Source organism: Gracilibacillus sp. JCM 18860 (assembly GCF_055395245.1).
Genome location: NZ_AP043868.1, coordinates 461,372 through 518,905, shown reverse-complemented (window position 1 = coordinate 518,905; position 57,534 = coordinate 461,372). Strand labels below are relative to the sequence as shown.

At 36.4% G+C, this 57,534-nt stretch carries 64 protein-coding genes and 1 other RNA gene (1 of these 65 running past the window's edge); 50 read left to right on the top strand and 15 right to left on the bottom strand.

Translation table 11 applies throughout. The features are described 5' to 3' along the window. Positions 1-58 precede the first annotated feature (58 nt). From ACZ5R4_RS02690 to nth, 24 genes are all read left to right on the top strand, one after another. A complete protein-coding gene (locus ACZ5R4_RS02690) occupies positions 59-517 on the top strand; it encodes a DUF2487 family protein (RefSeq protein ID WP_054787978.1) in 459 nt (152 codons plus the stop codon). Positions 518-637: 120 nt separating this feature from the next. Beyond that, on the top strand, positions 638-1,141 hold the full coding sequence (locus ACZ5R4_RS02685; protein WP_054859369.1) for a QcrA and Rieske domain-containing protein: 504 nt from the start codon (positions 638-640) through the stop codon (positions 1,139-1,141). A 3-nt stretch (positions 1,142-1,144) separates the two neighbouring features. Further along, on the top strand, positions 1,145-1,819 hold the full coding sequence (gene qcrB, locus ACZ5R4_RS02680; protein ID WP_109984267.1) for a menaquinol-cytochrome c reductase cytochrome b subunit: 675 nt from the start codon (positions 1,145-1,147) through the stop codon (positions 1,817-1,819). A 27-nt stretch (positions 1,820-1,846) separates the two neighbouring features. Beyond that, positions 1,847-2,623, top strand: coding sequence for a menaquinol-cytochrome c reductase cytochrome b/c subunit (locus tag ACZ5R4_RS02675; protein WP_054859370.1), 777 nt, complete (start codon positions 1,847-1,849; stop codon positions 2,621-2,623). 166 nt (positions 2,624-2,789) lie between these two features. Further along, positions 2,790-3,383 (top strand): lipoprotein heptaprenylglyceryl N-acetyltransferase LhaT, encoded by a 594-nt coding sequence (lhaT, locus tag ACZ5R4_RS02670; protein WP_425454575.1) that lies wholly within the window; start codon positions 2,790-2,792, stop codon positions 3,381-3,383. 88 nt (positions 3,384-3,471) lie between these two features. Continuing rightward, positions 3,472-4,191, top strand: coding sequence for a sporulation protein YpjB (locus ACZ5R4_RS02665; protein WP_054859371.1), 720 nt, complete (start codon positions 3,472-3,474; stop codon positions 4,189-4,191). Between the two features lie 125 nt (positions 4,192-4,316). Next, entirely contained in the window at positions 4,317-4,988 is a 672-nt protein-coding gene (locus ACZ5R4_RS02660) for a zinc metallopeptidase (protein ID WP_109984269.1), read from the top strand. A 138-nt stretch (positions 4,989-5,126) separates the two neighbouring features. Then, the gene (locus ACZ5R4_RS02655; protein ID WP_109984270.1) at positions 5,127-5,465 is read left to right on the top strand and encodes a nucleotide pyrophosphohydrolase; all 339 of its coding nucleotides are present in this window, start codon (positions 5,127-5,129) and stop codon (positions 5,463-5,465) included. 3 nt (positions 5,466-5,468) lie between these two features. After that, positions 5,469-6,269 (top strand): 4-hydroxy-tetrahydrodipicolinate reductase, encoded by an 801-nt coding sequence (gene dapB / locus ACZ5R4_RS02650; RefSeq protein WP_054787982.1) that lies wholly within the window; start codon positions 5,469-5,471, stop codon positions 6,267-6,269. A 9-nt stretch (positions 6,270-6,278) separates the two neighbouring features. Continuing rightward, the gene (gene mgsA, locus ACZ5R4_RS02645; protein WP_109984271.1) at positions 6,279-6,671 is read left to right on the top strand and encodes a methylglyoxal synthase; all 393 of its coding nucleotides are present in this window, start codon (positions 6,279-6,281) and stop codon (positions 6,669-6,671) included. Between the two features lie 30 nt (positions 6,672-6,701). Further along, positions 6,702-7,832 (top strand): N-acetyl-alpha-D-glucosaminyl L-malate synthase BshA, encoded by a 1,131-nt coding sequence (gene bshA, locus ACZ5R4_RS02640; protein ID WP_464368045.1) that lies wholly within the window; start codon positions 6,702-6,704, stop codon positions 7,830-7,832. Next, a complete protein-coding gene (locus tag ACZ5R4_RS02635; protein ID WP_109984273.1) occupies positions 7,825-9,015 on the top strand; it encodes a CCA tRNA nucleotidyltransferase in 1,191 nt (396 codons plus the stop codon). Before bshA ends, ACZ5R4_RS02635 begins: the two co-directional genes overlap by 8 nt. After that, the gene (locus ACZ5R4_RS02630) at positions 9,002-9,979 is read left to right on the top strand and encodes a biotin--[acetyl-CoA-carboxylase] ligase (protein ID WP_109984274.1); all 978 of its coding nucleotides are present in this window, start codon (positions 9,002-9,004) and stop codon (positions 9,977-9,979) included. The genes ACZ5R4_RS02635 and ACZ5R4_RS02630 overlap by 14 nt, the downstream gene beginning before the upstream one ends. A 14-nt stretch (positions 9,980-9,993) precedes the next feature. Further along, positions 9,994-10,830 carry a 3-methyl-2-oxobutanoate hydroxymethyltransferase gene (gene panB, locus ACZ5R4_RS02625; protein WP_464368044.1) on the top strand — a complete coding sequence of 279 codons (837 nt, stop codon included), beginning with the start codon at positions 9,994-9,996 and terminating at the stop codon, positions 10,828-10,830. 2 nt (positions 10,831-10,832) lie between these two features. Then, the gene (gene panC, locus ACZ5R4_RS02620; RefSeq protein ID WP_054859377.1) at positions 10,833-11,684 is read left to right on the top strand and encodes a pantoate--beta-alanine ligase; all 852 of its coding nucleotides are present in this window, start codon (positions 10,833-10,835) and stop codon (positions 11,682-11,684) included. 27 nt (positions 11,685-11,711) lie between these two features. Then, a complete protein-coding gene (panD, locus tag ACZ5R4_RS02615) occupies positions 11,712-12,095 on the top strand; it encodes an aspartate 1-decarboxylase (RefSeq protein ID WP_054787983.1) in 384 nt (127 codons plus the stop codon). A gap of 75 nt (positions 12,096-12,170) precedes the next feature. After that, positions 12,171-14,852, top strand: coding sequence for an ATP-dependent DNA helicase DinG (dinG, locus tag ACZ5R4_RS02610; protein ID WP_464368043.1), 2,682 nt, complete (start codon positions 12,171-12,173; stop codon positions 14,850-14,852). A gap of 66 nt (positions 14,853-14,918) precedes the next feature. After that, entirely contained in the window at positions 14,919-15,707 is a 789-nt protein-coding gene (locus ACZ5R4_RS02605) for a ComEC/Rec2 family competence protein (protein WP_464368042.1), read from the top strand. 127 nt (positions 15,708-15,834) lie between these two features. Beyond that, a complete protein-coding gene (locus ACZ5R4_RS02600) occupies positions 15,835-16,008 on the top strand; it encodes a YpmA family protein (protein ID WP_109984279.1) in 174 nt (57 codons plus the stop codon). Then, on the top strand, positions 15,974-16,501 hold the full coding sequence (locus tag ACZ5R4_RS02595; RefSeq protein WP_054787991.1) for a hypothetical protein: 528 nt from the start codon (positions 15,974-15,976) through the stop codon (positions 16,499-16,501). Before ACZ5R4_RS02600 ends, ACZ5R4_RS02595 begins: the two co-directional genes overlap by 35 nt. Positions 16,502-16,522: 21 nt before the next feature. After that, a complete protein-coding gene (locus ACZ5R4_RS02590; RefSeq protein ID WP_277677952.1) occupies positions 16,523-17,704 on the top strand; it encodes a pyridoxal phosphate-dependent aminotransferase in 1,182 nt (393 codons plus the stop codon). 36 nt (positions 17,705-17,740) lie between these two features. Then, positions 17,741-19,033, top strand: coding sequence for an asparagine--tRNA ligase (asnS, locus tag ACZ5R4_RS02585; protein ID WP_109984282.1), 1,293 nt, complete (start codon positions 17,741-17,743; stop codon positions 19,031-19,033). A 123-nt stretch (positions 19,034-19,156) separates the two neighbouring features. Further along, a complete protein-coding gene (locus ACZ5R4_RS02580) occupies positions 19,157-19,831 on the top strand; it encodes a DnaD domain-containing protein (RefSeq protein ID WP_109984283.1) in 675 nt (224 codons plus the stop codon). 12 nt (positions 19,832-19,843) lie between these two features. Beyond that, positions 19,844-20,503: an endonuclease III gene (nth, locus tag ACZ5R4_RS02575; RefSeq protein ID WP_109984284.1), complete on the top strand. Its 660-nt coding sequence runs from the start codon at positions 19,844-19,846 to the stop codon at positions 20,501-20,503. A 54-nt stretch (positions 20,504-20,557) separates the two neighbouring features. Here the strand turns inward: nth and ACZ5R4_RS02570 are convergent, their stop codons facing one another. From ACZ5R4_RS02570 to ACZ5R4_RS02560, 3 genes are all read right to left on the bottom strand, one after another. After that, complete coding sequence (locus ACZ5R4_RS02570; RefSeq protein WP_464368041.1) at positions 20,558-23,359, bottom strand: PBP1A family penicillin-binding protein; 2,802 nt, start codon at positions 23,357-23,359, stop codon at positions 20,558-20,560. A 17-nt stretch (positions 23,360-23,376) separates the two neighbouring features. After that, positions 23,377-23,964: a Holliday junction resolvase RecU gene (gene recU / locus ACZ5R4_RS02565; RefSeq protein ID WP_109984286.1), complete on the bottom strand. Its 588-nt coding sequence runs from the start codon at positions 23,962-23,964 to the stop codon at positions 23,377-23,379. A gap of 322 nt (positions 23,965-24,286) precedes the next feature. Then, positions 24,287-24,397 (bottom strand): spore protein, encoded by a 111-nt coding sequence (locus ACZ5R4_RS02560; RefSeq protein ID WP_219987225.1) that lies wholly within the window; start codon positions 24,395-24,397, stop codon positions 24,287-24,289. 339 nt (positions 24,398-24,736) lie between these two features. On the opposite strand from ACZ5R4_RS02560, the gene ACZ5R4_RS02555 reads away from it, so the two are divergent. The 7 genes from ACZ5R4_RS02555 (at position 24,737) to ACZ5R4_RS02525 (ending at position 28,545) form a co-directional block, all read left to right on the top strand. Continuing rightward, the gene (locus ACZ5R4_RS02555; RefSeq protein WP_054788957.1) at positions 24,737-25,093 is read left to right on the top strand and encodes a DUF1798 family protein; all 357 of its coding nucleotides are present in this window, start codon (positions 24,737-24,739) and stop codon (positions 25,091-25,093) included. A 127-nt stretch (positions 25,094-25,220) separates the two neighbouring features. After that, a complete protein-coding gene (locus tag ACZ5R4_RS02550; RefSeq protein ID WP_109984287.1) occupies positions 25,221-25,496 on the top strand; it encodes a CotD family spore coat protein in 276 nt (91 codons plus the stop codon). Between the two features lie 125 nt (positions 25,497-25,621). After that, positions 25,622-26,176, top strand: a complete 555-nt coding sequence (locus ACZ5R4_RS02545) for an SLOG family protein (RefSeq protein WP_464368040.1) — start codon at positions 25,622-25,624, stop codon at positions 26,174-26,176. A 65-nt stretch (positions 26,177-26,241) separates the two neighbouring features. Continuing rightward, positions 26,242-26,538 carry a cell division regulator GpsB gene (gene gpsB, locus ACZ5R4_RS02540; RefSeq protein WP_109984289.1) on the top strand — a complete coding sequence of 99 codons (297 nt, stop codon included), beginning with the start codon at positions 26,242-26,244 and terminating at the stop codon, positions 26,536-26,538. A gap of 77 nt (positions 26,539-26,615) precedes the next feature. Continuing rightward, positions 26,616-27,004, top strand: an RNA gene (gene rnpB / locus ACZ5R4_RS02535) — RNase P RNA component class B. A gap of 90 nt (positions 27,005-27,094) precedes the next feature. Further along, positions 27,095-28,228 (top strand): THUMP domain-containing class I SAM-dependent RNA methyltransferase, encoded by a 1,134-nt coding sequence (locus tag ACZ5R4_RS02530; RefSeq protein WP_109984290.1) that lies wholly within the window; start codon positions 27,095-27,097, stop codon positions 28,226-28,228. A gap of 26 nt (positions 28,229-28,254) precedes the next feature. Continuing rightward, positions 28,255-28,545, top strand: a complete 291-nt coding sequence (locus ACZ5R4_RS02525) for a DUF6123 family protein (RefSeq protein WP_054859385.1) — start codon at positions 28,255-28,257, stop codon at positions 28,543-28,545. On the opposite strand, the gene ACZ5R4_RS02520 is transcribed toward ACZ5R4_RS02525, so the two are convergent. The 3 genes from ACZ5R4_RS02520 to ACZ5R4_RS02510 form a co-directional block, all read right to left on the bottom strand. Next, positions 28,532-28,921, bottom strand: coding sequence for a reverse transcriptase-like protein (locus tag ACZ5R4_RS02520; RefSeq protein ID WP_054859386.1), 390 nt, complete (start codon positions 28,919-28,921; stop codon positions 28,532-28,534). The two genes, ACZ5R4_RS02525 and ACZ5R4_RS02520, sit on opposite strands and share 14 nt — an antisense overlap. Further along, entirely contained in the window at positions 28,918-29,598 is a 681-nt protein-coding gene (locus ACZ5R4_RS02515; RefSeq protein WP_054859387.1) for a queuosine precursor transporter, read from the bottom strand. The genes ACZ5R4_RS02520 and ACZ5R4_RS02515 overlap by 4 nt, the downstream gene beginning before the upstream one ends. A gap of 67 nt (positions 29,599-29,665) precedes the next feature. Then, positions 29,666-29,866, bottom strand: a complete 201-nt coding sequence (locus tag ACZ5R4_RS02510; RefSeq protein WP_054788958.1) for a cold-shock protein — start codon at positions 29,864-29,866, stop codon at positions 29,666-29,668. Between the two features lie 323 nt (positions 29,867-30,189). Between ACZ5R4_RS02510 and ACZ5R4_RS02505 the strand changes: the two genes are divergently transcribed. Next, a complete protein-coding gene (locus ACZ5R4_RS02505; RefSeq protein ID WP_464368039.1) occupies positions 30,190-31,044 on the top strand; it encodes a DUF72 domain-containing protein in 855 nt (284 codons plus the stop codon). Here the strand turns inward: ACZ5R4_RS02505 and ACZ5R4_RS02500 are convergent. Beyond that, positions 31,036-32,076, bottom strand: a complete 1,041-nt coding sequence (locus ACZ5R4_RS02500) for an NlpC/P60 family protein (RefSeq protein ID WP_054859388.1) — start codon at positions 32,074-32,076, stop codon at positions 31,036-31,038. The genes ACZ5R4_RS02505 and ACZ5R4_RS02500 overlap by 9 nt on opposite strands. Before the next feature lie 116 nt (positions 32,077-32,192). On the opposite strand from ACZ5R4_RS02500, the gene ACZ5R4_RS02495 reads away from it, so the two are divergent. The 6 genes from ACZ5R4_RS02495 to ACZ5R4_RS02470 all read left to right on the top strand — a co-directional run bounded on the left by ACZ5R4_RS02495 (position 32,193) and on the right by ACZ5R4_RS02470 (position 35,236). After that, positions 32,193-33,149, top strand: a complete 957-nt coding sequence (locus tag ACZ5R4_RS02495; RefSeq protein WP_109984295.1) for a thymidylate synthase — start codon at positions 32,193-32,195, stop codon at positions 33,147-33,149. Between the two features lie 16 nt (positions 33,150-33,165). Further along, positions 33,166-33,663: a dihydrofolate reductase gene (locus tag ACZ5R4_RS02490; RefSeq protein ID WP_054859390.1), complete on the top strand. Its 498-nt coding sequence runs from the start codon at positions 33,166-33,168 to the stop codon at positions 33,661-33,663. A gap of 98 nt (positions 33,664-33,761) precedes the next feature. Next, positions 33,762-33,923 (top strand): twin-arginine translocase TatA/TatE family subunit, encoded by a 162-nt coding sequence (gene tatA, locus ACZ5R4_RS02485; protein ID WP_109984297.1) that lies wholly within the window; start codon positions 33,762-33,764, stop codon positions 33,921-33,923. Between the two features lie 23 nt (positions 33,924-33,946). Continuing rightward, positions 33,947-34,132 carry a twin-arginine translocase TatA/TatE family subunit gene (gene tatA, locus ACZ5R4_RS02480; protein ID WP_054788961.1) on the top strand — a complete coding sequence of 62 codons (186 nt, stop codon included), beginning with the start codon at positions 33,947-33,949 and terminating at the stop codon, positions 34,130-34,132. Positions 34,133-34,243: 111 nt separating this feature from the next. Continuing rightward, entirely contained in the window at positions 34,244-35,017 is a 774-nt protein-coding gene (gene tatC, locus ACZ5R4_RS02475; RefSeq protein ID WP_464368038.1) for a twin-arginine translocase subunit TatC, read from the top strand. Positions 35,018-35,020: 3 nt separating this feature from the next. Then, positions 35,021-35,236, top strand: coding sequence for a YozE family protein (locus ACZ5R4_RS02470; protein WP_054788962.1), 216 nt, complete (start codon positions 35,021-35,023; stop codon positions 35,234-35,236). A gap of 45 nt (positions 35,237-35,281) precedes the next feature. Here ACZ5R4_RS02470 and ACZ5R4_RS02465 read toward each other — a convergent pair whose 3' ends face one another. Beyond that, positions 35,282-35,608: a YolD-like family protein gene (locus ACZ5R4_RS02465; protein WP_054859392.1), complete on the bottom strand. Its 327-nt coding sequence runs from the start codon at positions 35,606-35,608 to the stop codon at positions 35,282-35,284. Between the two features lie 97 nt (positions 35,609-35,705). Between ACZ5R4_RS02465 and ACZ5R4_RS02460 the strand changes: the two genes are divergently transcribed. From ACZ5R4_RS02460 to ACZ5R4_RS02425, 8 genes are all read left to right on the top strand, one after another. Beyond that, positions 35,706-36,863, top strand: a complete 1,158-nt coding sequence (locus ACZ5R4_RS02460; RefSeq protein ID WP_054859393.1) for an exonuclease SbcCD subunit D — start codon at positions 35,706-35,708, stop codon at positions 36,861-36,863. 1 nt (position 36,864) lies between these two features. Beyond that, entirely contained in the window at positions 36,865-39,969 is a 3,105-nt protein-coding gene (locus tag ACZ5R4_RS02455) for an AAA family ATPase (protein ID WP_464368037.1), read from the top strand. 393 nt (positions 39,970-40,362) lie between these two features. Continuing rightward, positions 40,363-40,857 (top strand): VrrA/YqfQ family protein, encoded by a 495-nt coding sequence (gene vrrA, locus ACZ5R4_RS02450; RefSeq protein ID WP_277677965.1) that lies wholly within the window; start codon positions 40,363-40,365, stop codon positions 40,855-40,857. Positions 40,858-40,933: 76 nt separating this feature from the next. Beyond that, positions 40,934-41,896, top strand: a complete 963-nt coding sequence (msrB, locus tag ACZ5R4_RS02445) for a peptide-methionine (R)-S-oxide reductase MsrB (RefSeq protein ID WP_277677966.1) — start codon at positions 40,934-40,936, stop codon at positions 41,894-41,896. 71 nt (positions 41,897-41,967) lie between these two features. Beyond that, positions 41,968-43,011 carry an AbrB family transcriptional regulator gene (locus tag ACZ5R4_RS02440; RefSeq protein WP_109984303.1) on the top strand — a complete coding sequence of 348 codons (1,044 nt, stop codon included), beginning with the start codon at positions 41,968-41,970 and terminating at the stop codon, positions 43,009-43,011. A gap of 89 nt (positions 43,012-43,100) precedes the next feature. Continuing rightward, a complete protein-coding gene (locus ACZ5R4_RS02435; RefSeq protein ID WP_054859399.1) occupies positions 43,101-43,313 on the top strand; it encodes a DUF6501 family protein in 213 nt (70 codons plus the stop codon). Between the two features lie 89 nt (positions 43,314-43,402). Further along, positions 43,403-43,960: a histidine phosphatase family protein gene (locus ACZ5R4_RS02430; protein WP_277677967.1), complete on the top strand. Its 558-nt coding sequence runs from the start codon at positions 43,403-43,405 to the stop codon at positions 43,958-43,960. 154 nt (positions 43,961-44,114) lie between these two features. Continuing rightward, positions 44,115-44,354: an indolepyruvate ferredoxin oxidoreductase subunit alpha gene (locus ACZ5R4_RS02425; RefSeq protein WP_054788972.1), complete on the top strand. Its 240-nt coding sequence runs from the start codon at positions 44,115-44,117 to the stop codon at positions 44,352-44,354. Between the two features lie 32 nt (positions 44,355-44,386). Here the strand turns inward: ACZ5R4_RS02425 and ACZ5R4_RS02420 are convergent, their stop codons facing one another. After that, positions 44,387-44,665, bottom strand: coding sequence for an acylphosphatase (locus ACZ5R4_RS02420; protein WP_054788973.1), 279 nt, complete (start codon positions 44,663-44,665; stop codon positions 44,387-44,389). A 138-nt stretch (positions 44,666-44,803) separates the two neighbouring features. Between ACZ5R4_RS02420 and ACZ5R4_RS02415 the strand changes: the two genes are divergently transcribed. Next, positions 44,804-46,318 carry an FAD-dependent oxidoreductase gene (locus ACZ5R4_RS02415; RefSeq protein ID WP_464368036.1) on the top strand — a complete coding sequence of 505 codons (1,515 nt, stop codon included), beginning with the start codon at positions 44,804-44,806 and terminating at the stop codon, positions 46,316-46,318. Positions 46,319-46,539: 221 nt separating this feature from the next. Here ACZ5R4_RS02415 and ACZ5R4_RS02410 read toward each other — a convergent pair whose 3' ends face one another. The 5 genes from ACZ5R4_RS02410 to ACZ5R4_RS02390 form a co-directional block, all read right to left on the bottom strand. Beyond that, positions 46,540-50,289 carry an alpha-L-arabinofuranosidase C-terminal domain-containing protein gene (locus ACZ5R4_RS02410; RefSeq protein WP_464368035.1) on the bottom strand — a complete coding sequence of 1,250 codons (3,750 nt, stop codon included), beginning with the start codon at positions 50,287-50,289 and terminating at the stop codon, positions 46,540-46,542. A gap of 326 nt (positions 50,290-50,615) precedes the next feature. Then, positions 50,616-51,035 (bottom strand): arsenate reductase (thioredoxin), encoded by a 420-nt coding sequence (gene arsC / locus ACZ5R4_RS02405; protein ID WP_464368034.1) that lies wholly within the window; start codon positions 51,033-51,035, stop codon positions 50,616-50,618. A 29-nt stretch (positions 51,036-51,064) separates the two neighbouring features. Continuing rightward, positions 51,065-52,363, bottom strand: a complete 1,299-nt coding sequence (locus tag ACZ5R4_RS02400) for an arsenic transporter (RefSeq protein WP_109984309.1) — start codon at positions 52,361-52,363, stop codon at positions 51,065-51,067. A 13-nt stretch (positions 52,364-52,376) separates the two neighbouring features. Then, positions 52,377-52,736 (bottom strand): ArsR/SmtB family transcription factor, encoded by a 360-nt coding sequence (locus tag ACZ5R4_RS02395; RefSeq protein WP_464368033.1) that lies wholly within the window; start codon positions 52,734-52,736, stop codon positions 52,377-52,379. Between the two features lie 136 nt (positions 52,737-52,872). After that, entirely contained in the window at positions 52,873-53,244 is a 372-nt protein-coding gene (locus ACZ5R4_RS02390) for a DUF1360 domain-containing protein (RefSeq protein ID WP_109984311.1), read from the bottom strand. Positions 53,245-53,420: 176 nt separating this feature from the next. Between ACZ5R4_RS02390 and ACZ5R4_RS02385 the strand changes: the two genes are divergently transcribed. Together ACZ5R4_RS02385 and ACZ5R4_RS02380 are read left to right on the top strand one after the other, a co-directional pair. Beyond that, entirely contained in the window at positions 53,421-53,606 is a 186-nt protein-coding gene (locus ACZ5R4_RS02385; RefSeq protein WP_054859403.1) for a type Z 30S ribosomal protein S14, read from the top strand. A gap of 109 nt (positions 53,607-53,715) precedes the next feature. Further along, the gene (locus ACZ5R4_RS02380) at positions 53,716-54,876 is read left to right on the top strand and encodes a CAP domain-containing protein (RefSeq protein WP_464368032.1); all 1,161 of its coding nucleotides are present in this window, start codon (positions 53,716-53,718) and stop codon (positions 54,874-54,876) included. Here ACZ5R4_RS02380 and pulA read toward each other — a convergent pair. Further along, positions 54,873-56,969: a type I pullulanase gene (pulA, locus tag ACZ5R4_RS02375; protein ID WP_464368031.1), complete on the bottom strand. Its 2,097-nt coding sequence runs from the start codon at positions 56,967-56,969 to the stop codon at positions 54,873-54,875. The genes ACZ5R4_RS02380 and pulA overlap by 4 nt on opposite strands. Before the next feature lie 146 nt (positions 56,970-57,115). Here pulA and glgB point away from each other — a divergent pair, with 146 nt between their 5' ends. Beyond that, positions 57,116-57,534, top strand: the 5' portion of a protein-coding gene (gene glgB / locus ACZ5R4_RS02370; protein WP_464368030.1) for a 1,4-alpha-glucan branching protein GlgB. 1,486 nt of this gene lie beyond the right edge of the window; only the first 419 of its 1,905 coding nucleotides appear in the window; its start codon is at positions 57,116-57,118; its stop codon lies beyond the right edge, outside the window.

Sequence of the window (57,534 nt, the reverse complement as noted above, 5' to 3'; positions counted from 1 at the left end):
TGAATAGAAGTATATTAAAAGAATATATATGGCGATCTAGTGGGGGGAGGAAATCTTCATGAAATGGGACAAGGATGATTTAAAGGTCTATTATAAATCAAAGGAATATGTAGATACTGTCTGTATTCCGTTAGCTCCAATTTCTTACGAGAAGGAAGAAGAAGCTGTGAAGCTGTCCAATCAATATCAATCCTTACAATTGTTATCAACTGAATTAGAAAGAAATTATGTTGGTAGGATGATGTTAAGTCCATTGTATACATATAAGAAAGATAAAAATATGGAAATGGAAATCAAAAGAATGAATCAATGGATTCATGATTTTCAAGCAGATTTTAAGCATGTCTTTTTATTAACCTTTGATGTGAATTGGAGAAAGCAAGAAAAAGATCTTGATGGTCAGTTAATTTGGCTTCCTGCGACGTCGATTGAAGCACAGCCAACAGAGTTAACAAAGAAATGGATACAGGAACAAATAAGCCAAATTAGTGAATTGATTCAATCGTATTGGGACTAGAATGAAATTAAAAGGAGATTTTATTGACCATCTTAAAAGTTTGCGCTATCATAGTAATGTCCTAGTATAATAAGAGATTATAATCCATGAAGTCGGAATATGTGTAGAGGGGGGTAAATGATGTCGGAGAAAAAACAACAAGTGTCCCGTCGCCAATTTTTAAATTATACATTAACAGGTGTTGGGGGATTTATGGCCGCAAGCATGCTCGCACCAATGGTTCGTTTTGCAATTGATCCCGTTTTAAAAGCATCAAGTGCTAGTGAAATGCATGCTGTTGTTGAAGTTTCTGAAATTACAAAGGAACCACAAAGATTTGATTGGACAGTGGAACAAGTTGATGCTTGGTATACGTCCGATGTAACCCATAGTGCATGGGTTTACAAAAATGAAAAAGATGAAATAATTCCATTATCACCTGTATGTAAGCACTTAGGTTGTCAGGTGAACTGGGCTACAAATGAACCAGACGAATTTTATTGTCCTTGTCATGGTGGGCGTTATTATAAAAGTGGAGAAAACGTTCCAAATACACCACCAAATGCTCCTTTAGATTTATATGAATTTGAAGTGAGAGATGGCACTTTATTTCTTGGACAACCCGTACCAAGACAGGAGGTTTAATGAATGCTACAAAAGGTTTATGATTGGATTGATGAGCGTGTAGATATTACACCACTTTGGCGTGATATTGCAGATCATGAAGTGCCAGAGCATGTCAACCCTGCACACCATTTTTCTGCTTTTGTTTATTGCTTTGGTGGATTAACTTTTTTTGTAACGGTTATCCAAATTCTATCAGGTATGTTTTTAACGATGTACTATGTTCCTGATATTGAAAATGCTTGGCGTTCTGTTTATTATCTACAAACAGAGGTAGCTCATGGACAGATTGTAAGAGGGATGCATCATTGGGGTGCCAGTGTTGTTATAGTCATGCTATTTTTACATACTTTACGTGTATTTTTCCAAGGTGCTTACAAAAAACCACGTGAGCTTAACTGGATGGTAGGTGTGCTTATTTTCTTTGTTATGCTTGCACTTGGATTAACCGGATACCTATTGCCGTGGGATAACAAAGCATATTTTGCTACAGTAGTAACTTTACAAATTGCAGAACAAGTTCCACTGATCGGTGAATTTGCTAAAACATTGTTAAATGGAGATCCTTCTATCGTAGGTGCACAGACATTAGCCAGATTCTTTGCGATCCATGTCTTTTTCTTACCTGCCGCATTGTTTGTTTTAATGGCTGTTCACTTCATTATGATTCGTAAACAAGGGATTTCTGGTCCGCTATAAAATTAACGTTGTAAAGGAGGGATTTCAGTGAAGAGAGGAAAGGGAATGAAGTTTGTCGGGGATTCTCGAATTCCTGCTGAAAAGCAAAAATTTATTCCAAAAGATTATTCTGAATATCCTGGTAGAACAGAAGCATTTTGGCCTAACTTTCTATTGAAAGAATGGTTAGTAGGTGCGGTATTTCTTGTTGGCTTTTTATGTTTAACCGTTGCCCATCCTGCACCACTGGAGAAGATTGCTGATCCAACGGATGCTTCTTACATACCATTGCCAGACTGGTATTTCTTATTTCTATATCAATTACTAAAATATGAGTTTGCAAGCGGACCATATTTTGTATTAGGAGCACTTATCATACCTGGTCTTGCATTTGGTGGTTTATTTTTAGCTCCTTTCTTAGATAAAGGAAAAGAGAGACGACCACATAAACGACCAATTACTACATCACTAATGATTTTAGGTTTTGTTGCTGTATTTTGGTTAACTTACGAAGCTGCTGCTCATGTTGATTGGGAGGCAAAAGCTGAAAATAATAAACCGGAACTACCTAGTGAAGTGGAAATTGACACTTCAGACCCTGGCTATGCAGTTTTTGAAAAAAGCTGTATGCAGTGTCATGGAGGGGAATTAGAAGGTGGAGCGGCTGCACCAACCCTTATTGGAATCGATTATAGTGTTGATGAGATCAAGGATATTGCAGTGAATGGTATTGGTAGCATGCCAGCAAACCAATTCCAGGGCTCTGATGAAGAATTACAACAATTAGCAGAATTTATCGTATCTGTAAACGAAGAACAAGAGTAGTCTTAACCCTCGTCTGTTTGTAGGCGAGGGTTTTTCCTTTCTGTTATTGAAGTGATTAAAATTTTGTGAATAGAGATTGGAATCACAGACTGGAATTCTCACCATAGCTATCACATATATCTATGCGTAACAAATCTAATTATTTGTTTTATGAGGGGGTATCCTTTTGTTAAAATACTTATTTTTTAATCGCTATTCTCTAATAGCCTTGTTCACCATCAATTTACTCGGAACTATTTATGGGTACTACTGGTATAAATCCCAAATTGCTGAAACTCCTGCCATCTTTATCCCGTTTGTTCCAGATAGTCCTACTGCCAGTTTATTTTTCACCTTATTTTTATTGTTTTATCTTAATGGGAAAACTGTACGAACGATTGAGGCCTTAGCCTTTGTGTCACTTTTAAAATATGGGATATGGGCGGTAGTAATGAATCTGTTTACCTTAGTGGTGGATGGGCAATTACCGTGGACTGGATATATGTTGATGGTCTCACATGGAGCTATGGCTTTACAAGCTTATATTTACTCTCCATTATATACTTTTTCATTACGTCACTTAACGATAGCGTCCATTTTTTTGTTACATAATGAGATCATTGATTACGTTTATGGAATGATGCCTACATATGGAAGCTTGTCTGAATACGCTGATCATATAGGTTATTTTACTTTCTGGTTAAGTATCGCTTGTATCCTATTCGCCTATTTTAAGACGATTTATTCGAAAGAGAAAAAAGTTCATTCTAAATCCCTTTAATTATTCCAAACAGTATAGAGTAACTGACATATCTAACTTGGACACTTCATACATTAAGTATAAGGAATGTATGGAAGAAGGGGTTTGAGTGGACAGAAAATATTTATTTTGCGTATTTATTCTTATCTTTATTACTGCTACTTTTATAACATCACTTGTGAATGCACAACCTGAAAAACAACAATTAGTCCATTTTGAAAGACTGGTACAAGAAAAACGTTATGATTTAGCATGGAAAAAGCTTGAACAACAAAAGTTAGACTTAATGAATAAAGTGCAGGAGAATGCTCCATCTTTCCGTCAAAGCTTTGAAAATATGGTGGAATTAAATATGCAAAACCTTCCGAATAGCTCTGTGTCCGATTATGAAAAAATGAAACAAGCTCAGACATTAGTCGTTGTATATGACGCGATCGTGAATAAAAAAGCACCTCTTTGGCACAAATGGAAGGAAGAATTAGAAATCTCCATCCAAGAAATACTTCATTCTAATGAGGTAACAGAGAGCCAAGTGAAGGCGGTTATGTATCAATGGGAGGTAATCTCACCAGTACTTAAGATGTATCTTCCGGAAGGGGAATACAAGGAGCTAGAAGCTGATTTTGATGAATTATATCAAAACAGCACTTGGAAGCAAGATTCCACATTAGAATCAGTATTTCAGCAAATGTCGCTAATTGATTTAGAAAGCTTACAAAAACAGCAACAAGAAAATTATCTACTTTGGTTGATGTTAGTAGTAGGTGGATTTATTTTCTTGTCATTATCCTATGTCGGTTGGGTAAGGTATAAAGCAGAAGGAAAATAATTCATAGCTTCACCATGTGAAAGCACCCACATAAAAAACACACTATTTAAAATAAGCGTACAAATTGACAGATGTTCATTTTTTGACTAAAATTGACCTATATAGAATGCTTGGAGGAATGACAAATGGGGTATTTGATTTATCTTGTAATACTCATTGCCGTACCTTTAATTGCCCAATCAAAGGTGAAAAGTACGTATAAGAAATATTCTAAGGTAATGAATTCGAATATGGTAACAGGGGCACAAGTGGCTAGAAAAATACTGGATGATAATGGCCTGTATCACGTTTCAATTGAAGAGACAAGAGGAACACTCTCCGATCATTATGATCCAAGGAAAAAGGTAGTTCGCTTGTCCAGTGATAACTATCATGGCTATTCTGCAGCAGCTGCAGCTATTGCGGCACATGAGGTAGGACATGCCATTCAAGATGCAGAATCCTATGCATTTTTACGTTTCCGTCACAGTCTTGTTCCAATTGCGGGCTTTGGAGATAAAATGTCGTTTATCTTTATCATAGCAGGTTTCCTTCTTGGGCAAATGAACTTAGTCTTAATTGGAGTTATTTTTATGGCGTTTGCTGTATTATTCCAATTAGTAACATTGCCTGTGGAATTTGATGCATCGAACCGTGCAATGGCACAATTAGTTTCATCAGGTATCATTCGCAACAATGAAGAGAGACAAACAAAAAAGGTACTAAACGCCGCAGCATTAACCTATGTCGCTGCAGCATTAGTTGCAGTAGCAGAGCTCATCCGCTTTGCATCCATATTCCTATTAAGTGAAGAATAGTATTTCCTAAGGCAGATGTATATAGCATCTGCTTTTTTGATATGGAGAAAAAGTATTTCCGTTCGTAATAAATCAAGCTGTCGATAAATCTTCATTGATTAGGAAGGAATGTTATACTTTATTTAAGGAGGTATTAGAATGTATAATAAAGATAGTGTCCAGGATATGCAGAAACGAGTCGATGCTTTTATCTCTCAATTTGAAGAAGGTTATTTCTCACCAATGAGTATGTTAGCAAGATTCACTGAAGAGATCGGTGAACTTGCGCGAGAGGTTAACCATGTATATGGAGAAAAGCCAAAAAAATCTACAGAAGAAGAAAATACGATCGAAGCAGAGCTCGGTGATCTTTTTTTCGTCATGATAAGCTTCGCTAATTCACAAAATATAAATCTTGGCACAGCTTTTGATCAAGCCATGACAAAAATTGAAACAAGAGACAAGAATCGATGGACCAAGAAAGAACTGGAGGAATAAACATTGGATAAAATTAAAGTTATTGTGGCAGGACCTAGAGGAAAAATGGGTGCAGAAGCACTTCGTATGATCGAAAAACAATCAGATTTAGAACTAGTTGCTTGCCTTGACCATAAGTATGAAGGAAAAAACATACAAGAATTTGAAGAACTGCCAAACTTAGATGCTGTTATCTATACGAATATAGAAGAATGCTTATCAACCGTTCAAGCAGATGTATTGGTAGACCTAACAACTCCTGAATTTGGTTACATACATACGAAGACAGCTATTTTAAACGGAGTTCGTCCAGTGGTCGGAACAACAGGCTTTACAGAGGAAGAATTGAAGGAATTAACAGACTTAGCAGAGGAAAAAGAAATTGGTGTCATTATTGCACCGAATTTTGCACTTGGCGCAGTATTAATGATGCAATTTTCTAAATGGGCAGCAAAATACTTTCCAGATGTAGAAATCATTGAAAAGCATCATGATCGTAAATTAGACGCACCATCTGGTACAGCTGTTAAAACGGCTGCTTTAATTAAAGAAGTAAGAGAATCCAAACAGCAAGGACATCCAGATGAAAAAGAAACGATTGCAGGGGCACGTGGAGCCGATGTAGATGGTATGAGAATTCACAGCATGAGGCTGCCAGGACTTGTCGCACATCAAGAAGTGGTTTTTGGTTCAAAAGGGGAAAATTTAACGATTAAGCATGACTCGTTTCATCGAGAATCCTTTATGACAGGAGTTAAACTTGCTATTGATCAAGTAATAAAGCTAGATCTACTCGTTTATGGGTTAGAAAATATATTAGAATAGGTGATGAGGATGAACATAGCATTAATAGCTCACGATAAGAAGAAAGAGGATATGGTAACCTTTGCCATTGCCTATACGAGCATTTTAGAAAAACATACCTTATTTGCAACAGGGACGACGGGAAAAAAAATTAATGAAGCGACAGGGTTAACGATTCATCGATTCCAATCAGGGCCACTTGGTGGGGATCAACAAATCGGTGCCAAAATCGCAAACAATGAAATGGATTTAGTGATATTCTTTCGAGACCCTTTAACAGCACAACCCCATGAACCAGATATTACTGCACTAATAAGGTTGTGTGATGTTTACCAAATCCCTCTAGTTACGAATTTGGGTGGTGCAGAGGTGTTAATTCGTGCGCTCGACGCTGGATTCTTCAATTGGAGAAATTTAAAATAACCACAATTGGAAGATAGGTAGGTTTTGTATATGAAAATAGGAATTACATGTTATCCTTCTGTAGGCGGTTCTGGTATTATCGCAACAGAACTTGGGAAAATGCTTGCTGAAAAAGGGCATGAAATTCATTTTATCACCTCTAGTGTACCCTTTAGACTAGATTCATTTTATCCTAATATCTATTTTCATGAGGTTGAAATGAGTCATTATCCAGTATTTCAGTATCCGCCGTATGATTTAGCACTTGCAACCAAAATAGCAGAGGTTATCGATAATGAGAAGCTGGATATTATTCATGCGCATTATGCAATGCCCCATGCTATTTGTGCTATTTTGGCAAAGCAAATGGCGAAACACCCAACAAAAATTGTCACAACATTACATGGTACAGATATTACAGTTTTAGGAATTGATTTAAGCTTAAAGAAAATCATTAAATTCGGAATGGAACAATCTGATGCGGTTACAGCGGTTTCTCATAGCCTGGTACAGCAAACCAAAGACATGCTAGAAACAAATAAAGAGATCGAGGTCATATATAACTTTGTTAATGAGAAAGAATATTATAAGCTTCAAAACACCAATCTGAAGGAAAAATACGGAATTCAAGATTCGGAAAAGGTACTTATTCATATTTCTAATTTTCGTAAAGTGAAGCGAGTAGAAGACGTTGTTCGAACTTTTGCGAAAGTAAATGAACAGATTCCTGCCCGGCTTCTCCTGATTGGAGATGGCCCAGAATACTGCCAAATTGTTGAATTAGTAAAAACGCTAGGGCTTAGTGAGTCTGTTCATTTCCTTGGAAAGCAAAAAAACATTCCAGAATTATTGTCTATTTCTGATATCAATCTATTATTATCAGAAAAAGAAAGCTTTGGTTTAGTATTATTAGAAGCAATGGCTTGTGGTGTTCCATGTATTGGAACAAATATAGGTGGAATTCCAGAAGTGATCCAACCTAAAGAAAATGGTTATATCGAAGAGCTAGGAGATGTGCAAGCGTTCGCTGATCGAATCCTTACTTTATTAGAAGATAAAGAGAAGTATCTACAATTTTCTAGAAATGCAATTAATCATGTGAAAACTAACTTTTCTTCAGACCAAATTAGAAACCAATATGAAAGACTTTATCAAAAAGTTTTAGGAGTGGGACATGAGTAAATGGTTATTTTCCCATGCTTTTAAAATCATTGAACAGATAGAATCTAATCGATTTCAAGCATTTATAGTAGGTGGTGCTGTACGCGATTATCTGCTTAACCGTCCTATATCAGATATCGATATTGCGACAGATGCTTTGCCTGCAGATATAATGAAAATATTTGATAAAGTAATTCCTACAGGCATTAAACATGGGACTGTGCTCGTTCGGTCCCAGCAGTTATCTTTTGAGATCACAACCTTTCGAAAAGAAAGTGGTTATCAAGACCACAGACATCCAGATAGTGTGACTTTTGTCTCGGATATAGAAGAAGATCTGTCAAGAAGAGATTTTACGATGAACGCATTAGCAATGGCTCGCAATTTCAAGGTCATTGATCCATTCGGAGGAGAAAGTGATATTAAGGCTCAAATCATTCGAATGGTAGGTAATCCTAATCATCGATTACAAGAGGATCCGTTAAGGATGATGCGAGCTGTCCGATTTAGTAGCCAGCTTGGTTTTGCTGTCGACCCGATAACCTTAAAAGCTATTCAAAAAAATGCACTATTATTAGAACATATCGCAGTAGAAAGAATAGCAGTAGAATGGGAGAAGCTTCTTACAGGCTCTTATATGAGAAAAGGCCTGCAGCTATTATTGGAAACTGGCATTCATTCACATTTACCTCTTTTATCAGAACACGTAGAGGTTCAAAATCAGTTAAAGAAATTAAAAGTGCCTTTCCCTAGTATGACCGCATTTATCGCATGGGCACATTTACTAAAACGAAATACCCCCATTTCAGCATGGTCACGCAAGTGGAAACTATCTAATCAACAAAAGAAGGATGCTAATCTACTCGTAAAAGTTTTTGATATTTTATATGACGAAAATCAATGGAAATGGGCTGTGTATCTTTTACCGGAACGTCTTATCTCTTCCTTTGTAGCCGTTTATACAAGCTTTACAAAACAACCGATTACTATGGAAAAAATAATTGATATAAAGAGGAACCTACCTATAAACTCTCGTGCTCAGCTTGATATTAATGGGAAAGATGTGATGAAATGTTTTCCTGAAAGATCGAAAGGTCCCTGGATACAAAAAAATCTAGAACGTGTGGAACAAGCAGTAGTCAACGGGGAAATTGAAAATGATTCAAAAAAAATAAGTGAGTGGATATTAAATGAAAGATTCTAAACGCAATCAATTGATACAGCTATTAGCGAAGCATGAAGAAGACTATATTTCTGGCCAAACATTGTCAGACAAATTAGGTATATCAAGAACCGCTGTCTGGAAGCATATTAATGAATTAAAAAAAGATGGGTATCAGTTCGAATCTGCCCCCCGAAAAGGTTATAAGTTAATTCATCGTTCTTCTGATCTCAGCGAAAGCTCGATTAAATGGGATTTACAAACAAACTGGGTAGGACAAAAAGTTTATTTTCAAGAAGAAATGGATTCTACACAGGATTACGCTCATCGGCTGGCGAGAAAAAATGCGGAACATGGCACAGTTGTCATCACTAATAAACAAAAAAAGGGTAGGGGAAGGATGAACAGAAGCTGGGAATCTAACCACCCAGAGGGTATCTGGATAAGCATCCTCTTACGACCTGACACCCCTCCACATCATGCTTCCCAGATGACGTTATTTACAGCAGTAAGTATTGTGGAATCATTAAGACTTATAACGAATGCAGATATCCAGATTAAATGGCCAAATGACCTCTACTTAAACGGAAAAAAAATATGCGGCATTTTAACAGAAATGCAGGCAGAGCTTGATCAAATAGACTACTTAATTATTGGTTTTGGGATTAATGTCAATCAAACATTGGCTACTTTTCCAGAGGACTTAAAGAATAAATCGACTTCCCTTTCGATTGAAACAGGAAAGGAATGGAATCGCAAGGAGTTAATCCAAATTATCCTAGAGAATTTTGAAGATCATTATCATCACTATCTTGAAAATGGATTCCATCATACAAAACAAAAATGGATGAACTATGCATATAAATTAAATGAAAAAGTGGAAGTTAAAACTCCTAAGTCGCATTATTCCGCTACCATTCAAGGTATTAATGATGAAGGTGCTTTAATTGTCAAAAAGGAAAATCAACAACTAGAAACGATCTATAGTGCAGAAATTCATTGGTAAGAGGGGAATTTTTTATGAAATCAACCATTCAATTAAAAGAAATGAAAAAAAATAATGAAAAAATAACGATGGTAACAGCATATGATTTTCCATCAGCTAAAATAGTAGAAGAAGCTGAAATGGATATGATTTTAGTAGGAGATTCGTTAGGAATGGTAGTTTTAGGATATTCATCCACCGTGGAAGTAACAATGGAAGACATGATTCATCATGCAAAAGCTGTAACACGAGGTGCACCAAATACATTTGTCGTAGTGGATATGCCCTTCATGTCCTATCACATTTCAATGGAACAGGCTATGGTAAATGCACAGAGATTAATGCAAAAAACTAATGCTCAAGCATTGAAGCTCGAGGGTGCATCCCCAGATGTTTTACAATTGGTTAAAAAGCTTACGGATGCAGGGGTACCTGTCATTGGACATTTAGGTTTAACACCTCAATCAGTTCATGTCTTAGGAGGCTATCGGGTGCAAGGTAAGGATAAGGCAACTGCCCTAAAATTAATCGATGATGCTAAAAAGTTAGAACAAAATGGTGCGATTAGTATTGTTTTCGAGTGTGTACCGGATCGATTAGCAAAACATATTACAAAATCACTTTCTATCCCGACGATCGGAATTGGTGCTGGAAAGGATTGCGACGGTCAGGTTCTTGTATTTCATGACCTATTACAATATGGTGTTTCGTATACACCCTCTTTTGTAGAAAAATATGCACAAACTGGCGATCTTATAAAAGAGGCGTTAAAGACATATAACAATGAAGTTAGAACGCAACAATTTCCAACTGAATCTCATACATTCTTAATGGAAGAATCACTTGCTAAGGAATTACAATTGGAGGAGTAACCATGAAGATTATCAGAAAAGTAAACGACATGATTACCCTTTCACACGAACTCAAAAATGCTCATCTACAGATTGGTTTTGTACCGACAATGGGTTATTTACATGAAGGGCATACCACTTTAATGGAAACGTCTATCCGAGAGAACGAAGTCACGATTGTCAGTATTTTTGTAAATCCACTTCAATTTGGACCAAATGAGGATTTTGATCAATACCCGCGTGACGAAAAACGTGATATAGATATATTAAAAAAACATCAAGTTGATTATTTGTTTCTTCCAGATGTGCAGGAAATCTACCCAAGTGAACCGACCGTTTCCATGACAGTCCAAAACAGAACGAATGTTTTATGTGGTAAACGACGACCTGGCCATTTTGATGGAGTGGTGACCGTTCTATCGAAATTGTTTCATATCACTAAAGCAGATTTTGCTTATTTCGGGATGAAGGATGCCCAGCAGGTAGCGGTGATTCAAGGACTTGTTGAAGATTTAAATTTTCCTATTCAAATACAACCAGTACCAACCGTTAGAGAAAATGATGGACTTGCTAGAAGTAGTCGTAATATATACTTATCTAATCAAGAACGTAAGCAAGCTCCACATCTGTATAGAAGTTTAAAATTAGCAGAGCAATTAATCATTGACGGAGAAATTAATCCTGTTATCATAATAGAGGAAGTAAAAAAATATTTAAGTTTACATACGGATGGAAAGCTGGATTATGTGGAACTATTATCCTATCCAGAATTGAAGCCTATCCAAACGATTGGTGGACAAATTATTATTGCTTTAGCTGTTTTTTTTGGAAAAGCAAGGTTAATTGATAATATAGTTATACAAGTAGAGAGTTAATGAACCGTATGTTTAGGGGGAAAACATATGCTACGTACGATGATGAAAGCCAAAATTCATCGGGCTAGAGTAACTGAAGCAAACTTAAATTATGTAGGAAGTATTACGATTGATGAAAATATTATGGATGAAGTTGGTATTTTACCACATGAGAAAGTCCAAATCGTTAATAATAATAACGGCGCACGATTAGAAACATATGTTATTCCCGGAGAACGAGGGAGTAGAACGATTTGTTTAAATGGTGCTGCAGCAAGACTTGTTCAACCTGATGATATCATTATAATTGTTTCCTACGCTCTCGTAACAGAAGAGGAGCTGAAGGATTTTCAACCAAAAGTAGCGATTATGGATAATCGCAATAATATTCTAGAAATCATACATCAAGAACCACCACTAACTAGTGGTTAATGAGGAATGTTAAAACTCTTATCATCTCACTTGATAAGAGTTTTTCTATCATGGAAGAAAAGAAGGCGTGATCCAATGAAAAAATTTGTCGTGATTGATGTGGAAACAACTGGGCATTCACCAGCAAAAGGTGATAAGATCATCGAAATTGGTATTGTCGTGATCGAAAATGACCAAATCGTGAAGCAATACAATCAGTTAATTAATCCAAAAAGCGGAATTCCCCCATTTATTACACAATTAACCTCTATATCAGAGGAGCAAATACGTGATAAACCTAGTTTTTCTGAGGTAGCCGATGATCTCATCCCTCTATTAGACGATGCTATTATGGTTGCACACAATATTAACTTCGACCTCAGCTTCCTGAATGACGAGTTGACGCAAGCAGGGTTGGCGACATTGCAGCCTCCAATTATTGATACGGTGGAATTATCACGAATTTTCTTTCCAAGAGCACCAGGCTATAAATTAGGTGAATTAGCTCAACATCTCCACCTGACACACGATCAGCCCCACCGTGCTATTTCTGATGCCTTGGTAACAGCTGATTTATTACTCTTATTAATGAATAAAATAAATTCATTACCTATACAAGTTATCAATCAGTTATTAGATATTTCGGTGAAGCTTAAATCAGACTTAGCTATCTTGTTACCAGATGAAAAAGAGGCAGCAATTCGTCACGATTTATGTAACTACAACGGCTTAGCCATCAAGAACTGGCAAGAATATCAAAAGCCCGAAGCAGAGAAATATGCATTATCATTTCAAGATTGTTTAGACAGATTCTATGGAGAAAATGGCTATTTGCAAAAAAAGTTTCAAGAATATGAAAGAAGAAAAGATCAACAATGGATCAGTGAAACCATCTATGATCAATTTCAGAGGAATAGATATGCAATGATCGAAGCAGAAACAGGAATAGGTAAATCTATTGCCTATTTACTACCAGCCGTTTACCAATCGATACACAGTAAAGAACCCGTAGTGATTAGTACATCTAATACGAATCTTCAAGCAAAGCTAAAAGACGAGGATATGCATAAAGTATTCTCTTTCTTTTCACAAGAATTACAAGTGACATTAGTGAAAGGGAAGCAAAATTATTTAAGCATCGAGAAATTTTTTCAATTTTATCAAGATAGGTCGCAAAATAGTTACCATCATCTTCTAATTAAGGCTATGATTCTAGTATGGTTAACCGAAACAACTACTGGGGATTTAGATGAAATTCAATTACCAAAGAAGGATCAACAAATGAAGCAACAATTGGTGGTAGATAAGCAAGACTCCTCATCACCATGGTCTTCTGCTTGTTTTTATCAGAGAATGAAAAGAAAGGCAAAACATTCTCATATTATCATTACCAACCATGCTTTGTTGTCTCTTGATATTGTTTCAACAGATAAGCTATTACCTAACTATGCTTATCTTATTTTAGATGAAGCACATCGCTTAGACACAGTTGCTTCACGTTATCTTGGTAATTCGTTAAACTATTTTGAACTCAGTGCATTTTTTCAACGATTAGAAAAATCGCTAGGAGAAATAGATCCGCTTATCAAGATATTAAAGGATACACATTATGAAATTGACAGCCTATTTCGATTACTGTTTTTGTTCGTGAAAGATAATAATAACAAAAATAAAACCTATAATGATCGCGGTAGACTTCAAAGCTTATGGGATTTAGAGTCATTCGACAGGGATAAAACAGTGATTCGAGACGGTGTGTATAGATCTATTGAGCTTTTAAACTTGCTATCCCAACAATTGTTGGAGGCAGAAGCTAACCTAATTGATCGTGAGACATATCTTTTGGAGTTAAGGGAATTTTCAGATAAATTGAAGTGCTTATTACTTTTGAGCGAAGAGTCTGAGGTGACTTGGTTGGAGATTGATCAAAATGGAGCAGAGAACGCTGTCTATATTTACCGTGAACTGTTCTCAGCAACGGAACAATTGACCAACCATCTATTCACACAAAAAAAAGGAATTATCATGATTAGTGGCACCTTGACGATCCAACAATCCTTTGCATATATGCGAAAAAGCTTTGGATTAAAGGAAAAAGAAGTTGATTGCTATCAATTAAAAGCAAATTTTCCATATGATCAAAACGTACAGTTAATGATTCCCAGCGATTTCCCTGAAATTCGTTATCCTCAACATGATGAGTTTGTTTTTGCAACAAGTGAAGCTATTCTCTCTTTAGCAAAATTAATCAAAGGTAAAATGCTCGTTCTCTTTACCTCTTATGATATGTTAAAGCAAACGTATTATCTTTTGAAAGAGACGGAAGACTTAGAGGATTACATGATCATCGGACAAGGCTTATCAACCGGTAGTCGAAATCGATTGATTAAGCATTTTCGCTCTTTTGAGCAGTCTATACTGTTGGGTACGAATGCTTTTTGGGAAGGAATTGACATTCCAGGGGAGGATCTGTCGTGTTTAGTCATTGTAAAATTACCCTTTCAATCACCAAGTGATCCAGTATATACAAAAAAAGCCGAATACTATAAGAAATTAAATCGAAATCCTTTTATGGAATTATCTCTACCTAAAGCCGTCTTTCAGTTTAAACAAGGCTTTGGGAGATTAGTTCGCAAGCAAACAGATCGTGGTGTCATTTTCGTGTTCGATGATCGTATAATGAAAAAAAGATATGGCAAATATTTTTTAGAATCCATTCCTGATGTCCCTTTATCGTATGAGCCATTACATCAATTGTTAAAAAAAGTAAATGTTTGACTCTGATAAATATCGAACAATTGAGCAATCCTATTTGTAAATATGGATTAAAAGGTAGGATGGATCATGCTAAAAAGTAGATGGGCACATTTATTTCTTCTTTTTATTTTCAGTCTGTTCTCGATTATCGAAACAGCTTGGCAAGATGAGAACGGAATGGAAAATGGGGAAATAGATATGGTATTCTTTAATCTGCCACACGGGGAAGCAACATTAATTACTAATTATTATGGTGACAATATTCTCATCAATACAGGCTCTGTAAAAAGTGAAAAAAGCCTGAATGAGCAGCTTAAGCAAATGGGGATTACAGAAATAGATCAAGTTATTATTTCAAATGAAGAAGAAGCATATAGTGGGAATCTCCAAAATGTTATTACAAAATACCATGTGAATAAAGCGATTTTGCCAGAATCATTTGAAATGGAACAAAATCAATCAGTCAAAATTGAAAAATGGCAATCCGACAAGATTTATACGTTGTTTGATCATTTAATGGTACAAAATATTGATATTAGTAAGGACGATGAAATCAGTTTTATGCTCCATTATGGAGAAGAATCCGTGTTATTTTTAAATGATGGGAATATTTCGATTGAGCCAAAGCTAATCGATCAGCATAGGCAAGTAGATATTTTGAAAATTGCCGAGTTTGGAAGTGGGGAATCTCCTTCACAAAGACTGTTAAAACAAATAAACCCTATCATCAGTATTATATTCCATAGTAATAAGCATGAAATCAATGAGGATCTAATCGAAAGGCTTAACGCCTCGTGGATCGATATTTATTTTCTAAAACAGTCAGGAACGGTATATGTGAGAATGTCCCAATCAGACTATGAACTGTTGTCCTAACTATTTCCTAAAGGTTTGTTCATGTTATGCTTGTACAAAAAGCAGTTTTTGAAAGGTTTTTAGTTGAAAAAAATGAAGAACTACCGCAAAATAGAGTATATGAAAGTCGGCTTATGGGGGTATAATAATGAGTCAGTCAAAAATTGTTACCTTATCCACGGTGAAGGTAGATTTTCATGATGATTTATATAAAATAGTGGATGGTTTAAATCGAACATTAAAGGGCGACAATTTAATGTTCGGTTTAACATTAAGTGAGGATAATGATGAGAAAGCAATATTTACTATCTATCGAACTTAAAAAGTCATTTTGGATATCTGTTGTTGTCGTCATCTTATTAGGAGCATTTCTTTACTTTTGTGTACATACTTATCAAGGGATTATGAAAACCAAGACAGCGAATTTTTCAGATGTAGAGAACTTTTTGCTCGAGAGTGATTTAAAGATTGACGATATACACAGTATCGAACGGTTTCATGGTAATCAGTTATATTATGTCATAGAAGCCGAAAACATCAATGAGGAAGCTCTACTTATTTATGTGTATAAGGATGAAGAGGTATTCCAATATAGAGATTACGCGATGGAATCCTTTTACACACAAGATGAAATACTAGAAGATTGGAAGCAACGATGTACATCTTGTCATTTATTAGGATCAAATTTCGGTTTATTGAATGAAAATCCAAGCTTAGAAATTAAATATTTGGATGATCAAGAGCGACTTGTTTATGAGCATGTTTTGTTAAATGATTTGTCTGAATACCGTTTAACATTAAATCCAGTATATTAAAAAAGAAGGGTGAACATAATCATGGAATTAGCCAATCGAGTACAAACATTAACGCCATCATCTACATTAGCTATTACTGCAAAGGCAAAAGAATTAAAGCAAGCAGGGCATGATGTAATTGGTTTAGGTGCAGGCGAACCAGACTTTAATACACCGGAATATATATTAGAGGCTGCCTCCAAAGCGATGTATGATGGCTTTACGAAATACACTCCAGCAGGTGGAACACCTGGCTTAAAGCAATCGATCGCAAATAAAATGGAAAAGGATCATGAACTGCGCTATGATCTAGATCAAATAATTGTCACAACTGGTGCAAAACACGCATTATATACATTATTTCAAGTATTATTAAACAAGGACGATGAAGTCATTATTCCTGCACCATACTGGGTTAGTTATCCAGAGCAGGTTAAACTTGCAGAGGGGAAACCAGTTTTCGTCAATGCTAAGGAAGAGAACGAATTTAAAATAACTCCAGAGCAATTAGAAAATGCGATAACAGATAAGACGAAAGCAGTAATTCTTAATTCACCTAGTAATCCAACTGGGGTTATGTATGAAAAGGAAGAATTAGAAGCCTTAGGTAAGATATGTTTAAAGCATCATATTTTTATCGTTTCTGATGAAATTTATGAAAAGCTCATTTACACAGGTACGGAGCATTTTTCCATTGCCCAATTATCAGAAGAATTAAAAGAGCAAACAATTATCATAAATGGTGTATCCAAATCCCATTCCATGACGGGCTGGAGAATCGGTTATGCAGTAGGTAATAAACAAATTATTAAAGCAATGACAAATTTAGCTTCTCACTCAACTTCTAATCCGACATCTATTTCTCAAATTGCTGCAGAAGCAGCATATAATGGTGGAAATTCCGAGATAGAAGCTATGAGAAAAGCATTTAGTGAGAGGCTAGAAAAGCTCTATCAATGGTTAACGGAGATACCAGGAATTAAATGTGTGAAGCCAAAAGGTGCCTTTTATCTGTTTCCAAATGTAAAAGAAGCAGTCCAAAAAAATGGCTTTGATTCTGTTGATGATTGGGTAACAGCACTACTGGAAGAGGAAAAAGTAGCGCTTGTCCCTGGTTCAGGCTTTGGAGCACCTGATAATGTACGTTTATCCTATGCTATTTCCTTAGACCAATTAGAAGAGGCCTCCGTTCGCATCAAGCGATTTGTAGAAAATCATCAATAAAAACACGAAAACATTTAAAAAACACGGGTGAGATAAATGAAAGTAACCATAAACAAAGTCCATCAATTTGTGGACCAAGAAGTGACCATTGGAGCATGGCTAGCTAACAAGCGTTCAAGTGGTAAAATAGCATTTTTGCAATTGAGAGATGGAACAGGTTTTATGCAAGGGGTTGTAGTAAAGGCAGATGTCGATGAAACGATATTTCAACAAGCAAAGTCGTTAACACAGGAATCTTCTTTATATGTAACGGGAAAGATTGTCGAAGATTCACGTTCGTCATTTGGTTTTGAGATGCAAGTGAAGCATATCGAACTTATTCAAGAAGCGACAGATTATCCAATTACTCCAAAAAATCACGGGACAGAATTCTTAATGGATCATCGTCATTTATGGCTACGGTCTAAGAAGCAGCACGCGATTATGAAGATTAGAAATGAAATTATCCAAGCTACTTATCGTTTTTTCGAGCAAGAAAATTTTGTCAAAATAGATCCACCAATTCTTACAGGTACTGCAGCAGAGGAGACCACGGAGCTATTTCATACCAAATATTTTGAGGAAGAAGCTTACTTATCCCAAAGTGGACAGCTATATATGGAAGCTGCGGCAATGGCTCTTGGAAGAGTCTTTTCCTTTGGACCAACTTTTCGAGCAGAAAAATCAAAAACTAGACGACATTTAATTGAATTTTGGATGATAGAACCTGAAATGGCCTTTACCACACACGAAGAAAGCTTAGAAATCCAAGAAAACTATGTACAGTTTATCGCAGAATCTGTTCTCACTAATTGTTCATTAGAATTAAATACGCTGGAAAGAAACTTGGAAATGCTTCAAAAAATAAAGGCACCATTCCCACGAATTACGTATGACGAAGCGATTGAACTGTTAAAACAAAAAGGCTTTACAGATATTGAATGGGGGGAGGATTTCGGTGCACCACATGAAACAGCTATTGCCGAAAGCTTTGATAAGCCTATATTCATCACCCATTATCCAAAAGACATTAAAGCATTCTATATGAAGCCAGATCCAGATCGTGAAGATGTTGTACTTTGTGCTGACTTAATTGCACCAGAAGGTTATGGTGAAATTATCGGTGGTTCTGCTAGAATTGATGATTTGAGCCTCTTGAAGCAGCGATATATGGAGCATGAATTAATAGGGGATGCCTATGAATGGTATTTAGAGCTTCGTAAATATGGCAGTGTTCCCCACGCGGGATTTGGTTTAGGCTTAGAAAGAACGGTGGCATGGATTAGTGGTGTTGACCATGTTAGAGAAACCATTCCGTTTCCACGATTACTTAATAGACTATATCCTTAACGTTTGAACATGACGGTATCTCGTTTAAGTATAATCCTTTGCAGTTGATGCAAAGGATTATACTATTTATTATAGGTATGAGGGAATACGTTTAAAAGACGTACCAGAAGGTGGTTAACATAGATGAATGACAAGATCAGTAATGTCTTATTTGATCAGATCAATATACCTACTTCTTTATTATATCACTATAAAGATCTAGGATTGGATGAAAAACAAGTGATGTTACTCGTTCAAATTTACATTTCACAGAAAAATACGATTTACTTTCCAACACCTGAACAGCTCGCTCAGCATGTAACGATGTCGATGGAAGAATGTTCTGGTTTATTACGACAATTGATTCAGCAAGGATTTTTGAAAATTGAAGAAGAAGAAAATGATGATGTTATCAAAGAAATCTACTCTTTAGAACCTCTTTGGAATAAATTATTTGTAGAAAATGATGGCAAAGAGGATAAGGAGGACAAGCAGGTAGGGGAAATGTTCCTGCGTTTTGAACGTGAGTTCGGTAGGCCACTATCACCGTTTGAGATCGAACGAGTAAATCAATGGCTAGACGGGGAACAACATTCGATTGAATTAATCTATGCTGCTTTAAGAGAAGCTGTTTTGATGAGTAAATTAAATTTTAATTACATTGATCGGATTCTGTTCGATTGGAAGAAAAAAGGGATTCAATCTCCAGTGCAAGCAAGAGAATCAAGCAAAGCATTTCATGGAAAGAAAATAGACAATAAAGGGAATAACACAAATTCTTCAAAAAAATCACTTTATTATAACTGGTTAGAGGATTAGGGAGAGAAGGTTATGCTAACAAAGAAAGAAATACGTTTTGTATTAGATACCATTGCAGATATGTTTCCAGATGCAGAATGTGAATTGAACCATCGCAATGCCTTTGATTTATTAATTGCAGTAGTTTTATCGGCGCAGTGTACAGATGCACTAGTAAATAAAGTGACAAAGGATCTATTTAACAAATACCACACGCCAGAAGATTATGTGAATGTATCACTAGAAGAATTGCAAGCTGATATCCGATCAATTGGTCTTTATCGCAATAAATCAAAAAATATTCGCAAGCTTTGTCAAACTTTAATTGATGAGTATGACGGTGTTGTACCAAATTCAAAGGCAGCATTAGAAAAATTAGCAGGAGTGGGGAGGAAGACGGCAAATGTCGTAGCCTCTGTTGCTTTTGATGAACCTGCTATTGCGGTGGATACTCATGTGGAAAGGGTATCCAAACGATTAGGTATTTGTAGATGGAAGGATAGCGTCTTAGAAGTGGAGAAAACGCTAATGCGCAAAATTCCGGTTGAGGAGTGGAGTGATACACACCATCGACTTATTTTTTTCGGAAGATATCACTGTAAAGCCAAAAATCCACAATGCGGAATTTGTCCATTATTAGATCTTTGTCGTGAGGGAAAGAAAAGAATGAGAAAAACAGAAACAGCAAATTAAGATTTTCTGCCAATAGAAAAACAGTGCATCGATCACGATGCACTGTTTTTTATGCTATTCTTCAGGGGTGCCTCCACTATTGTCATTATCTTTATCTTCTTCTTGCGTCCCATTTTCCCCAGAGCCTGCCCCTTGGTTACCATTTCCACCTTCATTGTCGTTTCCTTCGTCATCTCCTGGTTGTTCTTGATTACCTTCACCACCTTGACCTTGGTCTTGTTGTTGCTCGTCTTCCCCTTCATCAGGTTGGCCTTCATAGCCTTGGGTGGAGATTTCAACAGAAGTACTAGGGCCTTTACCATTTTCCTGATTTTTTAGAACAGGGGTGACGGTAGCAGTATACACCTTGCCTAGCTCCAATCCGTTTAACGTAATCGAAGTTTTATTTGTCGAGGTTTGATTTACGACATTTCCACCTTCCATTAGGCTAACCTCAAATTCAATCGGACCTTTCTGATCATAAGACCAAGTAAGCGATGCAGTACCTGAGGTCGGATCAAAGGACTGTTGTAATTGCTGTACTTGTGATAGTTCCACCTCATCTGACGGTATCTCAACATTGACAGATGCAGCTTCACTCGTTTGGTCATCCTTGATCGCTTGTACGGCAATCGTATAGGTAGTGCCTTTTTCTACTTTATCGATCTCTAGTTTTTTATCAGATGTGGTCGTTAGCTTATTTAATGATCCTCCGGCACCGGCAGAGACCTCGAATTCAACATCAGAGTCATCATGGTCCCATTCAACCAGTATTTTTTCTTCCTTTTCATCATACTCTGCTTTCAAGTCTTTTACAGGGTCTAATTCCTCAAACTTCTCAGAAACTTTCTGTGGTTCGGTACCTTTTACAAATAGCTCTGTCACAATTTGAGAGCTTGGTGTATCTTCGCTTGGAAGTTTTGCAGGGTTAGAGCCTTTTTCTACACCGACTTCTACGACAGATTTTGGTTTTGTAAAGTCTTCCGTTTCTACATCACTCGAAATATGGGACATAAGCTCCCTGAATATATGAAGTGGAATTTGAGTATCATTAATCGGCTTTCTCTCATTGCCATAACCACTCCAAATAGATATCGTATAATTCGTTGTATATCCAGTAAACCAGGAATCAGGACTTCCATCTTGATCCTCTAAATTAGTCGTACCCGTTTTCCCTGCAACTGGTAAACCAGAAATGTTTGCATTTGTTCCTGTCCCATTTTGTACTACTGATTTCAGCATATCTGTGATCATATATGCTGTATAGTCGGACATTGCTTCAACTGATTCGGATTTAAATTCCTCAGTGCGACCATTTGGGTATTCTATCTTGGTTACAGAGTACGGTTCATGATAATTTCCTTCATTTCCGAAGGCTGCATAGGCACCTGCAATTTGAAGAGGGAGAACTCTTGTACTTGTACCACCAATGGCATCTCCAATTGCAATACTATCATCTGCAAATTCAATCCCTAATCCTTCTGCGAATGATTTAGCATCCGTGTATCCGACCTCATCTAAGGTTTTGACAGCCGGTACGTTTAAGGATTCCTTAAGAGCATACCTAGCAGACATCCAGCCTTGATATTCTCGATTCCAGTTACGGATTTCTTGATTTGTGCCTTTAATTGGATAAGGTTTATCATCATTTAATTGATGGTAGGTTGACCATTTTAAATGTTCTATAGCCGGTCCATATGCAACAATAGGCTTCATCGTTGAACCACCTTGAAGACCATCACCATCAATCGCATAGTTCCAACCACCGCTTTCCCTGTTTCTGCCGCCACCAATGGCCTGGATAGCACCTGTTTGAGTATCAACGACAGCTACACCTACCTGGATATCCTCATCAGAGCTGTAATCAATTGGATTATCCTCAGAATTGCTTAGAAGCAACTCCGTTTGCTCCTGTGCATCCGGGTTTAAGGTAGTATATACCTGAAGTCCATCCTTGTATATATCTGCCCCTGTTTTTTCTTTTACTTCACTAGCTACTTGCTGAATAAAGCCTTCATATTTCACATAATCTGTTTTCTTATTTGTAAGCAGTGAAGCAACATCTACTTGTTTTGCTTCATTTGCCTGTGCTTCTGTTATTTTATTATGTTGAACCATTAAATCTAGAACGGTACTCATTCTTTCCTTGGTTAAATCAGGATTGACAAACGGGTCATACGCTGTAGGCCTTTGTGGTAGACCTGCAAGTATCGCTGCTTCTTCTAGTGTTAATTCACTCAAATCAGTTTTTCCAAAATAAACCTCTGCTGCGGTTGCGACACCATACGCGCCAGCACCGTAATAAATTCGGTTTACATACATTTCAAAAATTTCTTCTTTGGAATATTTCCAGTCTAACTGCAAGGCTAACCATTGTTCTTGAACCTTTCTTTTCAGCTTTTTATCATTAGACAAGAAGGAGCCTTTTACTACCTGCTGTGTGATTGTACTTGCCCCTTGAGAACCAAATCCATCAGTAAAGTTAGCAATTACTGCTGCACCTATTCTTCGAAAATCAATCCCAATATGATTCATAAATCGAACATCTTCTGTTGCCAATATGGCATCTTTTAGTACATCTGGTATGTCATTATAGTCGACCTTGGATCTTTTCTCTGAACCTAAATTGGCAAAAGGTTCTCCATTTACATCATATAGCTTTGTAGACGCAGGTACAGATAGTTTCTCTGGATCCAATTCTGGAGCTGTCGCAATATAATAAGTAAATAATGCACCTATCCCTAATCCAATACATAGGATTGCAATCAGAGCATATTTCATAACTCTTTTCCAAGTAGGTTTTTTTCCAGTCTTTTTTTGTTTCTTCTTTTGATTTCTTCTCGCCATTCTTGATTGACTTTGACCATTTTCAGTCATTGGTTGTTCCTCCGTTCTTATATATAATACTGTTCAATGATCTTTAAATAATCCACTCTTGCTTGATATTGAATGGGTATTATATATCCTTCTTTCTCTATGGTTTTTATCGATATAGACTTTCTTCCCCCATTAAATTGGTTCTCCCAGTGATCGAATAACCTCTCTGCTGGATAGAAATAAGTTTTTTGGTATAAGCTAAAACGAATTAAGATAAAACAAATCGCTCCATGCTCGACTACTTGTTTCATATGATCGATTTGATGCTCATGGATATTATGAAAGGGAAAAGATGTTTTATTCTTCGTTTCCTTTGCTTCAAAATCAATATATCTTCCTTTGTAAATTCCATTGTAATCAGTTGTGGAAGCCTGTTTGAAATAAGCTTCCTTAATCACTGCTGCACTTCGTCGCGGGTAATCTACACGAACGATTTGCACAGGGGTTGGTTTCTTATGAATTATGGCTTGGTTTGTCTGTAAATAAAATTGGTTCGTTGCATTTATGTCTGCTTCTAAAGTCATTCCTCGATTACTGTAAATCGTTTCATTAACTGATGTACTAGCAGCATTTACCGATTGTTTTTTCCCATTCGGATAATGCATATTCGCCCTCCTAAAAACAGTTCTATTCATCATGGTGATGATAGATACATCATACGCTAAGGCGCCAAAATGTTCAATTAATAAGGAAAGAAGAAAAGACTCCTAACTTATATATTCGAAAGGAGGAAACATTTAATAAGGGTATTATGATTAAAAAAACTCACATTCGATCGTCCTTGAGCGAATGTATTAGGTTTCTTACACTTTGGACCTTTAAATTTTCGTGCGTTGTATTTACTTCCTTGCTAAAATTATCCTTTCCTAAATTGTAAAAAAATAAACGGTATTGCATCTTAGAGCAATACCGGTTGTGTGCATACTATTAAGTAGACGGTCGATTAGGACCATTCAGCTTTTTGTCGTTTTGTGTAGGAATTGTTCGATCTTCTCTTTTCTTTTTTTGGTTTTCTCTTGATTTTTTAGTTGGTTCCACCTGAAAAACCTCCTTTTTTTAAATAGTATGGCTATTTTTGCAGAAAAAATGCATTTCATTATAACCTTTGTCAATCTTCTTCTAGTTTTGTCACCTAGGCAGGAGTTTATAAGAGAAAAGGGAATTAATACACTATCGATATCCTATAAGAAAAAGGTGATTTAGTGAAAACAAAAGGTCATTACATTCATAAGAACGAAATTATGAAGCAACTAGATATTCTGATTAGTAGGGTTGAACAATTAGAAACCATCACCAAAACTACTCATCCTTTTATAAAACAGGCTTCTCATGATAAAATAACAAAAAAAGCAATTTAATAGGAAAAGGTGAGTAAATTTGTGTTTAGAGGATCACATTAACACTTTAGAAGAAATATTATCAGATTTAAAAGAACATTATTTAGCGAATGAGAAGCCTGAGAATAAAAGGGATCCTGAATTTTTCCAATATGTAAAGGAACAAACAAATCCTGTTTTTAAAGAGATTGAACAATGGTATCAGAAAGCGAAGGCTTTCGTTCAAAATCGGAGCGTTTCCGTTCATCCGCAGCAGATTGAGTCAACTGCAGAAAATTTAAGATTACTACTATTGCATAGCTATTATATTGATGCACGTAAAAAAAGATACATGGAATTATTTCAATCTGTTACTTATGTGTTCGATATGTTAAAAAGAGACCTTTCAACCTATTAAATCTAGGCGAATTGTACAATTAAATATACAAGTAGAAAAAAACTTGTGAATGTAGGTTGGTGCCTTAGACAAACTTCACGACCATGACATACGCTAGTATAGATCATATATAGTGAGGTGATACTAAATGAGGCATAGAAGACATTGTGGTATGCCAACGAAAACAATCGTTTGTCCAACACAGTACAATCAAGCACACACTTGTAGTGAAAGTAATGTAAATATCATTCATCCATCTCATACAACTGTCACCAACCATCACTTGGTGAAAAACACCCATTATTACCCTCATACTACTTCGTACCAAAACACAATGGATGAAATTAACGTTAACGGAGGAGCGAATCCTCCAGGCTTTAATCCAATGGGACCAGGTAACTTCCCGGGAGGCTTCTTCCGTTAAACCATTTATGCTCCAAAGCTGCTAATCATATTAGCAGCTTTTTCCATTTGATTACATCTAGCTAGCATAACTTTGTTAAATAGCTTATACTTTAATAGAGCAATAACGATTTGGAGCATGTGAATATGAGAACTATTACCATAACTGGAAACAAACCAGCAGAACTAAATATTCAAGGGGATAATGATCCAAGAATCGCCTATATAAAAAAAGCCTTAACCCGAAAAATATTAACATTACTGGACGAAGGGTTAGAATGGGTCATTGTGGCAGGACAAATGGGGGTTGAACTTTGGACCTGTGAAGTAGTCATCGAGTTAAAGAAGTCTTATGAGTTAAAATTAGGGGTTTTTCCACCTTTCCTAGAATATTCTTCACGATGGCCAGAGTCATATCAAGAGAAATTTGAACAAATCAGCTTAGAAGCTGATATTTATAAGCCTCTATACAACAAAAAATATGAAGGACCGTATCAATTTATTAATAAAGATCAATGGATGATTCATAAAACAGATGGTACTGTAATATTAGTAGATGAAGAGTATCCAGGCAGCGTCCAATATTTTCTTGAACGTGCAAAAAAAGCACACATGGAGAGTGATTATCCGATTATTTGGATAACACCAATGGATTTAGAAGATATTGTTCGTGAGGAAATGGATCACCAGGATTTTTATTAGTATCGTTGACAAGTTGTGAAGTTTTTGGAAGAATGAAAAAGGAATGGTATAAAGAGGTGATAAGAATGGCAAATCAATTAAATGGAAAAGATATTTTAGAAAAAAGTTTTAAAACAGCAATGCGTGGATATAACCAAGAAGAGGTGGATGAATTCCTCGATATAATTATTCAGGATTATGAATATTTTCAGCAAGAAATCACAAGATTATCTCAAGAAAACAATCTTTTGAAGAAAAATAGTGAAACACCGACTACGAGATTTCGAGCAACTCCATCCAATCATCAAGTCAATTATGATATCTTAAAAAGGCTTTCTAATCTAGAAAAAGCTGTATTTGGGAAAAAGTTTGATGACGAGTAGAAAGGATACTATTACCATTGACTAATGGGAATAACGTGGTAAAATAGAAATGATGTAAAAAAGTTAACGTGAGAGTGAATGTTGTAGTAATCGCTGCATACGTTCAGTGTGTAGAGGAAAGTCCATGCTCACACAAGCTGCGATGCTTGTAGTGTTCGTGCTTGACGAATGCATAAGTCAAGGTAACCAATATGGTTAACGGCAGAGAAAATACCTGTGTCTGTTATCAGATATGGTATGAGTATCTTGAAAGTGCCACAGTGACGTAGCTAAGTGGGAAACTACTTAGGTGGAACGCGGTAAACCCCTCGAGTGAGCAACCCAAATTTTGGTAGGGGCATCTTCTTAGTAGGGAATTGGAACCGAAGGAAGGACAAGCTTAGTTGCTTGTAGACAGATGATTACACCTTATGTACGAGGCTGACCACCGTTTGGAGTACGAAGGAACAGAACATGGCTTACAGACATTCATTCTGGTCAGATACTATAAGTAAACCCCTTTTAATAAGAAAAGGGGTTTTGTTATATCAACCTATGTGCGGAAAGGATTTCCAGAATGAAAAAAGACTATACATTGATTGCAACAGCAGCAATGGGGCTAGAATCCGTTGTGGCGAAGGAAGTTAAGGACTTAGGCTTCGAAAATGTTAAGGTGGAAAACAGTAGAGTGGTTTTTGATGCAGATGCAGCTGGCATTGCCAGAGCTAATTTGTGGCTAAGAACAGCAGACCGTGTGAAGCTACTTATTGGGGAGTTTGAAGCAAAGACGTATGATGAACTGTTTGAACAAACGAAAGCATTACCTTGGGAGGCATTTATTTCAGAGGATGGAGAATTTCCGGTAATCGGCAAATCGCACAAATCTAAGCTGTATAGCGTACCGGACTGTCAATCCATTGTCAAAAAAGCTATTGTCGAAAGAATGAAACAAAAATACGGAATTGCACAATGGCTAAAAGAATCTGGAGCGCTGTATCGTGTCGAAGTGGCTTTATTAAAGGATCAAGTAACCTTGACATTAGACACATCTGGAAGTGGTCTTCACAAGCGAGGATATCGAATTGGACAAGGAGAGGCCCCATTAAAAGAAACACTTGCAGCAGCTCTAGTTCAATTAACGAATTGGAGAGGCGACCAGCCTTTTTATGATCTATTTTGTGGATCTGGAACCATTCCTATTGAAGCTGCCCTCATTGGACAAAATATTGCACCAGGCTTCAATCGTGAATTTGCAGCAGAGAATTGGAGCTTTTTGTCTGCTGATATTTGGGATAAAGCACTAGAGGAAGCAGAGGATTTGGCAAATTATGATCAAGAGCTACATATTTTCGGAACAGATATTAATCCGAAAATGATCGATATCGCCAAGGCAAACGCTACTGAAGCCGGGCTAGGGGATTTGATAACATGGAAACAAATGAATGCATTAGACTTTCATTCTGATCAATTAGGGGGTTATATTATTAGCAATCCACCATATGGTGAACGAATTGGCCAAAAGGAAGAGGTGGAGAAGCTTTATGAAAAACTTGGGAAGCATCTCGCTCAATACCCTACTTGGAGCATTTATATCATGACTGCTAACGAGAAATTTGAAACACTATTCGGACGTGAAGCATCAAAGAAACGCAAGCTTTTTAATGGATTTATTCGCACAGATTATTATCAGTATTTTGGAAAAAAGAAATAACCTTGTAGACAGAGCGGGGGATAGAAATGAAGGAAAATGAAGTATTGGCATATTTTTTAGAGCATTTATGGTCGAAAGGCTTTAAATTATCAGATGAAGAAGTCCAATTCATCTATTTTGGCAAAAAATACACCAATACTTCCGTACATCATGTCAAGTTAGCGATCTCCTTGACTTTACAGCTGCAGTTATCGTTCGACAGAAGCTTTTATATCAGTTTATTGGAATTGTTCCAGAAGAATGAAGTCCGATCATTGGAAGAAGCAAAGCAGCTTTTAATGCAACATCAATTAATTCATGATTCTATTGATTTTTGATTGCTGCTTTTGCTAATTGATCAGCTGTTCCGTTCTGCTTTTCAGGAATCCATTTAATAAAGATATAAGGAAAAGCGGCAGAAAGATGGTTGACCTTATTTAATAAAATTTGAAAAGCTTGATTTTTCGTATACCTTTTTTCAATGGTTTCGACGACTACTTTGGAGTCAGAGCGAAATGAAAGTATCTCATTAGGATAGCGCTCTTGACAAAATTCTAACGCCTTGATGACAGCGATAAATTCTGCCTCATGGTTCGAATAATGGCCAATATATTCCGAAAGATTATGCTGTTCTTTGCTGCTTTTAATAAAAACTCCGATACCACTTGGTCCTGGATTATTCCTCGTTGCTGCATCTGTATAGATCTCAATCATTGCACATCACCATGGATTCGTTTTGCGAGATAGAGAAACGGTGTATCCAATGTGGCAACGATAAATTTAATCACATAAGTTGTAAATAGGATCATAACCCAATCCCCCCACGAATATAAGCCAAAGAAGGCGATCGAACAAAAAATAAACGTGTCAATAAATTGACTAATCATGGTACTTCCATTATTTCTTAACCATAACCATTTGGTTGAAGGCATTTTTTTCTTCCATTTAGAATAAATCCAAACATCGATATATTGGCTTACTAAGAATGCGGCCATACTGCCAATAGCTATTTGAGGTACTATTTCAAAAATGGTGGCTAACGCATCCTGTGCAATATCTGATTCATGTGGGATGAAACGAATCGCAAACTGCATTACAATTGTCATAAATAACAAAGAACAAAATCCCATCCAAACCGCTTTTTTGGCCTCTTTCTTTCCATGATTTTCATTAAGAATATCTGTAGCAAGAAAAACCGTTCCATAAGAAATATTCCCTAATGTAGCGATTAATCCAAACATTTCGACTGTTTTCAATACTTGAATATTAGCTATAACGGTAGACATACCTATCCAGACGAATAAGCCTGCCTTACCGAACAAACGATACATAATTAGTAATAAAACAAAGTTGGTTATGGCAAATAACATCCAAAGCCATTCGTTCAACAAAATAATCATCCTTCCGTTTCATCATTATAAAAGGCGGTGAACGAAGTCACCGCCTGTAAGTATAAGATTATTTTTTTACAACATTTGCAGCTTGTGGCCCTCGTTCACCTTCCACGATTTCAAAGGTTACTTCCTGACCTTCTTCTAACGTTTTGAATCCTTCTGCTTGAATAGCGGAATAATGGACAAACACATCATTTCCTTCTTCTAGCTGGATAAAGCCATAGCCTTTCTCTGCATTAAACCATTTTACTACTCCGTTTTCCATGAATATCTTCCTCCCTAGAACCTTTCACGCTTAGACGTGGTAAAATTACAAAAAAGATGATGGATAGTAGAAAAGGCAGCAACCACAGAAGTATAGGATCACCATTCCCATTTACTTCTATAGAAGCTGCCTGATCATAATGAATCCTGTAACATCTCATTTGCTTGTGTTTACTATAGCTTATTTTACCAATAACGTCAAGAAGCGCTTATCCAATTGGTGAGCAATTTATGGCTTGGAATTTTAACTAAATCATGATAATTTAAATACCAGCCATATAAAATGCTGGTAGCATAACAATGTTTTGTAAGGGTGAATAGTCCATGACGATCTTAATCGGTTTAACTGGATGGGGTGACCATCCTCGTCTACATCAAAATCATTCGAATACGAAAGATAAACTCATTACCTATAGCTCCCATTTTCCACTGGTGGAGGTAGATAGTGCATTTTACGCCATTCAATCACCTAGTCAATATGAAAATTGGGTAACGAAAACACCAGATTCCTTTCGTTTTGTTATAAAAGCCTTTCAATCCATTACAGGGCATGACCGTAAAAATCTCACAAATCTTGAAATGAAGCAATTAATCCAAGATTTTAAGGAATCCATAAAACCTGTAGTCGAAGCAAATAAGTTAAATGCATTACTTTTTCAGTTCCCACCATGGTTTTCCTTGCAATCTAAGAATATCAATAAATTAAGAAAGCTTAGAGAATGGATGGGGCCATTACCTGTAGCTCTCGAGTTTCGAAACAGGACTTGGTTGGAAGAGCGACAAGCAGACACCATTTCGTTTTTAAAAAAGGAAGGATGGATTCATGTTATTTGTGATGAACCTCAGGCAGGGGAAGGATCTGTACCTCTAGTACTAGAAACCACACATTCTCAAAATGCGCTTGTTCGCTTTCATGGTAGAAATGTGCATGGTTGGAATAATCATGGCCAAGAAAATTGGCGTGAGGTACGTTTTCTTTATCGATACAATCAAACAGAGCTTTTACAATGGGTAGAGTACATAAAGCAATTAGAAAAGCAGGTGGAAACCGTTACGCTTTTGTTCAATAATAACTCAGGTGGAGACGCCTATGACAATGCTAAGCAATTAATTCAGCTTTTAAACATTGAATATGAGGGTCTCCACCCGAAGCAAATGGATTTTTTTGATTTATTGTAAAGAAATTCGTTTAGCGCCCAAATAGCGTTTAGACCAGTATTCTTGATCAAGTGTACTAATTTCTACACCTCTTGATGCACCAGCATGAATAAATTTACCATCTCCTAAATAGATTCCGGCATGAGATGGACCTGGTTTATATGTTTCAAAAAAGACTAAGTCTCCGATAGAAGGCTTTTGAACTTGCATAGTCGCATTCCAAATCTCATGTACCGTTCTTGGAAGTGAAATATCATATTGGTTATAGACATATTGAATATAACCACTGCAATCAAATCCATTTGGTGTAACGCCACCCCATATGTAGGGAGTCCCTTGATATTGTTTAGCGGTTTGAATAATTTGTTGGGTAGTTCCACTTGGACTGGACGTTTTTACTGTTATTTGTTTGGACATCTCTTCCGTAGGTTTAGATCCGGTGGATGCCGCATCCTCCTGCTTCGTTTCCAGTGAGGCAATAAAGGTTTCTGGCGTTTCTTCCATTTCCGTCTGTTCATTTTCAATATGCATGATCTTCATACCACTATCTTGCTTGTAAGCACTGATTCCCTGATCGGTTTTTGGTCCAAAAATACCATCCAGAGGACCATCATAGTAACCAAAGTGTTTTAGAGCTTCCTGAAGCTTTAAAACCTCGTTACCCTTTTGGCCATAATCAAATGCTGTTTCTTGTGTTAATGTTTCCTCATATAATCGCTCTTCTTCTTCAGATATTTTTTGAATGGTTTTTTTATTTACCTGACCATCATCTTTTATTTGATGATCTGATTGAAACTTTTTTAATGCATATTCGGTTAACACACCATACTCTCCGTCAATAGAAGAATCATAGTACGATATTTTGTGTAGTTTTTCCTGCAACACACGTACTGCTTCATGTTGCATGCCATACGTTAATTGGTCTGCTTGTTCGAATAATTCGCTTTGCAGAATTGGATATGCATCTACGTAGAAGGAAAATGGGTGGGTAAATGCAAAACTATAGGCTACGGAGTGCTTCGCGACGACTGCTAATTGTTCCTGTCCTAACATAAAAGCCCTCCTATCGTAATTACTTATTCAAAAATGTATGTTAAAATAAATAAAATATTATTATTATCATTGTTTGTTACGAATTTGTAATATAAGTGAATGAGAGGAAGATAAGAATGTCTATGAGTGAACAAGCTTATTTAGATTTATGCAAAAGAGTATTAGAAGAAGGTACAAAAAAAGAAGATAGAACGAAGACCGGAACACTCTCCGTATTTGGGCACCAAATGCGTTTTGATTTAGCAGAAGGTTTCCCACTTTTAACTACCAAATTCGTTCCGTTCCGACTTATTGTAAGTGAATTAATTTGGTTTATCCAAGGAGATACGAACATTCGATATTTACTCAAACATAATAATAATATTTGGAATGAATGGGCTTTTAAAAAATGGGTGGAAAGTGATGAATATACAGGTCCAGATATGGACAATTTCGGTCACCGTGCTAATGAGGATCCTTCTTTTAAGGAGCTTTATTTGAAGGAAATGGACAAGTTCAAAAAAAGCATTCTAGAAGATGATGAATTTGCAGCTAAATATGGAGATCTTGGATCTGTTTATGGATCTCAATGGAGGAAATGGAGAACATCAAAAGGAGAAACCATCGATCAATTAAAAGGGGTTATCCAAGCGATAAAACAAAATCCAGATTCTAGAAGACATTTAATCACAGCATGGAATCCAGAGGATGTTCCTTCTAATATGGCATTACCTCCTTGTCATACTATGTTCCAATTTTATGTGGCAGACGGAAAGTTAAGTTGCCAACTATACCAACGAAGTGGAGATATTTTTCTTGGTGTACCGTTTAATATTGCTAGCTATGCTTTATTAACCTATTTGATTGCTAAAGAATGTGGATTAAAGCCTGGTGAATTTATTCATACTTTAGGAGATGCACATATTTATTCTAATCATATAGAACAGATTAAAACACAGTTAAAACGTGAGCCACGAAACCTACCGAACCTTCATATACAGGATTTCCAAACCATTTTTGATCTGGAAGCAGAGGATATCTCGCTCGAAAATTATGATCCTCATCCAGCTATTAAGGCTCCTGTAGCCGTATAAGAAAGGAGTAAGACGAATGATCTCACTTTTGTTTGCAATGAGTAAGAATCGTGTCATCGGGAAGGACAATGATCTTCCGTGGCATCTACCGAACGACTTAAAGTTTTTTAAAGAATTGACTACTTCCCAAACGGTTATTATGGGAAGAAAAACCTTTCTCTCCATGAATGGTGCCCTTCCAAATCGGGAAAACGTCGTCGTAACGAGAGACACTTCCTTCGAGGCACCAAATTGTAAAGTCATGCACAGCATCGATGAAATCAAATCATTAACAGACGCTGAGCCAAATAAAGAGTGGTTTATTATTGGTGGAGAAGAAATCTTTCAACAGGTATTACCTTTTACTGATCGTATTTACATGACTTATATTGATCACGAATTTGAAGGGGATACTTTTTTCCCTAAGCTTAAGGAAGCAGAATGGAAGACTACAAAGAAGACAAAAGGTATCAAGGATGAACGAAATCGTTATGATTATTATTTCATGCAATATGACCGTATAAAAGACCAATAATTTTAGCATTATTTCAAGACAAGCCTTTTAAAACGTGATAAGATAGAAAAAGAGTGTTATTATCGTGTTAAAAGATACTATAAAGGTGGGGCAAAGATATGTTATCCTCAATTGGAATACCTGGCTTGATTTTAATTTTAATTATTGCATTAGTTATCTTCGGACCAAAAAAACTACCCGAAATCGGGAAAGCAACTGGTCAAACCTTACGAGAATTTAAGAAATCTGCCAGAGAAGATAAGCAAGACGATCAAAAATAGTCATACGCCAGAGGTGAGAGTATATGTTATCTAATATAGGATTTCCAGGTTTAATCCTCATATTAATTATTGCTTTAGTCATTTTTGGACCTTCAAAGCTTCCGGAAATTGGAAAGGCAGTCGGAAGTTCCTTGCGAGAATTTAAAAAGGCTACCAATGATTTAATGAACGAGGATAAAGAGGAAAAAAAAGATCCATCAAGCAAGTAAGGAAGGTGTAAAAGTGCATACTTTTACATCTTTTTCCTCTATAAGAGAAAGTTTGACGAAGTAGGACGAAAACCTATTCAATATATAGGTTAAATATGAAGGAGTTTTCTAATGAAAGAACAGGATAAATCGTTACCTAATGAAAAGGAGATGGGGTATCTCGACCATTTTGCTGAATTAAGGAAAAGGCTTATATGGACCGCTTTTTTCTTTATTCTCTTCTTTGGATTAGGGCTATATTATGTCAACGATATCCGTAATTTCTTTTTAAACGATATTGATATTACCTTAAATCTAATATCACCTGAAGAGATTATTTGGATCATCCTTACGATTGCATTCACTGTTGCTATTGCAGGCACCTTACCTTTTTTATGCTTACAAATTTGGTTATTTGTGAAACCTGGCTTAACAAAGCAGGAACAACGAGTGTCTTTAGCCTATATCCCGGCTGTTTTTCTATTGTTTGTGGCAGGAATGAGCTTTGGTTACTACATTTTTGTAAAATTAATCTTACCCTTTGTTTTATCATTAAATGATGGCGTATTTGACACCATGTTTACAGTCGAAAATTATTTTCGGTTTATTTTTCGTGTCACACTTCCTTTTGCTATCTTTTTTGAATTACCGATCATTATTATGTTCTTAACAAGCTTAGGGATTCTTACACCACGCTTCTTAAGTAAAACAAGAAAATATGGTTATTTTATTCTTGTGATTATTGGAACTATGATTTCACCACCTGATTTTATTTTGCAAATCGTTGTCGCTATTCCGTTAATTATTATCTATGAGATTAGTATAATGCTATCACGGTTCGTTTATCGAAAAAAACAAGAGAAACATCAAGCTTTTATGGAAGATAATTTGACAGAAGGGGAATAGTGGATGAAATCTTTTTATCAATTTATGATGAGATATCGCGGAAACAAACAATTAGATCATCAAAGGAAATTAGCAGACTGGATGTTTATCGATCATGATTTTCCAAAGCACTCAAGTAGTTATGATGAAATTAGTCGCTATTTAGAATGGAATATTCCTTTTCCAGAGGCTATTCAAACCTTTGATCAATTATGGGATTTATATCAAGAGGAGGGATAAACCATGAAAGGATATGGTTTATCTCTTGTACCGAAGACGCTAAATCTATTTTATTGCAACAATATCACGAATGGATAGATGCTTTTTCTTTTTTGAGCTATCCAGAACGATGGTAATTTGAGCTGTATATGGCTTCACGGTGTCTATCGTACCTTGAATGGAGTGAATCCTTCTATTTTGATAATAATCAATCGTTAGCTTCGTTTTGTTTAGAATAGCTTGTTGAATTTGATGTTCCATTTCCTCTAATATATCAGATTCTAAAAGCGGCTTGTTCACTAGATTATCCTCTTTCTCTAGTTGCTCTAACATGGTCACATGCTCTGGTAACATAAGGGATGCCCACTTTTTATGCCCTCGATCATTAACCATTATCATCACCTCAAGTTCTATTATACACAAACAAACGTTCTTCATCCAGTTCTTTTAACTCGAGATCGGAATTACCAAGAAAGGATTAGTGATATTAATGAAAATTATTCATACTGCAGACTGGCATTTAGGCAAATTAGTACATGGAATCCATGCAACAGCAGATCAAGCCTATGTGTTAGAACAACTAACTTCATTAATAAAGGAGGAAAAACCAGACGTACTTATCATCGCAGGAGATTTATATGACCGTTCGATTCCACCAAAGGAAGCTGTCGAATTATTAAATCATGTTATTAGCGATTTATGTATGAATTTTAAAATCCCTATCCTAGCCATAGCAGGTAATCATGACAGTCCTGATCGCTTAGGATTCGGTACATCGATTTTCCGTTCACAGCAATTTTATTTACATACAACGGTAGAGGAGGCACTTCAACCAGTACCAATTGAGGATAACTATGGCATGATTTATTTTCATTTGATTCCATACTTGGAACCATCACAAATCAGCGCCTATTTCAAGGATGACACCATTGAGACACATCATCAAGCAATGGAAAAAATAATTCAAGAAATAAAAATGAGAACTCCTTTACACGAAGGGAGACACATTTTAGTAGGACATGCATTTGTTGCTGGTGGAATGGAAACAGACTCCGAGGAACGTCTTACCATGATTGGCGGAACTCCTTACGTTGGCGCCGATTTATTTGATGAGATTGACTATGTGGCTTTAGGCCATTTACATCGACCACAAAAAATAAAGAGGGAAACGATTAGATATAGTGGGTCCATTTTAAAATACTCCTTTTCAGAGGCGGACCATACTAAATCCGTTACGATGGTGGAAATGGATGAAACAGGAGCCTGTGAGATTGAGCAAAGGGCGCTTACTCCGATGAAAGATATGCGAATTATAAAGGGATATTTCGATGATTTAATTCAAGAAAAAATAATCCCGAGAACAGAGGATTATTTACAAATTCAGCTATTAGACGATGGTCAAATTATGGATCCAGTTTCTAAATTACGAAAACTATTTCCGAACATATTACGTTTAGAGCGAAAGCAATATATGGTAAACACCGTTCTTAAGGACAAAGAAAATATTCGCCAAAAACAGGAGATGTCCCATGAACAACTATTTCATGCTTTCTATCAGGAAATGAAGGGAGAAAAAATCCCAGAAACGAGAGCCCAGTATTTTAACAAAGTGATGCAATCGATTGTAACAGAAGAGAGGGGAAAATAGAATGCGAGTCATTTCTCTGGAACTAGCTGCCTTTGGTCCTTATCGTAAGAGACAGAGGATCGATTTTGATCGACTTGGTCAAGAAATGATTTTTTTAATAACAGGACCAACAGGTGCAGGAAAAACAACTTTGTTCGATGCGATTTGTTATAGTTTATATGGTAAGGCTAGTGGGACAGATCGTGATCATGATAGTTTTCGAAGTCATTTTGCCACAGAAGTAGAATCCACCTTTGTTTCCTTAACATTCCAGCTTCACGAAAAGTTATATAAGGTAACAAGGACTCCTAGGCAGTTAAAGCCAAAAACAAAGGGGGAAGGATACACCGATGATCCAGCATCTGCCTCTCTGTACATCATGAAACAAAACGACGATTGGGAATTAATTGAATCCAAAATCAAAGAAGTCAATGAGACCATTCAGGCAATGATAGGTTTAGACTATGAGCAATTTCGAAAAATGATAATGATCCCACAGGGGGAATTTCGTAAGCTGATTTCAGAGAATAGTCGCGAACGAGAAGAAGTGCTTCAAAAAATATTCCGAACTTATTTTTATCGGGATATAACAGAAAAGCTAAAAGACGAAGCAAAACAACTGAAAAACTCCCTTATACAAATCGAATGGAAAATGGAACAAGAAATGGAACATTTAGATAGTAAATATATAAACAAAGAGAGCACTCAGTCGATAACAGATCAATTATCTAATGAACTCTACAGTTTAAAGAAGGAAAAAGAAGAAGTAATAAAAAGGATCGAGGAATTTGATCAAGCATATAAGAGTATGCAGGAGCAGATGTATCGAAAGCAAAAATTACTTGAATTATTTGATGAATATGATCAGAGAAAGATAGAAAAAGAAGAGTTAAAAAAGAAAGCACCACAAATGAAAGAAAAAGAAACAACATTCCAGCAAGCTGTGCAAGCAAAGGCTGTAGAACCATTCGAAGAACAGGTGCAGAGGCGAAAAAATGAATGGCAAGAACAACTAAAAAAATCGGAATATTTGAAGGAACAGCATAACCAAGTGAGTCAACAATTTCAACAAGCAGCAGATGCGTTAGAAAACAGTGAAAAAATGGAAACAGAGATGGATGAGCTACGCCTCCGATTAAAAGAATATGAAGCGACTTTAGAAAAACTCAATGACTTCCAAAAAGGTTTAGAACAATTTCAGACAGTCCAACAACAATTAGCGGAGAAAGAATTACGGCTACGTCACCTAGAAGATAACTTAACAAAGGAACAGCAGAGAAAAGAAGATAGCTTTCAGGCACAAGAAAAGATTCATCAATTAAAACAATCAGTTCTCGTCAATAAGCATAAAGAAGAGCAACTCTCTCAACAAGTACAAACCTATGAAAAAATCTTAGAAGAAGGGGAACAAGAGCTAAAGTTACAGGAAAAATATCAGGTTCTTTTGTTAAAAGCTCAAAAACTCGAACTTGAATTAGACGAGCAAAAAACGAAATGGAAAAAAATCCAAGAAGAAAAACAGCTAAATATCATCGGGCACATAGTAGATGAACTTGTAGAAGGAGAGCCTTGTCCTGTATGCGGTTCTCCGCATCACCCTAATAAAGCAAAAAGCACTATAGCTTCTATCTCTGAGGAGTCCATTGCATTAGAGCAGAAAAAACTGCAGGAACTGGAAATAAGCTCTCAATCGCTTTCTTCAGAAATCAATCAATTATACAATGAAATGCATGTAAAAAAAGAAATGATCCATTATCTTTTCCAGTCCTTGAATATCGAAGTTACTAATCTCCCTCTACCTGAAATAAGAGGAAAAAGAAAAGAAGTAGCGGAAAAGCAAAAGCAACTAAATTTACAGGTAAGAGAAGAAACGGAACAAATAAAAGCAATAGAGGCTACCTATCAGGATCCAGCTAATGTTCAAACAGGCATTGATCAATTATTAAAGAAACAAAAAGAATGGAGAGCAGACCATGAACAAACGCTTCAGCAATTTCAACAAATACAAATTTCACTAGAAACCCTTAAAGAAAGATTACCGAAGGATTTTGATACGGTCGAACAATTTAAAGCAAAAGTCACGGCCATTAGAGAGGAACTAAAAGATAATCTAGCAAAATGGGAGGAACTGCAGAAACACTATGCAAAAATTAGAGATCAGAAAAATCAGATAGAAACCAAAATGATGCAAAGTGTGGAATTTCAGAAGCAGCTAGAAGCTAGTTATGACAAACAAAAAGAAATATTTTTAGCCAAATTGGAAAAGTATGGATTTCCTGATATTGCATCATACCAGAATGCTCGATTAAATGAGGAAAATATGAGGAAACTCGAAGCTGAAGTAATACAATTTAAGGAATATTACCAATTCACCAATCAACGAATGGAAGAATTAGAGGAATTACTACGAGGAAAAACAGCTCCTGACCTAACGCTATTAAGAGAAGAATTAAACAAACTTGAAGTAGAAAAGCATACAGTAATGCAACGTAAACAAGCAATTGAATTAGAATACCAACAGTTATTAAAGGTAAAAGATAAACTAATTGGATTGCAATCCGAGTATCAGAAAATAGCTAATCAATATTATGATATTGGTGAATTGGCAGATCTAGCTAGAGGGGAAAATTCGAAGAAACTATCCTTTGAACGATACGTTTTAGCCACTTTTCTTGATGAAATTTTATTACAGGCTAATGTGCGCTTAGATAGAATGACGGATCACCGCTTTCAGCTTTTGCGTAGTGAAGAATTGGCAAAACGTGGTGCACAAAGTGGCTTAGATTTAGAAGTGCTCGATCATTTTACTGGTCGTAAACGCTCGGTTCGCACACTATCTGGAGGTGAAGGATTTAAAGCTGCATTAAGCTTAGCATTAGGGATGGCAGATATAATTCAATCACATGCAGGTGGTGTGCAGCTTGATACGTTATTTATTGATGAAGGATTCGGAACACTTGATGAAGTATCTCTCGAGCAAGCCATCGAATGCTTAAAGGATTTACAACAGGATCACCGTGTGATTGGAGTCATTTCTCATGTTTCCCAATTAAAGGAGGAAATAAAAGCAAAACTCACCATTGACAGCTCGAATGAAGGCTCTATTGCTTCCTTTCACATTGGATAAAGATACTTCAACCAATAGTAGCCGAATATCGAGTAAAACTGTCATATCTCAACAAACGATTAGCGCGAATCGTTCATTTCCTGTCAGTTTCTGCGCTTGCCCAGGAAATATTATGAATGATATTTCCGAAGATGGTTAGAAAAACGCATTCGCTCGTCTTTTGGATGCGTTAGCTTTTCTTATACTTTGAACTTCATAATTTTAGCTTCGTCGCTTACTTCCTGCAAAAAACTTATATTTCCTAACGTATAAAAAAGAAGGCTCTCGTGAGTAGACCACGAAAAAGCCTTCTTTTTATCTACTTAGAAGCGATAAAAGCCTATACCACCTAACCTATAGAGACATATAGTGTTAGCAAGGGAGACTTTTACTAGCAGAGAGAGGATGTGAAATATGTTTCGACCAACTAATCATCAAACACCATTCATGAATCAGCAACCACCGTTTCAACAAGGTAATTTTTTATCTGGAGCACCTCAGCGCGGATTATTTCCACAAGCACCAACAACTAACCCTACAGGATTGCAAGGTCTGATCCAACGCTTTTTACCTTCTTCAAGCGGAATGCAGGCAGGTGGAATAGCAAGTGGAGGAGGGGGATCGAATTTAATGGGAACACTAAATAATGTCCAACAAGTACTAAAAGTGGCCCAACAAGCGACACCACTTATTAAAGAATATGGACCAATGATCAAAAACGCCCCTAAATTAATCAATATGATGAAAGCAATTAACGAAATAAATAGTGAAGAGGAAGATAATACAGACGAGATTCAAGTAGATGATTCGAGCTTATCACCAGATGAGATAGAAGAAAATACAAGGGAAGAGCATGAAACACACAGATCCAGTCAACCAAAAAAATCACAACCTAAATTATTTATTTAGTCCAAACAGACCACTTGCAATTTTACAGTAGGAGAAGCAAAATAAGGGTAACACGTTTTTTTAGGAGGTTGTTTTGATGGAAAAACAATCAAAAGAAAGAGCTATATTTGCAGGTGGCTGTTTTTGGTGTATGGTAGAACCCTTCGATCAACAGCCAGGGATTATTCAAGTAGAATCAGGGTATACAGGTGGAGATAAGCCAAATCCAACCTATGAAGAAGTGTGTTCCAATACAACAGGACATCGGGAAGCGGTAGAGATTACCTTTGATCCAACGATATTTCCTTATGAAAAACTTTTACAAATATTTTGGCAACAAATTGATCCAACCGATGCAGGTGGTCAGTTTCATGATCGAGGCGAATCCTATAAAACAGCTATTTATTATACAAACGAGCGACAAAAAGAGCTTGCAGAGGCTTCAAAACAACAGTTAGAAGCATCAGGGAAATTTACTAAGCCTATTGTGACTGATATTCTTCCAGCAAAAACATTCTACCCGGCAGAAGAAAAGCATCAGGATTATTATAGAAAACAAACATTTCATTATCAGCTCTATAAAAAGGGTTCAGGTAGAGCTGATTTTATCAAAAAACATTGGAACAAGCAGCCAGACCAAACAGAATTAAAACGCAAATTAACTCCATTACAGTATCACGTCACACAGGAAAATGGCACAGAAAGACCGTTTGATAATGAATATTGGGACAACAATGAGGAAGGAATTTATGTTGATATTGTTAGTGGGGTACCTTTATTCTCTACCAAAGATCAATATGACGCAGGGTGTGGTTGGCCAAGCTTTACTAAACCTATCAATCGAAATGCCCTAAAAGAAAATCTCGATACTTCTCATGGCATGCGTAGAATAGAAATTCGAAGCGACCAGGCTGATTCACATTTAGGTCACGTATTTGATGATGGACCGAGGGACAAGGGTGGTATGCGATACTGTATTAATTCCGCTGCCTTGAAATTCATACCAAAAAGTGAGCTTGAGAAAGAGGGATTAAAGGAATATTTGGCTCTATTTGAGTAACTTTTAAGCAGCAAAAGCTTGGCCAAATGCCAGGCTTTTGCTTTCTAAATATGTTCAAGGGAGCTTTAAGCATGAAACAACTTGTCTTTCATTATATATGGATGTATCTTGTATCCTTACTGTCCACAATGATATTCCTATCTTTAGATCTTCCATTGCCTTGGATTTTAGGTCCATTATTAGCAGTATTTATTTTAAAGACGGTTCACGAAAGAGACTATCAATTACACCAATCCATTCGAAATGTAAGCTTTGCTATAACGGGTGTTCAAATCGGAATGACGTTTACTGCAGCAACTATAGGTAAGGTAGTGCCTTATTTTATTCCGTTTTTGCTTTTTACCTTTTTCATTATGATTATTTCGATAGCTAGTGGAATATTACTAGCTAGGATAGCAAAGATAAGTAAAAAAACAGGTGTACTTGGCAGTATACCCGGAGGATTATCCGTAATGGTTGCTATGAGCGATTCAATGGAGGCTAACACTGGGCTTGTAGCTATTTTTCATACGATTCGATTAATGGCGGTTCTCTTTATCGTACCAATTATTGCCTCTTTTTTATTTTCATCAAGCAGCAATAATGCCGGTAGTATAGTAGAGGAACCAATGATTTCGGGTCAATATTGGACCATTGCTATTTATGGATTGCTTTTTTACTTCGCTTATTTATTAAGACATAAAGTTCCGGCATCTTTTGTGCTTATACCTATGACTATCATCGCTATACTAAAAATCTTTTCGATACCAGTGATGGACTTACCTAGTTCGTTCTATCATTTTGCTCAGCTTTCTATTGGCATCCATTTAGGTTTATCTATCGATTATCGAGATGTGAAAAAAGCTGGTAAATATACTGGTTTGTTCTTTTTAATAACCTGTTTCATTATCTTATTATCGATCTTATTTGGTTATATTTTTGCTTCTTTTTCGAATTTGAGCTTTGCGACAGCCATGCTAAGTCTTGCGCCAGGAGGATTAGTAGAAATGGCACTGACAGCCCATGAAGTAGACGCAGACCCTGCAATTGTTGGTTCCTTACAATTAGTGAGGATGCTTATCATTATTTTATTATTACCTATAGTTTTAAGTAAATATTGGAAAACAAGAACATAAGTATACCATAAGTTTATTATGTAAACTAAACAGTTACTTGTATTTATCTACCAAAATGTTTATCATAGAAAGTAAGGAGGTTAGTTAGAATGATTCATCATACTTGGGAAAAAAATGAAACCATGAAACACATTAAATGTGTACATACAAACGCTAAAAAATATAAAGTGAATTCCGTTTTGACCGTTGGAAATGTATATGAAGTAAAAAACGAAACAGAGGAGTTTTACTTTGTTATAGATAACACGAAACGTATTGCTGGATTTAAAAAAGATTATTTTGAATTAGTCGAAAATGTTTAATTGAAATTCATATTGGATAAAATAAATGGTAGGCTTTTTCTGATATTCTATTAAAGATCTTTCAAAGATTCCGCCTAGGAGCTGATAAAATGAAAAGAATTCTATTGATACGTCACTGTCACGCAATGGGACAACACAAGGATTCTCCTTTGTCTAAACAAGGAAATCTTCAGGCCTATGAATTAGCAAACCTATTAGAAAATCTTAGTTTTCCAATTGATCGGATCATCACAAGTCCTTTTTTACGTGCAAAGGAAACCATTAAACCATTTGCCAATCGTACTGGTTTACCAATTGAATGTGATGAAAGGTTAAAAGAAAGACTTTTAAGTGAACAGCCAATTGATGATTGGATGGATGTGTTGGAGGAATCTTTTCATAATGATCAGTTTAAATTACCTGGTGGGGAATCATCTAGAGATGCTTACGAACGAGCTGATCAACTCCTTACTGATTGTTTAAATAATGATGATTTTGAGAATACTATCATCGTAACACATGGAAACTTGCTAGCACTCATGCTAAAAAAATTCCAGATTGAATTTGGCTTTCATGAATGGAAAACCTTGACCAATCCGGATGTCTTTTTCGTTCAACGTGTTGGAGGCGAGTTCATAGTGGAAAGGCTTTGGAAGGATCGGGATTAGAGAGCTTATCAGTAGATCCATGCTGAGATGTTGACGTGCCATTCCTTGAATTTATTGTGAAATCATCGATATTGGCATGCGAAGTTTTTATAATTATGATAAAATATAGGTGAAATAGAGATACTTAGGAAATTGACCAAAGGAGGGGACAGTCATGGCGTTTGTAATAACTTCACCTTGTAAAGAAGAAAAAGCAGGCGAATGTGTTGAAGTTTGTCCTGTTGATTGTATAGAAGAAGGAAAAGATATGTTCTATATTGATCCAGATATCTGTATAGATTGTGGAGCTTGTGAAGCAGTTTGTCCAGTAGAAGCTATCTATATGGAAGACGAGGTTCCAGATAATGAGCATGAATATATTGCATTGAATCGTAAATTCTTCGAGGAAAACTAATACATATTAAAACCGCTATTTCGATAGCGGTTTTAATATTTTATCTCGAATCGTTGATAATCATGATCTTCTAATGGCAATTCTTCTATATCAATACTACTAACCTTTGCAAACATGGAAGGACCTTGTCTTATCTTTTGTAAAAACCTCTCCATATTACCCACATCACCTTTTGCTTTGATTTCAACAGATCCGTTTGAGAGATTTTTCACCCAACCAACAATTTGGTATTCTGCTGCGGTAGCTTGAGTGAAATACCGAAAACCAACTCCTTGTACTCTCCCATTCACGATAGCATGTATATGTCTCATCTGTTCATCACTCCCTTCTGTAAATGGTATCACGTGTAAAAATAGATCGCAAAGTAATCGCTAAAATCCAATTCATAAACTTTTATACAATGGGGAAGCTATACATAACAAAAACGTGAAGGTTTATGGAGGTATAATATGAAGCAAAAGCATTTTCCGATATGGCAAGAGGGAGATATAATGCCAGCCTTTCCTCAATTAAAAGAAAATATTAAAACAGAGGTAACAGTAGTTGGTGGGGGAATAACAGGGATCACCACTGCCTATTTATTAGCTAAAAAAGGGGTTAAAGTTGTGTTGATTGACCGTGGTAAATTGACGAATGCTACAACTGGCCATACAACAGCTAAAATAACCGCACAGCATGGTATCATCTATCATGAGTTCATGTCTCATTTTAGCCATGAAGAGGCAGCATTATATTACGAAAGTCAATCAGAAGCGTTAAAATCTATCCGAAATATTATCCAAGAAAATCAGATAGAGTGTCATTTCGAAGAGCAGGATGCTATCCTTTTAACAAACAATGATAAAAACCGAAGAAAATTGGAGCAAGAATTCGAAGCATATACTGCATTAAATATTGATAGGGAAGAGTTAACACAATTACCTGTAGCATTCCCTATGAAATATGCGATAAAGATGAAGAATCAAGCACAATTTCATCCGATCTCCTACTTAAAATCTTTAGTCGATGAAATTATCGAAAATGGCGGGGAAATTTATGAGAACACATCTGCCTATGATATTGAAAATGCTGATCATCGAATAGTGAGAACAAAGGATCAACACAGTATAATTTGTGATCAAGTGGTGATTGCTACACAATTTCCATTCTTTGAAGGAGAAGCTTTTTATAGTGCACGTATGTATCCTTCTCGCTCATATGCTGTTGCATTCACTTCTAAAAATCCATATCCAGGGGGGATGTATCTAGATGTAGATGAACCAGTTCATTCCTTACGTACCTTAAAGTTAGATGGAGAGGAATACTGGATATTTGGTGGACAAAATCATAAAACAGGTCAATACAAGCATGATGTAGCCCCTTTACAAAAATTAAAGGAGTTTGCTTCTAAACATCTAAAGTTGACAGATTGGCAATATGAATGGTCTGCCCAGGATTATACTACGTTAGATAAATTACCATATATAGGGAGACTTAATAAGAATCGTCCCGAGATTCTAGTTGCAACAGGTTATCGTAAATGGGGTATGACAAACAGTATGGTTGCGGCAAAAGTTCTAACAGACCTGATCTTAAATAAAGAAAATCCATATATCGACTTATACCGGCCTACGAGATTCCATGCAGATCCAGATTTAAAACAATTTATAAGTACAAATACAAATGTAGCCAAAGAGCTAGTATCTGGAAAGTTAATGCAAGACAAACATACACCAAAAGAAATTCCAGCAGGTTCAGCAATTAAAACGAAACAACATGGTCAGACTATTGGGATCTATAAGGATCATGAAGGAAAAGTTCATGCATTGGATACCACATGTACACATCTAGGCTGTGAGGTTACTTGGAATGACGAAGAAAAGACATGGGATTGTCCTTGTCATGGATCACGATTTGCTTGTGATGGTAAAGTGATCGAAGGCCCGGCATTAGAGGATCTAAAAAAGGTCGAGTATCGAAAATAATTTTTATCTCACTATCTTAAGTATACTTATATTTTGAGATAGTGAGCTTTTTTTATTTTATAACTTCCTATAATATATATTATGTTAACTAGAATCAAGTAAATAATATATGTAGATAATTTCTGTACTTATACTCTTCTTTTCCTGTTTCCTTTGATGTGAAAACCAAGGACATGCTGTGAACTTCATCAGATCTCACACATGCCCTTGTCTTGCTTTTGCTATTCCACCTCTAAAATGATCACATTCACTGAATTGGCATGTAATGTAACCACAGTATGATTATCTTGCCATTTAATCTCTTTTTCCTTTGGAACAACTTGTTCTGCGTTCTTTTTATTTACATTCGGTGTATGCACGATCGATTCTTCTCCTGTAACGGTGATCATGCTTGCAGTTTTACTCACATTTAAATTTTTCAAGGCAACTTCTGTTGTTTTTTCAAACGGATCGGCATTCACAAGCTTCACATATACATAGTTATCGTCCTTCGTTACCGAGTTGAAAATTTCACGATTATAAGCTTCTAGCTTGTAATCTAATGTTTTACTCGTGAATGATCCATCAGTGTAAGAGCAAATAAGTCGATCACCATTATCTCCACCATAATTAACGGAGATAGTATAAGGATTATTGTCTAATAGTGGCTCATAACAGCTTGCTCGCAAATTACCTGCTGCTGTACTGGAAGAATAATCTCCTAGCATATAACCCTCTATTCCTTGTTTATGCACCTTCACCCCAGTTGCATTTCCATCATATCCAATCGCGTATTCGATTACATCTTTCTTATCTGGTGAAATATCTGTTAAACCAACACCGACATAAAAACCGTCATTGCCACTTATCTTTGTTGCATTTACTTCTACTTTATAATTGCTCCAGTTTTTGTTCATTAAATATAATCCATTTAATCCATCTGTTTGTGCTTTTAATACTAAACCATGTTCTGGATCTAATTCATATCCATGGGAGCCTGGTATTACCTTCCAATTAGAATCTAGTTCTTTAGTGAAATCCTGTTCGAATAATATGTTTCCACTATGATTGTCAATTACCTTCACTGCCCTAACCTGGATTTCCGCATCTCCCGTAGCAATTTCAATTCCACCATGTGGAGCGATTTTAGTTAATGTACCATTGTTATAGGCGGAAAATGATGTGTCTAACACTTTGGATCCTAGGTATTTTGCGAAGAGCTTTTGGACATAGTAATTTGGTGTGAACCAAACATCTTCATCATCGAACCAGATTAAATCAGGTGTCCACCTATAAGTACCGTCTGTTAACACTTTATTAAATAAAGGTGCATAAGCGACTAATCTCACAATATCTGCATTATTCTCAAAACCTGTCATGATCGCTGCTTCTGCCACAGCTCCTGCTAACGTATTTTTGTCAGTAGAAGCAAACTCTCCAACAAACACTTTAGAGGTTTCTCGCTCATCAAGATTTCCGTCAGATTGATAGGCACGATAATAATAATTGTATCTATCAACATTGTTTAATAAATATTCATTGGAACGATAATAGTGTTCATCCGCAATGGTATCCATATAGTTAGCCTGCTTGTTATACCAAGTAACTTTTTCCTCCAGTGTCTTTTGTCCATCCGTAAATTGCACATTGGCTGTACCTGTAAGATTTCCACTTAAAAACTTCCAGCCTTCTTGGTAAGCATCGTCATCAGCTTGAGCACCAACAGTAGAAATTATGTGTAATTCATACCCAGGATAATGCTTATCCATATATGAATCAATCTCTGTCTTAAAGTATTCAAAGTTTGCAAAAAACTCTGTTCCCCAGTTTTCATTACCAACACCTAAGTAGTGCAAATCAAAAGGTGCTTCATGCCCCATTTCTTTACGTAGTTTTGCCCATTCATTATGATCAAAATCTGTATTGATCGCAAAATCAATTAAATCAGTAAAGCTTTTCACATAATAATCTCTTAATTCTCCACCAGCAGGGTTGACATAATCTGAGCGTGCTTGACAGAGTACACCACAGGCCATAACAGGCAGTGGGGTAGCATCTAAGTCTTCCGCTAATTGGAAATATTCCATATAGCCAAGCCCCATTGTCATCATATAACCCCAAACATTGAAGTTTTCCTTCCGCAATTCAATCGCACCAACAGAGTCCTTCCATTCGTAGACATTTTCCCAGATAAATGATCCTTCTGAAATACAGCCACCAGGGAAGCGAAGGAATTTCGGATGTAGATCTACTAATGCTTGAACTAAATCCTTGCGTAGTCGATAGTTAGGATTTGCTTTATAATTAATGTGAGCAGTTTGTGAACTTTGTTCTTCCGCTGCTCCCCAAACATCTCTCGGCATTAAGGAAACCATATCAATAGATACTTCCCCATCAAAGGTTAATGAAAGTTGTCCAAGAATGGTTTTAGAACCAGTTAGGACAAGCTCTGAATCGATTCCATATTTCTTCCATTTATTATTCCCTGACACTGTAACCGTAATTTTGTCACTTATAGGCTCACTAGAATCATCCTGTAGCTGTACGGTAATGTTTGCTGTCTTTTTCGCCTTTGCCCATATGGTGAAATCATATAAATCACCTTGTCTAATCGACATCGCACAAGCGTGATTAGAATCGGTAAATCCTTTGTTTTTAATAGTTGTTTCATTTGGTACGGTAATATAATAGGAATTAATATCTTTATCGTCTATCCCAAAAAATTCATTCAAACCACCAGTATTTTTGACTTCTACTTTGTCTATATCACCAAACCATGCATGTAAGGGGACATGATTTCTACCTGTAGAACATCCACAGGCTCCTGAATGATGAGAATAAGTATCGAATTCAAATGATTCGAATGATCGGTTCTGAACAAGCTCTGCATAAATCCCCCCATCTGCGGCATTATTAATATCTTCATAGAACAAACCATACATGATGTCACTTACATCTAACAATTCATTATCTCCCTCAATAGTTAGATGATGGGACGGAACCCCCTCTGGTAAAACGGTTAACGTAAATTGCTTTTCGGTTGTACTATCTTTTTTGCTTAAGGTTGCAGTAAGTGTTACACCTTTTGGCTCAGCTACATTCCCTACTGTCCCTTGATTAGATAATGCATCCATATCACTGGATCGCCACGTGACTGCTACCTTCCCACCCATTAAAGACGAAGGTAACGAAACATCCCGAGACACAACAGTGATCGGAAAAGACAAATATTTATCCTTAGCTAGTTCTATTATTTCCTTATCAGTTAGAGATTCACACATAACTTCAATCACTTCATCTTCGGTTAATCCAGCCTCATAAATGCGAAAATCTGCTAGAGCACCATGGAAATCGGAATCAGGGACGTGCTGTGATCTGCCGATATAATTATTGCTGTAATTCTTTTCTTCAGAAAATGTCTCAAACCAATTTCGCAGTTGTTTATAAGCACCACTTGAGGTCTGACTGATCGAACCATCTGCTACGATTTCACCATTGACATAAATAACTGGACCAGCACTACTTAGGGTGCCACCTTCTGTTCCTTTGACTGACATAGCAACATGGATCCACTCTCCTAGTGAACATGTTTTTCCAGCATCTGCAAAGAGATCAGAGCCTGAGAAGCAAACACCTCTTAAGTTCCTAGATAAAAATATGTATGGCCCATCTGGCCCTTTACCAAAATCAAAAATTCGTTCCCAAACATCTGTCCCTTTTTTCAAGTAAATCCAGCTACTAATGGTAATTCCAGTACGATCACTGATGTTTTTAAATAATCCAGAAGGCAGTTTTAAATAGGAGCTACCATTCTTTCCACCAGAAAATGTTGCCGCTTTCCTTTCAGCCATCACTTCAATCTTTGGTTTTACTTCCCCTTCTGTTATTGCATCATAGTCGTTCCCTGAACTATCTTTTCCAACACAGTCTGGATCATCGAAAAGATAATGTGCAATGATGAGATCCTTAGGTGAATAATTCTTATCGTTCATTGTTCCCCCTCATTTCTATCTGTAATATAAGTACAACTTTAAACAGTAAACCAATATTTTTTAACATGTACTGACAACTATTATAATATGAAATAAATATTTTACAAATTATTTCGCTGACATTTGTACATTTATGTCAAATATTTTTTAGAGCTTCCCTCTACTCATTGAGCTTCACCTATCTGTATCACGCTTTAAAGTATACGTATAACTTTACGAATAAGTGTTATTTGCACGGATAATTACAGTTGAAATGAAATAAGAAAAAGCAGGTCAACTAGGCTACATTTTTGTAACACCTAAACTGATCTGCTTACCCCTTAAGTTTATTTTCTTGTTTCTGCAAACTTCTTAATTCTATCCCCTATTTCATCTCGAACTCTTTGAAATACTTGCCACTTTTCCTCTTCCGTTCCGGTTGCATTCGCAGGGTCATCGAACCCCCAGTGCTCCCGTTTTACGCTTTGCGGAGTTATGGGACACTTGTCGGCTGCATCTCCGCAAAGTGTTACAGCCAGCGTTGATTCATTAAGAATTTCAGATGAGATGATCTCAGACTGTTGATTAGAAATATCAATGCCGACTTCCTTCATTGCACGCACTGCGTTTGGATTCAATCCATGTGCTTCAATCCCCGCACTATAAACTTCCCAATCATCACCTAAGTATTTTTTTGCCCATCCTTCTGCCATTTGGCTTCGACATGAATTTCCAGTACATAAGAAGTAGACTATTTTTTTTGCCATCTTTTATCTTCCTTTCTTTGATCATTTGGTTAAAAAACTACTAGTGTCAGATAGAGACCGAGTAATGTTATAAATAATATTGGAATCGTTAATATAATCCCTGTTTTAAAATAGGTTCCCCACGATATTTTTACCCCTTTTTGGGATAACACATGAAGCCATAATAAGGTTGCTAGGGAACCAATTGGTGTGATCTTCGGGCCAAGATCAGAGCCGATAACATTCGCATAAATCAATGCTTCTCTCATAACCCCCGATGTATTGGTTTCCGCAATAGCGATCGCATCAATCATGACAGTTGGCATATTATTCATGATGGATGACAGTATAGCAGCAATGAACCCCATGGAGATTGTCGCTATAAATAAACCTTGCTCTGCACTTTCTTGAATGGTTTTTGCCAATAAATCTGTTAATCCTGCGTTCCGTAATCCGAATACGACTACGTACATTCCAATGGAAAAGAAAACAATTTCCCACGGTGCCCCTTTAATAACAGATGTCGTATGAACCGCTTTACTATTTTTTGCCATCCACAGGAAGAATATAGCGATTAGACCCGCTACAATAGAAACAGGCATTCCAATAAACTCACTCAAAAAATAACCTATTAATAAAACCACTAATACATACCATGACAAATAGAACATCTTCAGATCCTTTATAGCATCAGAAGGTTGCTTTAACTGGGTTACATTATATTGTCTAGGAATGCTCTTCTTAAAATAAACAAATAATACCGCAATGGTTGCAATTAATGAAAATAAGTTAGGAATAATCATTCGTGAAGCATATTCCACAAAGCCAATATTAAAAAAGTCTGCTGATACAATATTAACTAGATTACTAACAATGAGTGGTAATGATGTAGTATCGGCAATAAAACCACTTGCCATTATAAATGGAAAAACCATTTTTTCTTGAAAATTCAGATTACGAACCATTGCTAATACGATAGGTGTAAGTATCAGTGCTGCCCCATCATTAGCAAAAAATGCCGCAACGACCGCTCCTAGTAAACTGATATACACAAACATCTTCCATCCATTACCCTTTGCAGCTCTAGCCATATGTAAAGCTGCCCATTCAAAAAATCCTATTTCATCTAAAATTAAGGAAATAATAATAATGGCAACAAATGCAAGAGTGGCATTCCAAACAATACCTGTTACTTCTAGTACGTCTTGAAGGCTCACCACTCCAAATATTAAGGCAAGGAGAGCACCACCAGAGGCAGACCATCCAATGGATAATCCTTTTGGTTGCCAGATTACCAATACTAAGGTAACCAAAAATATAAGTGATGCAAATAAAACGGTCAAAGACAAAACACTTCCCCCTTTAACAACATGAAATTCTAGTTCCTTTTTTCTCTAATTCTATTAATTTATCCTTTTGACTCGGGAGCTCCTGCAGAATTTGTTCAACAAAATGAAAATAATCATTTTCTGTATTTAAGGAGTAAAAAATCCATTGCCCCCTCCTTTGTTCTTTAACAATGCCTGCATCTTTTAATTTTCGAAGATGCTGGCTAATAGACGGTTGACTCATTTGAAAAATTTCTACAAATTCGCAAACACAGCATGTATGATTTTCTAATAATTTTACTATCATTAGTCGGGTTTTATCTCCAAGTAATTTTAGAATAGTTGCCGCATTCTCAATGTTAACGGTTGTTGTAATCACTACATACACCTCCATTTCTTTTATTAATATATAATAATATGCTTATATATTGCAAGCTAAGATTTCCTAAATGCGAAAAGGAAACGTTTGTAAATATGGATATGTAAAAAGCCTGCCCTATTAAATGAGAGGGCAAGCATTGTTATCTTAATTATCTTTCACTAAACCATTTCACCAGCTTTGTCCCAACACCGACAAAGGTTTCTAATATCGCCTGTCCACCAGCGATTGATAAAATAAATATAACAGGCCATGAAAAATCCGGTATCCATATAAACGCAATCGTAATAAATATCGCACTCCAGATTCCTGCACACCAATAACAATTCAACAGATAGCCAAATTTCGATGTAGGTACTTTCTTAACATGCTCCTCCCCTTTCTCATCTGTTACTATTTCCTTTTTTAAAAATGGATTTCGAATAAATTCGGTGATCTTATCAAAAACGATTAGATGTGTTAAACGGTAACTTGCTAACAGGAGGATGAGATAAGTCAACCAGTCAATATCTATACTTTTCATACAATTCCTTTCCCATGCTAAAAATGATTATCATTAGTTTGGTGTACTAATTAGTAGTTTATACATCCATTCCCCATTATTTACTTATCACGTTAACCTATGTTATAATATTCTTCTACCCAAAAAATTTCATTCCCTTTAAATAAATTATTTTCTAAAGAAAGGAGTTGGATACGATGGCTAAAACATCAATGGTAGCAAAGCAAAAAAGACCACCAAAGTTTAAAGTGCAGGAATATACTCGCTGTGAGAAGTGCGGTCGTCCACACTCTGTTCTTCGTAAATTTAAGCTCTGTCGGATTTGCTTTCGAGAGCTAGCGTACAAAGGCCAAATCCCTGGCGTCAAAAAAGCAAGTTGGTAAAAGAGAAGAAGCCAGCCTAAAACGGTTGGCTTTTTTGTATTCTTGGAGACTATTTCTTCCATAAACTCTATGTATCTCATCTTGACATAGTTGTCCATACTATTAAAAGTTGCTACAATATTTTCGTAGATGTAGACAGGAGGTAATTCCGTTCAAAATACGTAGTATATTAAGTCTATTACTGATAATTGGTGTTATTTGGTATTTTTATGGTGATGATTATGAAAGGGCCGGCTTTCAAGGAGTTACTAGTGAGATCCAATCAGATCTCCAATCGATAAAAGAAAATCCGATTATAACAAATACGATTGATACGATAAGTACAGGAATTAAAGAATTATTCCATGAGTTTTTGCCTGAAGAGCGATCAGAAGGCCAACAAGTGGAAGAGAAACCAAATTTAGAATCCCCTTCCACTGAAATCTTTTCTATCCACAATGTAGAGCTAAAGGATAGCCGTGCAGATGTGGAAGCAGAAGCTGGTCCACCTAAGCGCTCCTCTTTAAATGAGTACGGAGTCAATTGGGTAGCCTATCACGAGAACTATCAAAACTTCTTTATGGTTGCTTATGATGATAAAAATCAAATCGTTGGATTATTTACAAACCAGGATTTGTTCACCTCATCCGAAGAAATTTCTATGAAAAGCAATCAAAAAGAAGTAATAGCAGCACTTGGTGAACCTCTAGATTCCATTGATAAAGGGCTTGTGCGTTACCAAATAAACAAAGAACAAGCATATGATGTTTTCTTATTAGATGAAAGTTATGTAACTATTTTCTATGATAAGCATGAAAACAATACGATTACAGCCATTCAAATGATTAGTAAAGATCTTGAGCAACAAAAGCAAAAATATTTTGCCGAGCCTAGTGAACAACTAAAAGAAGGCTTTGAGCTTCAATTATTTGATCTAACAAATGCTGCTCGGGTGCATCACGGACTTCCTGTTCTAGCATGGAACGAAGAGGTTCGACAAACTGCTAGAGACCATAGTACAGATATGGCTGATCATAATTATTTTAGTCATACGAATTTAGCGGGTTTATCCCCATTTGATAGAATGAAGGAGGATCATATTCGCTTTCAAATAGCCGGAGAGAACCTAGCGTCTGGTCAGCCTAGTAGTATTTTCGCACATGAAGGCTTAATGAATTCAGAAGGACATAGAGAAAATATTTTAAATAATAAATTCGAAACACTCGGTATCGGGGTTGCCTTTAATCAAGATTCCCAACCATTTTATACAGAAAATTTTGTAACGAATTAGCGATATTTCAAAAATATCGCTAATTCATATGCGTCCAATTCAGCAGTTTGTTGTAATAAACAACTGATTGGCGACTTCGAGTCCCTTAGATTACTGATCCATTTTGTCCATCTTCCATGTGAAGGCATCGTTATCTGATGTTTTATGTTGGTTGGATTAATGACAATAACGAAATCCTTCTTCTCTCCTAAGAGAAGATAACCTACTAAAGGGACAGGAACCTGGATAAAGTGAACTCTCTCCTTTATCTCCTTAGCTGTCTGTAATCGAAAATGATCGTGCTGTTTACGTAATTGAATTAGCTTCCGTATCCATTGAATATTCTCGTCTTCCCTTCCCCGCTTTCTCCACTCCATTTGGTTAACCTTATCTCCAGATAGATAACTATTTTCATCACCATTTTTCGATCGGAAGAATTCTTGACCTGCGTGTAGAAAAGGAACACCTTGGCTTAATAACACTAAACCAGTCGCAAGCTGATGCATCTTCCTTCTATCCTCTTCACTTATTGTTGGATTCGATAACTGTAATTTGTCTAGTAATGTATGGTTATCATGACACTCCACATAGTTGACAGATTGAAGTGGACAGGAAAACATGGGTGTATGAAATCGATGATCACACGAGGCGGTAATTAGTGCCGGGAGGAAAGATTCGTTTCTTCCTTCTCCATTTACATAACCTGTACTGGTACTGTAAAAGGTATTTCCCTTTATTTGGTCTCTAAAATGATCATTGAAATAACTCACTTCTGGTAGCTGATCTGCTTTTTTTAACGTGGATAGCTGTGATTTATCCAATGCCGTGTCAAGCTCCCATCCTTCTCCTAAAAGTAGGATGGGTCTATTTTCTTGACTACATCTCGACTGAATCTGTTTCATTGTTTCTAAATCCACTAATCCCATTAAATCGAAACGAAAACCATCCACAAGATATTCCTTTAACCAGAAATCTACGACATCAAGAATGAATTTTCTCGCCATTTTTCTCTCTGTTGCGAGGTCATTGCCAGTTCCACTCCCATTGCTTACTGAACCATTCTCATGAAAACGAAAATAATATTCTGGAACGAGTTTCTCAAAAGTAGAGTTCTCATACTGGAAAACATGATTAAAGACTACATCGATAATAACGGACATTCCCGCTTCATGGATCGATTGGATCATTTGCTTACATTCTATTATTCGAGTTATCGGATTAGATAGATTACTTGCATAGCTTCCCTCCGGCACAAAATAAAATAATGGATCATATCCCCAATTATAATCCTTTTCTGGTTCGGTTTCGTCCACCCGTGCAAAATCCATAATTGGCAAGAGCTGAAGGTGCGTGATACCTAATTCCTTTAAATAAGCTAATCCTGTTGAATAACCTTCTGCATTTCGCGAATGCCGTTCCGTAAAACTAAGAAATTTCCCTTTATTTTTTATCCCACTTTCAGAACACATCGACAAATCCCGAACATGAACCTCATAAATGATAGCCTTATCCTTTGTAATTTTCGGATAAGTTATTTCCCTGAAATGAACTGGATCTGTCTTTGCCATATCCACCACTACGCTAGCATTGCTATTTGCTGTAAGACCTCTTGCATAAGGGTCATTTATGATTCTCTCTTTTCCGGCAATGGTTACAGCAAATTGATAGATGTTCCCATGTAAGTCCCCAGGTAACCAGATATCCCATACTCCCTTATCGTTTCTCCTCATTAGGCGTCTTTCACCTTCCATTATTATTTCTATATTGGATGCGGTTGGTGCCCATAATGTAAAAGCTGTCCCATCCTTTTTATAAAGAGGGCCAAGTGTTGTCTCACTAGCTGTATACTTATTTTCAAACCATGTAGTACGAACAATGTTTCGAGGAAAGATTGGATACTTCTTGTTCTGAATAGCTACAAATGCCTCTTGAATAAGGGAAATGTTATCCACTAAATAAACGAATAATTGGTCCTCTCCTACTTTGACGACATCTTTTATTGGCATAAATTGGTTAGAGATAAATATACTTAGTGATGGGCTGATCAAATCATAATCTTTCATTCCTTCGAGTGTTATTTTATTGATATCATCTATCCAAGCAGCTATATTCATCTTACATTCCCTTTCTGTTTAGCTATTAATTTTTTGTAAAAGAACCTTACGTAAGGTTATATAAAATGGAACTAATCATAGATTAAGAAAAGACTCTACCTGAATTATATACAAGAATATGGATGTTTGACTGGAAAGGAGTTAATATGACTAAGCAAATCTCTGAAGAGGATGTTTACCTTTTTCATCAAGGTACTCATTATTTTAGTTATCAATTTCTTGGCTGCCATAGAGATGGTGTCAAAACGAGGTTTGTTGTCTGGGCTCCCCATGCTAAAAAAGTAGAATTAGCTGGTGATTTTAACGATTGGTCTGGAAAAGGTTATGCCCTAACTAAGCTTGATAATGCAGAACTCTGGTACGGAAGCTTCTCAGATATACAGGAAAATACTCGATACAAATATCGGATAACTGCACCAAACGGCGATACATTTTTAAAGGCAGACCCCTATGCCTTCCGAGCAGAGCTTCGACCTTTAACCGCATCTGTAATCCCTTCTTGGAAACAGTATATGTGGGGAGATCAAGAATGGGAATTGCTTAAAGCAGAAAGCGATCCTTATCA

Bases quoted from the DNA above. Each gene is read 5' to 3' on its own strand.
- ACZ5R4_RS02690 (WP_054787978.1), top strand. From the start codon at position 59: ATGAAATGGGACAAGGATGATTTAAAGGTCTATTATAAATCAAAGGAA.
- ACZ5R4_RS02685 (WP_054859369.1), top strand. From the start codon at position 638: ATGTCGGAGAAAAAACAACAAGTGTCCCGTCGCCAATTTTTAAATTAT.
- qcrB (WP_109984267.1), top strand. From the start codon at position 1,145: ATGCTACAAAAGGTTTATGATTGGATTGATGAGCGTGTAGATATTACA.
- ACZ5R4_RS02660 (WP_109984269.1), top strand. From the start codon at position 4,317: ATGGGGTATTTGATTTATCTTGTAATACTCATTGCCGTACCTTTAATT.
- ACZ5R4_RS02655 (WP_109984270.1), top strand. From the start codon at position 5,127: ATGTATAATAAAGATAGTGTCCAGGATATGCAGAAACGAGTCGATGCT.
- mgsA (WP_109984271.1), top strand. From the start codon at position 6,279: ATGAACATAGCATTAATAGCTCACGATAAGAAGAAAGAGGATATGGTA.
- bshA (WP_464368045.1), top strand. From the start codon at position 6,702: ATGAAAATAGGAATTACATGTTATCCTTCTGTAGGCGGTTCTGGTATT.
- ACZ5R4_RS02635 (WP_109984273.1), top strand. From the start codon at position 7,825: ATGAGTAAATGGTTATTTTCCCATGCTTTTAAAATCATTGAACAGATA.
- ACZ5R4_RS02630 (WP_109984274.1), top strand. From the start codon at position 9,002: ATGAAAGATTCTAAACGCAATCAATTGATACAGCTATTAGCGAAGCAT.
- panB (WP_464368044.1), top strand. From the start codon at position 9,994: ATGAAATCAACCATTCAATTAAAAGAAATGAAAAAAAATAATGAAAAA.
- panC (WP_054859377.1), top strand. From the start codon at position 10,833: ATGAAGATTATCAGAAAAGTAAACGACATGATTACCCTTTCACACGAA.
- panD (WP_054787983.1), top strand. From the start codon at position 11,712: ATGCTACGTACGATGATGAAAGCCAAAATTCATCGGGCTAGAGTAACT.
- dinG (WP_464368043.1), top strand. From the start codon at position 12,171: ATGAAAAAATTTGTCGTGATTGATGTGGAAACAACTGGGCATTCACCA.
- ACZ5R4_RS02605 (WP_464368042.1), top strand. From the start codon at position 14,919: ATGCTAAAAAGTAGATGGGCACATTTATTTCTTCTTTTTATTTTCAGT.
- ACZ5R4_RS02600 (WP_109984279.1), top strand. From the start codon at position 15,835: ATGAGTCAGTCAAAAATTGTTACCTTATCCACGGTGAAGGTAGATTTT.
- ACZ5R4_RS02595 (WP_054787991.1), top strand. From the start codon at position 15,974: ATGAGAAAGCAATATTTACTATCTATCGAACTTAAAAAGTCATTTTGG.
- ACZ5R4_RS02590 (WP_277677952.1), top strand. From the start codon at position 16,523: ATGGAATTAGCCAATCGAGTACAAACATTAACGCCATCATCTACATTA.
- asnS (WP_109984282.1), top strand. From the start codon at position 17,741: ATGAAAGTAACCATAAACAAAGTCCATCAATTTGTGGACCAAGAAGTG.
- ACZ5R4_RS02580 (WP_109984283.1), top strand. From the start codon at position 19,157: ATGAATGACAAGATCAGTAATGTCTTATTTGATCAGATCAATATACCT.
- nth (WP_109984284.1), top strand. From the start codon at position 19,844: ATGCTAACAAAGAAAGAAATACGTTTTGTATTAGATACCATTGCAGAT.
- ACZ5R4_RS02570 (WP_464368041.1), bottom strand. From the start codon at position 23,359: ATGACTGAAAATGGTCAAAGTCAATCAAGAATGGCGAGAAGAAATCAA.
- recU (WP_109984286.1), bottom strand. From the start codon at position 23,964: ATGCATTATCCGAATGGGAAAAAACAATCGGTAAATGCTGCTAGTACA.
- ACZ5R4_RS02550 (WP_109984287.1), top strand. From the start codon at position 25,221: ATGAGGCATAGAAGACATTGTGGTATGCCAACGAAAACAATCGTTTGT.
- ACZ5R4_RS02545 (WP_464368040.1), top strand. From the start codon at position 25,622: ATGAGAACTATTACCATAACTGGAAACAAACCAGCAGAACTAAATATT.
- gpsB (WP_109984289.1), top strand. From the start codon at position 26,242: ATGGCAAATCAATTAAATGGAAAAGATATTTTAGAAAAAAGTTTTAAA.
- ACZ5R4_RS02530 (WP_109984290.1), top strand. From the start codon at position 27,095: ATGAAAAAAGACTATACATTGATTGCAACAGCAGCAATGGGGCTAGAA.
- ACZ5R4_RS02525 (WP_054859385.1), top strand. From the start codon at position 28,255: ATGAAGGAAAATGAAGTATTGGCATATTTTTTAGAGCATTTATGGTCG.
- ACZ5R4_RS02520 (WP_054859386.1), bottom strand. From the start codon at position 28,921: ATGATTGAGATCTATACAGATGCAGCAACGAGGAATAATCCAGGACCA.
- ACZ5R4_RS02510 (WP_054788958.1), bottom strand. From the start codon at position 29,866: ATGGAAAACGGAGTAGTAAAATGGTTTAATGCAGAGAAAGGCTATGGC.
- ACZ5R4_RS02505 (WP_464368039.1), top strand. From the start codon at position 30,190: ATGACGATCTTAATCGGTTTAACTGGATGGGGTGACCATCCTCGTCTA.
- ACZ5R4_RS02500 (WP_054859388.1), bottom strand. From the start codon at position 32,076: ATGTTAGGACAGGAACAATTAGCAGTCGTCGCGAAGCACTCCGTAGCC.
- ACZ5R4_RS02495 (WP_109984295.1), top strand. From the start codon at position 32,193: ATGTCTATGAGTGAACAAGCTTATTTAGATTTATGCAAAAGAGTATTA.
- ACZ5R4_RS02490 (WP_054859390.1), top strand. From the start codon at position 33,166: ATGATCTCACTTTTGTTTGCAATGAGTAAGAATCGTGTCATCGGGAAG.
- tatA (WP_109984297.1), top strand. From the start codon at position 33,762: ATGTTATCCTCAATTGGAATACCTGGCTTGATTTTAATTTTAATTATT.
- tatA (WP_054788961.1), top strand. From the start codon at position 33,947: ATGTTATCTAATATAGGATTTCCAGGTTTAATCCTCATATTAATTATT.
- tatC (WP_464368038.1), top strand. From the start codon at position 34,244: ATGAAAGAACAGGATAAATCGTTACCTAATGAAAAGGAGATGGGGTAT.
- ACZ5R4_RS02470 (WP_054788962.1), top strand. From the start codon at position 35,021: ATGAAATCTTTTTATCAATTTATGATGAGATATCGCGGAAACAAACAA.
- ACZ5R4_RS02465 (WP_054859392.1), bottom strand. From the start codon at position 35,608: ATGGTTAATGATCGAGGGCATAAAAAGTGGGCATCCCTTATGTTACCA.
- ACZ5R4_RS02460 (WP_054859393.1), top strand. From the start codon at position 35,706: ATGAAAATTATTCATACTGCAGACTGGCATTTAGGCAAATTAGTACAT.
- ACZ5R4_RS02455 (WP_464368037.1), top strand. From the start codon at position 36,865: ATGCGAGTCATTTCTCTGGAACTAGCTGCCTTTGGTCCTTATCGTAAG.
- vrrA (WP_277677965.1), top strand. From the start codon at position 40,363: ATGTTTCGACCAACTAATCATCAAACACCATTCATGAATCAGCAACCA.
- msrB (WP_277677966.1), top strand. From the start codon at position 40,934: ATGGAAAAACAATCAAAAGAAAGAGCTATATTTGCAGGTGGCTGTTTT.
- ACZ5R4_RS02440 (WP_109984303.1), top strand. From the start codon at position 41,968: ATGAAACAACTTGTCTTTCATTATATATGGATGTATCTTGTATCCTTA.
- ACZ5R4_RS02435 (WP_054859399.1), top strand. From the start codon at position 43,101: ATGATTCATCATACTTGGGAAAAAAATGAAACCATGAAACACATTAAA.
- ACZ5R4_RS02430 (WP_277677967.1), top strand. From the start codon at position 43,403: ATGAAAAGAATTCTATTGATACGTCACTGTCACGCAATGGGACAACAC.
- ACZ5R4_RS02425 (WP_054788972.1), top strand. From the start codon at position 44,115: ATGGCGTTTGTAATAACTTCACCTTGTAAAGAAGAAAAAGCAGGCGAA.
- ACZ5R4_RS02420 (WP_054788973.1), bottom strand. From the start codon at position 44,665: ATGAGACATATACATGCTATCGTGAATGGGAGAGTACAAGGAGTTGGT.
- ACZ5R4_RS02415 (WP_464368036.1), top strand. From the start codon at position 44,804: ATGAAGCAAAAGCATTTTCCGATATGGCAAGAGGGAGATATAATGCCA.
- ACZ5R4_RS02410 (WP_464368035.1), bottom strand. From the start codon at position 50,289: ATGAACGATAAGAATTATTCACCTAAGGATCTCATCATTGCACATTAT.
- arsC (WP_464368034.1), bottom strand. From the start codon at position 51,035: ATGGCAAAAAAAATAGTCTACTTCTTATGTACTGGAAATTCATGTCGA.
- ACZ5R4_RS02395 (WP_464368033.1), bottom strand. From the start codon at position 52,736: ATGGAGGTGTATGTAGTGATTACAACAACCGTTAACATTGAGAATGCG.
- ACZ5R4_RS02390 (WP_109984311.1), bottom strand. From the start codon at position 53,244: ATGAAAAGTATAGATATTGACTGGTTGACTTATCTCATCCTCCTGTTA.
- ACZ5R4_RS02385 (WP_054859403.1), top strand. From the start codon at position 53,421: ATGGCTAAAACATCAATGGTAGCAAAGCAAAAAAGACCACCAAAGTTT.
- pulA (WP_464368031.1), bottom strand. From the start codon at position 56,969: ATGAATATAGCTGCTTGGATAGATGATATCAATAAAATAACACTCGAA.